General features: G+C 67.0%; 51 protein-coding genes and 1 pseudogene (2 of these 52 cut by a window edge). 26 read left to right on the top strand and 26 right to left on the bottom strand.

The window, feature by feature from the left end:
- On the top strand, positions 1-1,757 hold the 3' portion of the coding sequence (locus tag L1Z78_RS16350; RefSeq protein WP_234637446.1) for a hypothetical protein. It extends 886 nt beyond the left edge of the window; only the last 1,757 of its 2,643 coding nucleotides appear in the window; its start codon lies off the left edge, out of view; its stop codon occupies positions 1,755-1,757.
- 88 nt (positions 1,758-1,845) lie between these two features.
- Here L1Z78_RS16350 and thiE read toward each other — a convergent pair whose 3' ends face one another.
- From thiE to L1Z78_RS16330, 4 genes are all read right to left on the bottom strand, one after another.
- Positions 1,846-2,769, bottom strand: coding sequence for a thiamine phosphate synthase (thiE, locus tag L1Z78_RS16345; RefSeq protein ID WP_234637445.1), 924 nt, complete (start codon positions 2,767-2,769; stop codon positions 1,846-1,848).
- 20 nt (positions 2,770-2,789) lie between these two features.
- Entirely contained in the window at positions 2,790-3,599 is an 810-nt protein-coding gene (locus tag L1Z78_RS16340) for a thiazole synthase (RefSeq protein ID WP_234637444.1), read from the bottom strand.
- Positions 3,600-3,631: 32 nt separating this feature from the next.
- A complete protein-coding gene (gene thiS, locus L1Z78_RS16335; RefSeq protein ID WP_234637443.1) occupies positions 3,632-3,829 on the bottom strand; it encodes a sulfur carrier protein ThiS in 198 nt (65 codons plus the stop codon).
- A gap of 115 nt (positions 3,830-3,944) precedes the next feature.
- Positions 3,945-5,012 (bottom strand): FAD-dependent oxidoreductase, encoded by a 1,068-nt coding sequence (locus tag L1Z78_RS16330; RefSeq protein ID WP_418921709.1) that lies wholly within the window; start codon positions 5,010-5,012, stop codon positions 3,945-3,947.
- A 406-nt stretch (positions 5,013-5,418) separates the two neighbouring features.
- Between L1Z78_RS16330 and thiD the strand changes: the two genes are divergently transcribed.
- Positions 5,419-6,300, top strand: coding sequence for a bifunctional hydroxymethylpyrimidine kinase/phosphomethylpyrimidine kinase (gene thiD / locus L1Z78_RS16325; RefSeq protein ID WP_234637441.1), 882 nt, complete (start codon positions 5,419-5,421; stop codon positions 6,298-6,300).
- A gap of 11 nt (positions 6,301-6,311) precedes the next feature.
- Here the strand turns inward: thiD and L1Z78_RS16320 are convergent, their stop codons facing one another.
- Complete coding sequence (locus L1Z78_RS16320) at positions 6,312-6,788, bottom strand: SH3 domain-containing protein (protein ID WP_234637440.1); 477 nt, start codon at positions 6,786-6,788, stop codon at positions 6,312-6,314.
- Positions 6,789-7,214: 426 nt separating this feature from the next.
- On the opposite strand from L1Z78_RS16320, the gene L1Z78_RS16315 reads away from it, so the two are divergent.
- Positions 7,215-7,757, top strand: coding sequence for an ankyrin repeat domain-containing protein (locus L1Z78_RS16315; protein WP_234637439.1), 543 nt, complete (start codon positions 7,215-7,217; stop codon positions 7,755-7,757).
- Positions 7,758-7,873: 116 nt separating this feature from the next.
- Positions 7,874-10,072, top strand: a complete 2,199-nt coding sequence (locus L1Z78_RS16310) for a TonB-dependent receptor (protein WP_234637438.1) — start codon at positions 7,874-7,876, stop codon at positions 10,070-10,072.
- A gap of 156 nt (positions 10,073-10,228) precedes the next feature.
- Here L1Z78_RS16310 and L1Z78_RS16305 read toward each other — a convergent pair whose 3' ends face one another.
- From L1Z78_RS16305 to L1Z78_RS16280, 6 genes are all read right to left on the bottom strand, one after another.
- Positions 10,229-11,014: a foldase protein PrsA gene (locus L1Z78_RS16305; protein WP_234637437.1), complete on the bottom strand. Its 786-nt coding sequence runs from the start codon at positions 11,012-11,014 to the stop codon at positions 10,229-10,231.
- A gap of 81 nt (positions 11,015-11,095) precedes the next feature.
- Positions 11,096-11,374: a BolA family protein gene (locus L1Z78_RS16300; protein ID WP_234637436.1), complete on the bottom strand. Its 279-nt coding sequence runs from the start codon at positions 11,372-11,374 to the stop codon at positions 11,096-11,098.
- Positions 11,371-11,979: a septation protein A gene (locus L1Z78_RS16295; RefSeq protein ID WP_234637435.1), complete on the bottom strand. Its 609-nt coding sequence runs from the start codon at positions 11,977-11,979 to the stop codon at positions 11,371-11,373. Before L1Z78_RS16295 ends, L1Z78_RS16300 begins: the two co-directional genes overlap by 4 nt.
- A 118-nt stretch (positions 11,980-12,097) precedes the next feature.
- A complete protein-coding gene (msrB, locus tag L1Z78_RS16290) occupies positions 12,098-12,511 on the bottom strand; it encodes a peptide-methionine (R)-S-oxide reductase MsrB (RefSeq protein WP_234637434.1) in 414 nt (137 codons plus the stop codon).
- The gene (locus tag L1Z78_RS16285; protein WP_234637433.1) at positions 12,508-14,040 is read right to left on the bottom strand and encodes a protein adenylyltransferase SelO; all 1,533 of its coding nucleotides are present in this window, start codon (positions 14,038-14,040) and stop codon (positions 12,508-12,510) included. The genes msrB and L1Z78_RS16285 overlap by 4 nt, the downstream gene beginning before the upstream one ends.
- 44 nt (positions 14,041-14,084) lie before the next feature.
- The gene (locus tag L1Z78_RS16280; RefSeq protein ID WP_234637432.1) at positions 14,085-15,101 is read right to left on the bottom strand and encodes an AraC family transcriptional regulator; all 1,017 of its coding nucleotides are present in this window, start codon (positions 15,099-15,101) and stop codon (positions 14,085-14,087) included.
- A 189-nt stretch (positions 15,102-15,290) separates the two neighbouring features.
- On the opposite strand from L1Z78_RS16280, the gene L1Z78_RS16275 reads away from it, so the two are divergent.
- The 9 genes from L1Z78_RS16275 to L1Z78_RS16235 all read left to right on the top strand — a co-directional run bounded on the left by L1Z78_RS16275 (position 15,291) and on the right by L1Z78_RS16235 (position 27,399).
- Positions 15,291-17,003, top strand: a complete 1,713-nt coding sequence (locus L1Z78_RS16275) for a carboxylesterase/lipase family protein (protein ID WP_234637431.1) — start codon at positions 15,291-15,293, stop codon at positions 17,001-17,003.
- A 51-nt stretch (positions 17,004-17,054) separates the two neighbouring features.
- Complete coding sequence (locus L1Z78_RS16270; RefSeq protein ID WP_234637430.1) at positions 17,055-18,881, top strand: CocE/NonD family hydrolase; 1,827 nt, start codon at positions 17,055-17,057, stop codon at positions 18,879-18,881.
- Between the two features lie 103 nt (positions 18,882-18,984).
- The gene (locus tag L1Z78_RS16265) at positions 18,985-20,622 is read left to right on the top strand and encodes a 3-(methylthio)propionyl-CoA ligase (RefSeq protein ID WP_234637429.1); all 1,638 of its coding nucleotides are present in this window, start codon (positions 18,985-18,987) and stop codon (positions 20,620-20,622) included.
- 173 nt (positions 20,623-20,795) lie between these two features.
- The gene (locus L1Z78_RS16260) at positions 20,796-22,031 is read left to right on the top strand and encodes a branched-chain amino acid ABC transporter substrate-binding protein (protein WP_234637428.1); all 1,236 of its coding nucleotides are present in this window, start codon (positions 20,796-20,798) and stop codon (positions 22,029-22,031) included.
- 239 nt (positions 22,032-22,270) lie between these two features.
- A complete protein-coding gene (locus tag L1Z78_RS16255) occupies positions 22,271-23,506 on the top strand; it encodes a branched-chain amino acid ABC transporter substrate-binding protein (protein ID WP_234637427.1) in 1,236 nt (411 codons plus the stop codon).
- 53 nt (positions 23,507-23,559) lie between these two features.
- Entirely contained in the window at positions 23,560-24,513 is a 954-nt protein-coding gene (locus tag L1Z78_RS16250) for a branched-chain amino acid ABC transporter permease (RefSeq protein ID WP_234637426.1), read from the top strand.
- A gap of 2 nt (positions 24,514-24,515) precedes the next feature.
- Entirely contained in the window at positions 24,516-25,862 is a 1,347-nt protein-coding gene (locus L1Z78_RS16245; protein WP_234637425.1) for a branched-chain amino acid ABC transporter permease, read from the top strand.
- Between the two features lie 3 nt (positions 25,863-25,865).
- Positions 25,866-26,693: an ABC transporter ATP-binding protein gene (locus tag L1Z78_RS16240; protein WP_234637424.1), complete on the top strand. Its 828-nt coding sequence runs from the start codon at positions 25,866-25,868 to the stop codon at positions 26,691-26,693.
- 10 nt (positions 26,694-26,703) lie between these two features.
- On the top strand, positions 26,704-27,399 hold the full coding sequence (locus L1Z78_RS16235) for an ABC transporter ATP-binding protein (protein WP_234637423.1): 696 nt from the start codon (positions 26,704-26,706) through the stop codon (positions 27,397-27,399).
- 19 nt (positions 27,400-27,418) lie between these two features.
- Here the strand turns inward: L1Z78_RS16235 and L1Z78_RS16230 are convergent, their stop codons facing one another.
- The 3 genes from L1Z78_RS16230 to L1Z78_RS16220 are packed head-to-tail and all read right to left on the bottom strand — an operon-like array spanning position 27,419 to position 33,214.
- Positions 27,419-28,885 carry an efflux transporter outer membrane subunit gene (locus L1Z78_RS16230; RefSeq protein ID WP_234637422.1) on the bottom strand — a complete coding sequence of 489 codons (1,467 nt, stop codon included), beginning with the start codon at positions 28,883-28,885 and terminating at the stop codon, positions 27,419-27,421.
- Positions 28,875-32,054, bottom strand: coding sequence for an efflux RND transporter permease subunit (locus tag L1Z78_RS16225; protein ID WP_234637421.1), 3,180 nt, complete (start codon positions 32,052-32,054; stop codon positions 28,875-28,877). The genes L1Z78_RS16230 and L1Z78_RS16225 overlap by 11 nt, the downstream gene beginning before the upstream one ends.
- Positions 32,051-33,214, bottom strand: a complete 1,164-nt coding sequence (locus tag L1Z78_RS16220; RefSeq protein WP_275444454.1) for an efflux RND transporter periplasmic adaptor subunit — start codon at positions 33,212-33,214, stop codon at positions 32,051-32,053. The genes L1Z78_RS16225 and L1Z78_RS16220 overlap by 4 nt, the downstream gene beginning before the upstream one ends.
- Before the next feature lie 281 nt (positions 33,215-33,495).
- Between L1Z78_RS16220 and cueR the strand changes: the two genes are divergently transcribed.
- On the top strand, positions 33,496-33,996 hold the full coding sequence (gene cueR / locus L1Z78_RS16215) for a Cu(I)-responsive transcriptional regulator (protein WP_234637419.1): 501 nt from the start codon (positions 33,496-33,498) through the stop codon (positions 33,994-33,996).
- Positions 33,997-34,012: 16 nt separating this feature from the next.
- Positions 34,013-34,351, top strand: coding sequence for an ISC system 2Fe-2S type ferredoxin (fdx, locus tag L1Z78_RS16210; protein ID WP_234637418.1), 339 nt, complete (start codon positions 34,013-34,015; stop codon positions 34,349-34,351).
- Positions 34,352-34,433: 82 nt separating this feature from the next.
- Here the strand turns inward: fdx and L1Z78_RS16205 are convergent, their stop codons facing one another.
- Complete coding sequence (locus L1Z78_RS16205) at positions 34,434-34,628, bottom strand: heavy-metal-associated domain-containing protein (protein WP_234637417.1); 195 nt, start codon at positions 34,626-34,628, stop codon at positions 34,434-34,436.
- Positions 34,629-34,940: 312 nt separating this feature from the next.
- On the opposite strand from L1Z78_RS16205, the gene L1Z78_RS16200 reads away from it, so the two are divergent.
- The 3 genes from L1Z78_RS16200 to L1Z78_RS16190 all read left to right on the top strand — a co-directional run bounded on the left by L1Z78_RS16200 (position 34,941) and on the right by L1Z78_RS16190 (position 40,225).
- Positions 34,941-37,052 carry a 3-hydroxyacyl-CoA dehydrogenase NAD-binding domain-containing protein gene (locus tag L1Z78_RS16200; RefSeq protein ID WP_234637416.1) on the top strand — a complete coding sequence of 704 codons (2,112 nt, stop codon included), beginning with the start codon at positions 34,941-34,943 and terminating at the stop codon, positions 37,050-37,052.
- 59 nt (positions 37,053-37,111) lie between these two features.
- Entirely contained in the window at positions 37,112-38,287 is a 1,176-nt protein-coding gene (locus L1Z78_RS16195; protein WP_234637415.1) for an acetyl-CoA C-acyltransferase, read from the top strand.
- Between the two features lie 105 nt (positions 38,288-38,392).
- Positions 38,393-40,225, top strand: a complete 1,833-nt coding sequence (locus tag L1Z78_RS16190) for an acyl-CoA dehydrogenase (protein ID WP_234637414.1) — start codon at positions 38,393-38,395, stop codon at positions 40,223-40,225.
- Positions 40,226-40,320: 95 nt separating this feature from the next.
- Here L1Z78_RS16190 and L1Z78_RS16185 read toward each other — a convergent pair whose 3' ends face one another.
- The 5 genes from L1Z78_RS16185 to L1Z78_RS16165 form a co-directional block, all read right to left on the bottom strand.
- Positions 40,321-40,755, bottom strand: coding sequence for a hypothetical protein (locus L1Z78_RS16185; protein ID WP_234637413.1), 435 nt, complete (start codon positions 40,753-40,755; stop codon positions 40,321-40,323).
- Positions 40,756-40,844: 89 nt separating this feature from the next.
- Entirely contained in the window at positions 40,845-43,136 is a 2,292-nt protein-coding gene (locus tag L1Z78_RS16180; RefSeq protein WP_234637412.1) for an FAD-dependent oxidoreductase, read from the bottom strand.
- Positions 43,137-43,189: 53 nt separating this feature from the next.
- A complete protein-coding gene (locus L1Z78_RS16175) occupies positions 43,190-43,975 on the bottom strand; it encodes a 3-hydroxybutyrate dehydrogenase (protein ID WP_234637411.1) in 786 nt (261 codons plus the stop codon).
- A 602-nt stretch (positions 43,976-44,577) separates the two neighbouring features.
- Positions 44,578-46,653: a pyridoxamine 5'-phosphate oxidase family protein gene (locus L1Z78_RS16170; RefSeq protein ID WP_234637410.1), complete on the bottom strand. Its 2,076-nt coding sequence runs from the start codon at positions 46,651-46,653 to the stop codon at positions 44,578-44,580.
- A gap of 46 nt (positions 46,654-46,699) precedes the next feature.
- A complete protein-coding gene (locus L1Z78_RS16165) occupies positions 46,700-47,311 on the bottom strand; it encodes a glutathione S-transferase family protein (protein ID WP_234637409.1) in 612 nt (203 codons plus the stop codon).
- 201 nt (positions 47,312-47,512) lie between these two features.
- Here L1Z78_RS16165 and L1Z78_RS16160 point away from each other — a divergent pair, with 201 nt between their 5' ends.
- Together L1Z78_RS16160 and L1Z78_RS16155 are read left to right on the top strand one after the other, a co-directional pair.
- Positions 47,513-48,412, top strand: coding sequence for a LysR family transcriptional regulator (locus L1Z78_RS16160; RefSeq protein ID WP_234637408.1), 900 nt, complete (start codon positions 47,513-47,515; stop codon positions 48,410-48,412).
- Between the two features lie 93 nt (positions 48,413-48,505).
- Positions 48,506-48,808, top strand: a complete 303-nt coding sequence (locus tag L1Z78_RS16155; RefSeq protein WP_234642190.1) for a hypothetical protein — start codon at positions 48,506-48,508, stop codon at positions 48,806-48,808.
- 48 nt (positions 48,809-48,856) lie between these two features.
- Here L1Z78_RS16155 and L1Z78_RS16150 read toward each other — a convergent pair whose 3' ends face one another.
- Complete coding sequence (locus L1Z78_RS16150; protein WP_234637407.1) at positions 48,857-49,960, bottom strand: IS3 family transposase; 1,104 nt, start codon at positions 49,958-49,960, stop codon at positions 48,857-48,859.
- Between the two features lie 257 nt (positions 49,961-50,217).
- On the opposite strand from L1Z78_RS16150, the gene L1Z78_RS16140 reads away from it, so the two are divergent.
- From L1Z78_RS16140 to L1Z78_RS16125, 4 genes and pseudogenes are all read left to right on the top strand, one after another.
- On the top strand, positions 50,218-50,727 hold the full coding sequence (locus L1Z78_RS16140; protein ID WP_234642305.1) for a hypothetical protein: 510 nt from the start codon (positions 50,218-50,220) through the stop codon (positions 50,725-50,727).
- The gene (locus L1Z78_RS16135) at positions 50,685-50,852 is read left to right on the top strand and encodes a TonB-dependent receptor (RefSeq protein WP_234637406.1); all 168 of its coding nucleotides are present in this window, start codon (positions 50,685-50,687) and stop codon (positions 50,850-50,852) included. Before L1Z78_RS16140 ends, L1Z78_RS16135 begins: the two co-directional genes overlap by 43 nt.
- The gene (locus L1Z78_RS16130) at positions 50,846-51,436 is read left to right on the top strand and encodes a TonB-dependent receptor domain-containing protein (RefSeq protein ID WP_234637405.1); all 591 of its coding nucleotides are present in this window, start codon (positions 50,846-50,848) and stop codon (positions 51,434-51,436) included. The genes L1Z78_RS16135 and L1Z78_RS16130 overlap by 7 nt, the downstream gene beginning before the upstream one ends.
- A gap of 29 nt (positions 51,437-51,465) precedes the next feature.
- Positions 51,466-51,963, top strand: a pseudogene (locus L1Z78_RS16125) (flavodoxin family protein).
- A 55-nt stretch (positions 51,964-52,018) separates the two neighbouring features.
- On the opposite strand, the gene L1Z78_RS16120 reads toward L1Z78_RS16125, so the two are convergent.
- Positions 52,019-52,294, bottom strand: a complete 276-nt coding sequence (locus L1Z78_RS16120) for a hypothetical protein (RefSeq protein ID WP_234642304.1) — start codon at positions 52,292-52,294, stop codon at positions 52,019-52,021.
- Positions 52,295-52,341: 47 nt separating this feature from the next.
- Here L1Z78_RS16120 and L1Z78_RS16115 point away from each other — a divergent pair, with 47 nt between their 5' ends.
- Positions 52,342-52,551 (top strand): hypothetical protein, encoded by a 210-nt coding sequence (locus L1Z78_RS16115; protein WP_234642303.1) that lies wholly within the window; start codon positions 52,342-52,344, stop codon positions 52,549-52,551.
- A 129-nt stretch (positions 52,552-52,680) separates the two neighbouring features.
- On the opposite strand, the gene L1Z78_RS16110 is transcribed toward L1Z78_RS16115, so the two are convergent.
- The 3 genes from L1Z78_RS16110 to L1Z78_RS16100 form a co-directional block, all read right to left on the bottom strand.
- Positions 52,681-53,253: an RNA polymerase sigma factor gene (locus L1Z78_RS16110; RefSeq protein WP_234637404.1), complete on the bottom strand. Its 573-nt coding sequence runs from the start codon at positions 53,251-53,253 to the stop codon at positions 52,681-52,683.
- Positions 53,250-53,471 carry a YgaP-like transmembrane domain gene (locus L1Z78_RS16105; RefSeq protein WP_234637403.1) on the bottom strand — a complete coding sequence of 74 codons (222 nt, stop codon included), beginning with the start codon at positions 53,469-53,471 and terminating at the stop codon, positions 53,250-53,252. Before L1Z78_RS16105 ends, L1Z78_RS16110 begins: the two co-directional genes overlap by 4 nt.
- A 119-nt stretch (positions 53,472-53,590) precedes the next feature.
- Positions 53,591-54,529, bottom strand: coding sequence for a DMT family transporter (locus L1Z78_RS16100; RefSeq protein WP_234637402.1), 939 nt, complete (start codon positions 54,527-54,529; stop codon positions 53,591-53,593).
- 145 nt (positions 54,530-54,674) lie between these two features.
- On the opposite strand from L1Z78_RS16100, the gene L1Z78_RS16095 reads away from it, so the two are divergent.
- Positions 54,675-55,601 (top strand): LysR family transcriptional regulator, encoded by a 927-nt coding sequence (locus tag L1Z78_RS16095; RefSeq protein WP_234637401.1) that lies wholly within the window; start codon positions 54,675-54,677, stop codon positions 55,599-55,601.
- On the opposite strand, the gene L1Z78_RS16090 is transcribed toward L1Z78_RS16095, so the two are convergent.
- Positions 55,598-55,709, bottom strand: the end of a protein-coding gene (locus L1Z78_RS16090; protein WP_234637400.1) for a PhnE/PtxC family ABC transporter permease. The gene runs 1,472 nt beyond the window's last position; only the last 112 of its 1,584 coding nucleotides appear in the window; its start codon lies off the right edge, out of view; it ends in the stop codon at positions 55,598-55,600. The two genes, L1Z78_RS16095 and L1Z78_RS16090, sit on opposite strands and share 4 nt — an antisense overlap.

Below are 55,709 nucleotides of genomic sequence, written 5' to 3'. Positions count from 1 at the left end.
CATGGCTGTTCAATGCGCTGCTGCTGGCGCTGATCGCCGCCGTGGGCGTGATCGGCTGGATGGCATGGCGCATGAGGTCGGGCGCGCAATCGATGTTCTCGCGCGAGCAGGACGCCTGGCGGGAGTCGGTGGAGCGCTCGTCCCAGGATCCCGTGCAGACAGCCTCCGGGGCTTCGCGGGATGACGAGATCGATACGCTGCCGCATTCCCTGGAGCCGTCGGGGTCCACGCGCCGCATGGCGCCCGGCCTGCGCGATCCGCGTGCCGCGGCCATGCAGGACGACCGCCGCGGCCCCGACACCCTGGCCTCTCCCTATGTCCAGCGCGGTGCCCAGATGCGCCCGGGTGTGACCTATGAGTTGCACGAGGACCTGGACCCTGGCGATTTCGGTCCGGCCACCATTCCCGTGCCCGTCCAGGCGGAGCCGCCCCGCCACGAAGAGGCGGGCATGGTCGTGGGCGCGGCCGCGCCCACGGCCACGGCCTCCCTGCCGTCCGACGCGCCGGCGGCGGCCGAGGCCGCCAAGGCACGCCGCATGGTCCAGCCCGGGGAACTGTTCGATGTGCAGCAGCAGGCCGAATTCTTCATCTCGGTGGGCGAGCACCAGCAGGCCATAGACCTGCTGCGCTCGCACATCGCCGCGCACGAGGACTCCTCGCCACTGGCCTATCTGGAGCTGCTGCACCTGTACTACACGCTGAGCCGGCGTGACGATTTCGATCAATTGCGCGAGCGCTTTGCCCGCCACTTCAACGCCCGCGTGCCGGCCATGCCGGGCTTCACCGACAAGGGCAGCAGCCTGCTGCAAGGCTATCCTGAGCAACTGGCCCGCATCGAGGCACTGTGGCCCTGCGACGCGGTGGAGGACTACCTCGCACAATGCCTGTTCAAGCAGGACGGTGCGGTTGCGGCCGATGCGCCCGAGCCCTTCGACCTGGCGGCCTTCGACGAGCTGCTGCTGCTGTTGTCGATTGCACGCACCACGGCCGCAGACACGCGCGGCCAGACCGAGGGGCGCGAACGCACGACGCCCCGCATGGTGGCGCCATCGGCCGGTGCCGAGGTGCCGCACACGCCAACCGCCGCCACACCGGCATCGACTCCCGTGCCGACCCCTGCATCGGCATCCCTGGCCGTGGACTGGTTGTCCGAGCTGCAGCCCAGGGAGTCCGGGGATGCGCCCCGTCCCCCTGCCGGCCCTCTGGAATTCACGCCTCTGGACCTGCCGCTGCCCGAGGCTGCTCAGCAGCCTCGCGGCGGCGTCCCGGCCCCTGATTCCCTGGGTGCCCCTTTGCATTTCGAGCTGCAGCCGCTGGATTTCGACATGGACCAGGCGCAGCAACTGCCCGAAGGGGGCCAGGTGCGGGCCGTGCCTCTGGGGTCGGAGCCGGCCTTTGTCCGCACCGAGGCGGCGCCGTTGCTGGACATCGATCTCACGGCGCTGAGCGAGGAGGATGCACTGCCGCCCGTGGATATTCCCTCGCGCTTCCCGCCGGCCGTGGTGCATGCCCCGGCAGGCTCGGGCGTCGTGGGCTTCAGCGACCGAAACCTCAAGGCTCCGCTGGACATGGACCTGGCGCTGGACGACTGGGCGCTGGAGCCGCCTGGCCCCGCACACGGGCATCGCGGCCTGGACGAACCGCTGAGCCGCTCGGTCGACATGCTGCTCTCGCGCGAGACCGACCCCGGTTTTCGCGGCACGCCGCCTGTCGTGCCTGGGAAGGCCGACGGCAAGGAGTCGCCGGGCAAGGGGTGAGGCCGCAGGGTCAGGGCCTGAGCAGGGCTTCGTGGAAAAGCAAAAAGGGAGCGCGGCTCCCTTTTTGCTTTGCTGGATCGGCGAAACCTCAGCCCGCTGCCTGCATGGCGGCGAGCAATTGCCTGGCTGCCGTCTCCGGGTCCACTGCGTTGACCAGGGCCCTTACGACGGCGACCGAGCCCACGCCCGTGGCGCGCACGGCCGGGAACTGGTCGGCCGAGATGCCGCCGATGGCCACCAAGGGGTAGCGCTGCATCAGGCGCACATAGGCATCCAGGCGTGCCAGGCCCTGGGGCGCCGTGGCCATTTTCTTGAGCGTGGTCGGAAATACGGCGCCCAGGGCGATATAGCTGGGCTGCACGGCATGGGCACGCACCATCTCCGCATAGCCATGGGTGCTCACGCCCAGGCGCAGGCCCGAGGCGCGGATGGTGTCCAGGTCGGTGCCGGCCAGCGCGTCCAGGTCTTCCTGGCCCACATGGATGCCGTAGGCGCCGGCATCGATGGCCTCGCGCCAGTGGTCGTTGATGAACAGCCGCGCATCCGTACCCTGGACTGCGGCCACGGCGGCACGGACTTCGCGCGCGATGGCATCGCGGTCCTCGGACTTGAAGCGCAACTGCACCGTTGGCACGCCGGCGCGTGCCATGCGGCCCACCCAGTGGGCATCGGGCAGCACGCCGTACAGCCCCAGTGCCTGTGGGCAATCCGGGAAGGCCAGCGCCGGATCGGCGCCTTCCAGGCCGAAGTCGCGCGGATCATCGGGCCAGCGCGTGGGCTCGAAGCGGCCCCGGCGCGCGGTCTGGGCCTGCCAGGCCTGGGCCAGCGTCTCGGCGTCGATGGCGATGAAGCCCAGCGTGCTGCAGGCCTGGAGGGCGGCCAGGTAGGCGGGGTCCTGGCGCCGCGCGGGCGGCACGGGCTGGGGAGGGAGGGCCGAACCTTCGGGAGCGAAGGCGGCGCCATGCAGGCGCACGATGGTATCGGCCAGGGTCTGGATGGAGTCGTTGCTCATGGACTGCTTTCGCCGGGCGTTCAGCCGTGGTGCCAGAACGGCGTGCCCAGCACGGGCGTGCTGGGCTGGGCGGCCGATTGCTCGGCCATGGCGCCGGCGCGGCAGGCCGCATGGCCCGCGTTCACGGCATCGGCAAAGGCGCCGGCCATGGCGACAGGGTCTTCGGACAGGGCCACGGCCGTGTTCAGCAGCACGGCGTCATAGCCCCACTCCATCACCTGGCAGGCATGGGATGGGCGGCCCAGGCCGGCGTCGACGATCAGGGGCACCTTCAGGCGTTCGCGCAGCGTCTGCATGGCGTAGGGGTTGACGGGGCCGCGGCCCGTGCCGATGGGGGCCGCCCAGGGCATCACGGCCTGGCAGCCCACATCGACCAGGCGCTGGCACAGCACCAGGTCCTCGGTGGTGTAGGGCAGGACCTGGAATCCGTCCTTGATCAGGAGGGAAGCGGCCTCCACCAGGTTCAGCGTGTCGGGCTGCAGCGTGTAGTCGTCGCCGATCAGCTCCAGCTTGATCCAGGGCGTCTCGAAGACCTCGCGCGCCATCTGGGCGGTGGTGACGGCCTCCTGCACGGTCATGCAGCCGGCGGTGTTGGGCAGCACGGGCACGTCCAGCTTCCTGAGCAGCTCCCAGAAACTGGCGCCGGTCTCGGCGGCGTTGCTGCCCTGGCGGCGCAGGGAGGCCGTGACCATGGCCGGGCGGGCGCGCCGTACGGCAGCTTCAAGCACGGCGGGCGAGGGGTAGCGGGAGGTGCCCAGCAGCAGGCGGCTGTCAAAGCGCTGGCCGTACAGGACCAGGCTGTCGTCGGAGGAAGAGGCGGAAGTCGTCATGGCGTGAGGCAATGGGAGAGTCGGATGGGGCATCAGCCGCCGGTCACGGGCGAGATCACTTCGAGGCGGTCGCCGTCGTTCAGCGCCTGCTCGGCATAGCGGGCCTTGGGCACGAAGACGGTGTTGACCGCCACGGCGAACGGCGGGCGCGGCGCAAGCAGGGCCAGCGCGTCGGCCACGGTCGCGTCCTCGCGCAGTTCGGTCGCTTGCTGGTTGATGGTGATGTTCATGGCGGCAATGAGAAAACGATGGCGGGTACGGGTTTGATTCTTGGGCAGGGCCGGGTCCGCCGGCCCTGCATGGGGGTCGTATCTGTTGTGCGCGAAAGTCCTGTCCGTGGCGTGGTCAGGCTGCCGCCCTGTGGGGCGCAGCGGCATGCTCGATGGCAACGTCGAAGCGGCGCGCCAGCTCGGAGTCGCCGCCATCGAGCAGCTCCAGCACCACGTCCAGCATGGCAGGCGCGATCATGAAGCCGTGGCGGTACAGGCCGTTGACCTCCAGCACGCGCGGCGCGCTCCAGCGCACGGCCGGCAGGTTGTCGGGCAGGGTGGGGCGGCATTGCGTGGCGATTTCCATGATGCGGCCCTCGGCAAAGCCCGGATGCACGGTGTAGGCGGCGCTCAGCAGCTCCAGCGTGGAGCGCACGCTGGCCGGCGACATGTCGTCCGACTCGATCTCGGTGGCGCCGATGACGAAGAGGTGGTCCTCCTTGGGCGCGATATAGATGGGATAGCGTGGATGGATCAGGCGCGTGGGCCGCTGCAGCGTGACCTCGGGCGCGTGGATGCGCACCACTTCGCCGCGCACGCCGCGCAGCGCGGGCCACTGGCCTCGCGCGCCCAGGCCGCGGCAGTCCAGCACCCAGTCGGGCTGGCCGGGGGCTCCGGGCTGGAAGTCGCCCAGTTGCCGCGGCTGGTGCCAGTGCTGCTGCACGCCCAGGCGATCCAGGGTGGCGTTGAGCGCCGACAGCAACTGGCGGTTGTCCAGCTGCCCCTCATCCGGCAGGTACATGGCCTGGGCGAAGCGCCGCTGCAGCGCGGGCTCGCAGTCATGCAATGCCTGGTCCGCCAGCGGCTGCAAGGCGGGAAGGCTGGGGTTGATGCGGCGGTTCTTCTCCAGCAGGCCGAAGAAGCGCTGGGCGTCGGCGGCATCCTGGCGGTGCCAGAGGATGAGGGTGCCGTTTTGCTGGAAGAATACGGGCTCGTCGAGCTGGGCCAGCAACTCGGGCCAGCGCGTCAGGCCATGCTGGCCCATGCGCACCACGCCGGGCTCGGTGATGGCCGACTCGGCCAATGGCGCCAGCATGGCTGCCGCCACGCGGGCCGCCGCGCCATCGCCGTCTGGTCCATGGGCGTCATGCACGGCGATGCCATGGCCACGGCGGGCCAGCGCCAGTGCCAGCAGCCGGCCCATGAGGCCGCCGCCCAGGATGGCAACGCGGGAAGAAGCTTGAAGAACGGTCATGTGCATCAGGTGGTCAAGGGTTGCACACGCCTGTGGGATCGCCGACCGGCCGTCCGCGCACATGGCATATGCTGGACAAAACGCGGCGTACCACCCCGGTTGATGAAACTCCCCACGCCAGCATGACCTGGATCGGGTGCAGGGGCACTGCGCGGCACCGGGCCTGTCGTGCAGGCGGTGTGCGGCAGGGGGCTGGTTGCCCCGGGGCCCCAGGGTGTTTCTCAGTCACGCATCGATGGCATGGGCCAGGCCCTGTTTCACCGACGGGACACCCCTGTTTCGTCCGTCAGCAGGCATTACAGCACATCCCGCAGCAGCCTGTATTGACCATGCGCATGGGCGATAATTTTCGCCCATGACTGCCGACCCATCCCCATCGACCGCCGCTTCCACCGACCCGGCTCCCGCCGCCCGCAAGCACTATGCCCGCGTGCTCATCATCGCCGGCTCCGACAGCGGGGGAGGCGCCGGCATCCAGGCCGACCTCAAGACCTGCAGTGCGCTGGGCTGCTATGGCATGACGGCCATCACGGCCATCACCGTGCAGAACACGCTGGGCGTCAGCGGCATCCACGGAATTCCCGTGGACATCCTGCGGGGCCAGATCGATGCCGTGGTCGAGGACATCGGCGCCGACGCCATCAAGATCGGCATGCTGGCCACGCCCGAAGTGGTGCAGGTGGTGGCCGATGCCATCCGCCGCCACCGGCTGCGCAATGTCGTGCTGGACCCGGTGATGGTGGCCACCAGCGGCGACCGACTGATCGCGCCGGAGACGGCGGGCGTGCTGGTGCGCGAGTTGTTCCCCCTGGCCAGCGTGGTCACGCCCAACCTGGATGAAGCAGCGCTGCTGCTGGGGCATGCCATCGGCGGCATCGATGCGCTGGACGGTGCCGTGCAGGAACTGATGGCGCTGGGCGCGCCGGCCGTGCTGCTCAAGGGCGGGCACCTGTCCGGTGACCTCGTGGTGGACCTGCTGGGCCATGGCGACGGTCAGCGGCTGCGGCTGCAATCGCAGCGCATTCCCACCCACAACGGCCACGGCACGGGCTGCACGCTGTCTTCGGCGATCGCGTCGCATCTTGCGCTGGGCCTGCCGCTGGAGGCCGCAGTGCACCAGGCGCGGGAATACATCCTGGGCGCCATCGCGGCCGGGGCCGACGTGTTCACCGGCGCCGGCCATGGGCCCCTGAATCATGGCTACGCGCCGCGCGCGCAGGTCGTGGTCAACGGCTGAACGTCACGGGGTCACCAGCCCCAGGCCAGGCTGCGCGCCACCCAGCCTTTCTGGCCGTTGTCGCGCTGCACCTGGGCCCAGGTGCCTTGCTTGCGCAGCGTGCGTACGACTTCCAGTTCGTCGAGCTTGCCCACCACGCGGTGGTTCTGGCCCGGTCCGGCGCGCAGGTTGGCCGTGCGTGCTGTCACCACCATGTGGGGCGTCTTGCCGGTCAGCGGCGCATGGACCCAGCCCAGCGTGGTCTCGTTGTCCTTGACGCGCAGCCACTGGCCCTTGCGTTGCACCACTTGCAGCGGATAGCCCTTGCCCAGCTCCCAGAGCGTGGCCGAGCGCGTCGTCGGCTGCGCGCGCACATTGACGCTCGCGCCCTTGATGCTCACGAACTCTCGCGCCTGCGCGGCAGCCGGTGCCAGGATGGAGGTGAGGATGGCGAAGGTGGCGGTGGCTGCGGTCAGCCAGCGGGCCGCCAGGCGTTGGTTGCGAGGCACGGGCAAGGGTCTCCTTTCGATGGGCTGGGGCTGTGGCTGGGCTTGTGCGGAGCATGTCCCGCACGGACCCGCCGAAAGCGCATGGGATCAGGCGATAGCGCTATAGTTCCTGAATGAAGCTGACAGGTGCCACCCCGGATCCATGGCGAATCGGGTCGCCCTGACTTACGCTTGGGTCACAACCGTGTTTTCCAGGAGGGCTCGTATGCACCATGCGGTTTCCCGATCCGGCGCGCAGGGCGGGCGCGCTGCGGTGCTGGTCGCCTGCCTTGCGGCGGGACTGGCCGATGCCCAGGTGCAGCAGGCGCGAGAGGTCAATGCCACTGCGCAAGGCGGCAACGTGGCCCGTGGGCAGGTGGGCGATGCCGGTCGTCCGGAATTCGGTCCGCCCCTGCTGGCGGCGGTCCAGGCAGGGCAGGCGCTGCAGTGCGTGAATGGCTCAAGCGCGGCGCCCCCGTGGATGTGCGGGATCCGCAGGGCAACACGCCCCTGCTGCTGGCCGTGCGCGGCGACCACATCGAGATCGCGCGCTCGCTGCTGGTCCACGGGGCCAATCCCAACCTCAAGAACGACATGCAGGACAGCCCCTATCTGCTGGCCGGCGCCCTGGGGCGGCTGGAGATACTGCGCATGATCCTGTCCTATGGCGCCGACCTGCAGAGCACCAACCGCTATGGTGGAACGGCGCTGATTCCCGCCTGCGAACGCGGCCATGTCGAGACCGTGCAGGCGTTGCTGGCCGCCGGCGTCAAGGTCGACCATGTGAATCGGCTGGGATGGACCTGCCTGCTGGAGGCGGTCCTGCTGGGCGATGGCGGACCGCGCCACCAGGAGATCGTTCGCCTGCTGATTGCCGCTGGCGCGGATCTCGACCTGCCTGACAAGGACGGGGTGACGGCCCTTGCCCATGCCCACCGGCGCAGCCAGCACGAGGTGGAGCGTTTGTTGCGCGAGGCAGGTTCACGCTGAGCAACGCAAGTGAATTCATCGCCGTATCGTGTCCACAGGGGCAGAATCGGACTGGTCTGATTGCCAAGCCTTTCTTTGTTGCAAATGATTGTCATTTTCATCAAAGGAAGCTTGCCATGGGTACCGCGAACGACAGACCTTTTGTCTCCACCTCCCACTCCTGCCTCTACTCCGCGTTCGTGGCGGTGCTGGTCACGCCGGCCTATGCGCAGGATGCCACGGCGGAACGGCGGCAGGCGCAGCTGGCGCCCGTCACCGTCACCGGTGAGCGCGCGGAAGGCTCGCGCACCGAGGCCTCCGGCTCCGCCAAGTACGCCACACCCCTGCTGGATGTGCCCCAGACCATCACTGTGGTTCCGGGCAGGGTACTGCAGGAGCAGAATGCCCTGGGCCTGCAGCAGGCGCTGTCCAATGTCTCGGGCATCACCTTCAACGCGGGCGAGGGCGGAGCGGGCTCGGGCGACAGCATCAACATCCGGGGCTTCAGCGCCAACGCCAACATCCAGGTCGACGGACTGCGCGACAGCGCACAGAACAGCCGCACCGATCTCTTCAACATGGAGTCGGTCGAGGTCATCAAGGGGCCCAACTCCGTCTTCGGCGGAGCAGGCACCTCGGGCGGCAGCATCAACCTGATCAGCAAGCAGCCCAAGACCCATGATTTCACCGAGGCCAGCCTGGGCCTGGGCAGCGCGGCCTACAAGCGCCTGACGCTGGATGCCAACCGGGTGCTGGCCGGCGGCAATGCGGCTGCGCGCCTGAACCTCATGGGCCATGACAGCGATGTGGCCGGGCGCGACCAGATCTACAGGCGCCGCTGGGGCATTGCTCCTTCGCTGACGCTGGGCCTGAATTCGCCGACACGGGTGACCCTGAGCTTTCTGCACCAGACCGATGACAACCTGCCGGATTTCGGCGTTCCGGCCCTGCGCGGCAAGATGCTCGACGGGGTCGCGCGCAAGTCCTACTTCGGCTGGCGCAACCTTGACAAGGAAGAAATCCAGAGCAACGTGCTGAGCGCCAAGGTCGAGCATGACTTCGGCTCCGGCGCCAGGCTGCAGAACCTGACACGCTATTCACGGGTCAGCCGCGACACGGTGATCTCGGCCTCCCACGTGGATGTCAGAGGCCTGCCGCCCGGCTATTACAAGCCCGCCGGCCCGCAGGGCTATGGCCGCGACTCCACCACCACTCTGTGGATCAACCAGACGAATCTGACCCAGCGCCTCCATACGGGGACTCTGGGCCACACCCTGGTCGCGGGCTTCGAGATTGCCCGGGAGACCTACGACCGCACCACCTATTCATACAACATCAACAGCCAGTTCCCTGCTGGCGGCTATCCGCTGGCCAGGCCGCCCGGCTTCTGGAACGGCAGGACGGACCTGCGTGCCAGCGGCAGGAATGAAACCAGCCTGGATACCCGTGCGCTGTACGCCATGGACACCGTGGCACTGAATCCGCAATGGGACCTGAACGTGGGCCTGCGCTATGACTGGATCAGCGCCACATCCGATGCCACCACGCTGCCCGCCGGAAAGCGCACCACGGTGGACAGCTCCGATGGGCGGCTCAGCGGGCGCGCGGGACTGAGCTTCAAGCCCGCCGACAACGGTCGCATCTACGTGGCTTACGGAACGGCCTTCAATCCCTCGGCCGAGTTTCTTGTGACGACGGGCTCGGGGCTGGATGCGGGCTCCGCCTCGCTGGCCCCGGAGAAGAACCGCAGCCTGGAGCTGGGCACCAAGTGGGACCTGATGAACCGGCAACTGGCCTTGACCGCAGCCCTGTTCCAGGTCGACAAGACCAATGTGCGAGAGCAGATGGCCGACGGCAGCTACCTGCTGGCCGGAGAGCAGCGCGTGCGCGGGCTGGAGCTGGGGGCGGCGGGCAAGCCGATGCCGCAGTGGGACGTGTTCGCCAACTACACCTTCATGTCCAGCAAGACGTTGAAGTCGTCGAACGAGCCCGCGCGCGTGGGGCAGGCGCTGGGCAATACCCCGCGCCATTCGCTGAACCTGTGGAGCACGTACACGCTGCCTGAGGGATGGACGATCGGCTATGGTGCGCGCTATGTCGGAAAGCGCAACGTCACTTCGGCTGGCGACGGCCAGCTCGCTTCCTACTGGGTCCACAGCCTCATGGTCGGCTATGACGTCAATCGCCAGTGGAAACTGCGGCTCAACCTCGACAACCTCGGCAACAAGGCCTATGTCGCCGGCGTGCGCCAGCGTCCCGGAGACCAGTCGCGCTCCTCGGCCGTTGAATATGGGGAGGGGCGTTCTGCCCGGATCACCGCGCTCTATCAGTTCTAGTGGCGGGCGCAGTGTCTGCGCCGCGTTGGCGTGACAACACAGGCCTGGCTGCTCCCTCGGGAGCAGCTTTTCTTTGGCAAAAGCTAAAAAAAAGCCCGCGCGAGGCGGGCTTGGTGATGGTCTTGTCGAGGACTTTCGCCCCCAACTTGTTGCATCTTACTGGATCTTGGCCTTTTCGCGCAGCGATTCCTGGAACTGTGCCAACTTCTGCTGTTGCAGCTGCTGCACGATCTGGGGCTTGACTTCCTCGAACTTGGGCAGTTCGGCCTGGCGCACGTCGTCCTGGCGGATGATGTGGTAGCCGAACTGGGTCTTGACCGGCTCCTGGGTCATGCCGCCCTTTTCGAGCTTGATCAGGGCTTCGGAGAACTCGGGCACATAGTTGCCGGGGTTGGCCCAGTCCAGATCGCCGCCGCGGGCGCCGGATCCGGGGTCCTTGGACTCCTTCTTGGCGATGTCCTCGAACTTCTTGCCGGCCTTGATCTCGGCGATGATGGCCTTGGCGCGGTCTTCCGACTCGACCAGGATGTGGCTGGCCTTGTATTCCTTGCCGCTGTTGGCCGCCACGGCCTTGTCGTACTCGGCCTTGGCTTCGGCGTCGGTCACGGGGTTCTTCTTCTGGAAGTCCTCGAACAGCGAGCGGATCAGGATGGTCTGGCGGGCCAGTTCCATCTGCTGCTTGTAGCCTTCGCTGTTGGCCAGGCCGCGCTTGTTGGCTTCCTGCATGAAGATTTCGCGCGCGATGACTTCTTCCTTGATCTGGGCTTCCAGATCCGGAGTCACGGGGCGGCCGCTTTGCTCGATCTGCTGCTTGAGCGCTTCGGCGCGTGCCTTGGGCACAGCCTTGCCATTGACGACGGCGATGTTCTGGGCCGAGGCGGACAGGGCTGCGGTGCTCAGCACGGCGGCAGTCACCAGGCTGGTCAGAAGCTGTTTTTTCATGCGAATTCCAGAGATGAAGGAAAAATTGATTCTATAGCGCGGATACGCAACAGGCTCCGAGTCGCCGGAGCCTGTAAAAGTTCAAAGAACCTCGATGGCGATGGCATGCGCCCCCTGGTCGATGAATTCTTGCAGCGCATCATACACAAGGCGGTGGCGCGCCACGCGCGGCTGGCCTTGAAACAGGGGAGACGCGATGCGCACGCGGAAATGCGTGCCAAAGCCCGTGCCGTTGGCGCCCGCATGGCCGGCGTGCTGGTGGCTTTCGTCGATCACTTCCAGGTGCTCGGGTGCCAGCCGCTCGCGCAGCACGGCCTGCATGGCCTCGGCGGTGATGGGCAGGGGGGATGCGGTGCTCATGGCTGCTTGTCCTGACGGTTCAGGCCGTCCTGGGGCAAGGCGGCGGGCGCACCGGGCGCGGCCTCGGCCGCGGCCTTGTCCTCCTGCATGAAACGGCTCATGTAGATGGCCTGGCCGATCACGAAGACCAGCATCAACCCCATGCCGCCGAACAGCTTGAAGTTGACCCAGGTGTCGGTATCGAACCGGTAGGCGATGACCAGGTTGAGCGCGCCCATGACGGCGAAGAAGGCAGCCCAGCTCCAGTTCATGGTGCGCCAGGCGTTGTCGGGCAGTTGCAGCTGCGCGCCCATGACCGAGCGCAGCAGGTTCTTGCGGAACACCAGCTGGCCGATGATCAGCGCGCCGCCCATGAGCCAGTACAGCACGGTGGGCTTCCACTTGATGAAGGTATCGTTGTGGGCCAGCAAGGTGGCGCCGCCGAACAGCACGATCACGCCCAGGCTCACCCATTGCATGGGCTCGACCTTGCCATGGCGCACGCGCAGGTAGGCGATCTGCGCGATGGTGGCCACGATGGCCACGGCTGTCGCCGTGTAGATGCCCCAGACCTTGAAGGCAACGAAGAACAGGATGATGGGGAAAAAGTCGATCAGTAACTTCATGGAAGATTTCGATGGGCTTGCAGGCCGGCACGAGGCCGGTTCTTTGCAGGCGCATTGTGGCGTAGCGGCGCGTGTCTGCGGTCCGCGCAGGGCCGCTCCGCCTGGGGTTTTTCCCGGTCTAGTCGTTCGGCGGCTCGAACTGCAGCGACGCGGAGTTCATGCAGTAGCGCAGGCCCGTGTCGGTGGGGCCGTCGGGGAAGACGTGCCCCAGGTGGGCGCCGCACTGGCTGCAGACGGTCTCGGTGCGCACCATGCCGTGGCTGCGGTCCACGATCTCGGTGATGGCGCCGGGGATGGCATGGTCGAAACTGGGCCAGCCGCAGCCCGCATCGAACTTGGTGCTGGAGTCGAACAGCTTGGCGCCGCAGCAGATGCAGTGGTAGCTGCCATCGGCCCAGAACTGTTCGTAGCGGCCCGTGAACGGGCGCTCGGTCGCCGCATGGCGGGTCACCTGGAAGGCAGCGGGCTCGGCGCCCTTGGCCTGCAGCTCGGCCTGCCATTCCTGCTCGGTCTTGTGGATGGGAAAGCTCATGATGAACAGCTGATCTCGATGGAGGAAGCCCAGTCGGGCGGGAAGCCTGCCCATTCGGCATGCTCGGCGTGGGGGGCGAAAGGCGTCTGCAGCACGGCCAGCAGTTCGCGCACGACCGTGAAATCACCGTCCCGGGCGGCCCGGATGGCAAGCTCGCCCAGGTGGTTGCGCAGCACGAAGCGCGGATTCGATTCTTGCATCAGCGTGGTCGCCCGCATGACGTCCACGGCCGCGAGCTGTTGTGCGTAGACCTTCGCCCAGGCATCGAAGGCCGGGCGGTCCAGCACCAGGTCGCGCACGGGCTCGAAGTCGAGGCCACCGGACCCGCTGGCGGCCACGGCATCGGTCAGGCGGCTGAAGAAGATGGTGTAGTCGACGGCGTTGTCGGCCAGGAGCTGGAGCAACGGGTTGATCAGCAGGGCAAAACGGCCTTCGGTGGCCGGCGTGCCCGGTGCATCCTCGGGCAGGCCGAGCTTGCGCAGCATCTGCGTGCCATAGGCTTGCGGGAACACCTGCTTGTAGGACTCCAGCGCCGCGATGGTCAGTTCCTCGTCGCCGATCAGGGGCAGCAGGGCCTGGCCCAGGCAGTACAGGTTCCAGTAGGCCACCTGGGGCTGGCGGTTGAAGGCATAGCGGCCCTGGGTGTCGCTGTGGTTGCAGATGTGGCCGGGGTCGAAGGCATCGAGGAACTGGAACGGGCCATAGTCGATGGTCAGGCCCAGGATGCTCATGTTGTCGGTGTTCATCACCCCGTGGCAAAAGCCCACGGCCTGCCACTGGGCCAGCAACCGCGCCGTGCGCTCGCTGACGGCCTGCAGGAAGTTGGCATAGGGGTTGCCGGCCAGGGCATGCGCCGCGCGGCACTCGGAATAGTAGCGGTCGATCACGTAGTCGGCCAACTGGCGCAGCGCCTCTAAATGGTCGCGTGCCGCGAAATGTTCGAAATGGCCGAAGCGGATGAAGCTGGGTGCCACGCGCGCGACCACGGCGGCGGTCTCGATCTCCTCGCGGCGGATGGGGGCGGGCGACCCCGTCACGCTCAAGGCGCGCGTGGTGGGGATGCCCAGCGCATGCATGGCCTCGCTGCACAGGAATTCACGGATGGACGAGCGCAGCACGGCACGGCCGTCGCCCATGCGGGAGTAGGGCGTGCGGCCGGCGCCCTTGAGCTGGATTTCCTGGCCCGATGCCGTCTCGCCCAGCAGGATGGCGCGGCCATCGCCGAGCTGGCCGGCCCAGACCCCGAACTGGTGGCCGCTGTAGACGCTGGCCAGGGGCCGGCTGCCGGGTATCAGAGTGTTGCCTGTCAGGGCCTGCAGCGCTTCGTCACCTTGCATCCATTGCGCATCCAGCCCCAGCAGCGCCGCCGTCTCCTGGCTGGTGGCGACCCAGTGCGGGTCGGGCAAGGGCGTGGGACGCAGCTCGGTGAAGAAGGCCGGGCCCAGCGCGGCAAAGCCGGCTTGCCAGGCCAGGGGAGGGCGTGGGGGGCTCGCCGGAGCCTGGCTTTCGGCGGCAGCATGCAGGTTCATGCGGGAATTGTCCCCCAGTGCCGATGCCCCGTGCCGGGCAGGGCTCATGCGCGCAATTGCTGACGGTACTGTCCGGGCGGCATGCCGAACCAGCGCCGGCAGGCGCGAAACAGATTGCTCTGGTCCACGAAGCCCAGCAGATCGGCAACCTCGGCCAGGCTGTGGCGCGGCTCGCCCAGGTACTGTCGGGCCAGCTCCCGGCGGGTTTCGTCCAGCAACTGCTGGTAGCTCACGGCCTCGGCCTGCAGCCGGCGCTGCAAGGTGCGGTCGGTCAGGCCCAGCAGGCCGGCCACATCCTCGCGGCGTGGCTCGCCCTGGGGCAGCAGGCGCGCGATTTCGTGGCGCACGCGCGCACCCACGCCAGCCTGGCCCAACTGATCGAGTTCGGACTCGACCAGCTTCTCGTGCAGCGCCAGCAGCTCCGGGTTGTGCGTGGGTATGGGTGCGAGCAGGTCGGCCTCGGACAGCAGGAATCGGTTCGCGGTTTCGCCAAAGCGCGGCAGCAGGCCGAAGGCTTCGCGGTAGCGGGTCTCGTGCAGGGGCGGTGGTGCCTCGGCCATGAACTCCACGGCCAGCGGCTGGACCTCGCGGCGCGTCAGCCAGCTGCACAGCACCAGCAGCGTGAGCACGGCGAACTCCACGCGCTGGCGTGGAACGGGCCGTGTGGCGCCTATGTGGTGTATGGATAGCCAGCAGCCGCGCATGTCGCGCTCCAGCGTGAAGGCCGTGGCGTCGGAGATGACGGCCATATGGCGCTCCAGGTCCCGGAATCCTGCCAGCAGGTGCGGCCCCGAGGCCAGTGAGTAGCCCACCAGGTCGATATTGCCGTGGCGTGCGGCCAGCTGTCGCTCCAGCCCCAGGGTGGGGTTGGCCGACTGCGCCACGCCCAGCTCCCAGAGCCGGCTGACGCGGTCCACATCGATGCGGGTCTGCGAATGCTGCAGTGCCGCAAGGTCGATGTCGGCCCCGGCGCACAGGCTTTGCGGGGTCAACCCTTGGGCGGCCATCATGTCCAGGATGCCCCGCACCCAGGCGGCGGAGCTGCTGCGCTGCTGGATCATGGCCGGGTTTTCCTGGGCCAGTGCCGGCGCTTTTGGCGTTCTGAAGTCACTTTTTTGGCTTGGTTGCGATAGCGGCGTACGCACGGGCTGTTCCTAGAATTTTTGCAGCGCGGCGAACGACTGCGCAGTTTGACCCATGGGCACCGCGGAGCCCATCCGGGAAACCCCAGAAAACGACAGGAGACAAATATGTGCATGGGACGACGGTGGATGGCCGGCTGTACACGCCTGGCCGTGGCTTCCCTGGCTTTGTGGCTGGCCGCCTGCGGTGGCTCGGGGGGCGATGGCCCCGAGCTGCGCGAGACGGTCTACGGCAAGCTGCGCGGGGTGGACGACGGCGCGGCCTCGGGCACCTACTTCTGGAAGGGCGTGCCTTTCGCACAGCCGCCCGTGGGTGCGTTGCGCTGGCAGCCGCCTCTGGAGCCCACGGCCTGGCAGGGTGAGCGCGATGCGCGCCAGTTCGGCAGTGCCTGCCTGCAGATCGGGCGCATCTATGGCCCCGGTGCCAACAACCGCTTTGATGACACGATTGCCTCCACCCTGGGCCAGCCCGTGGGCAGCGAGGACTGCCTGACGCTGAACATCTGGCGTCCCGCGAGCGCCACGGACAAACTGCCCGTGCTGCTGTTCGTGCATGGGGGCAGCGCCATCTCGGGCTACACGGCCGACCCGGTCTACGACGGCGCGGCGCTGGCGCGCGCAGCCAACGCCGTGGTGGTCACGGCCAACTACCGGCTCGATATCCTGGGTTTCATGCAGATGCCCCGGATGCAGACCGGGGCACCGGTCACGGGCAACTTCGCGTTGCTGGACAACCTGCAGGCGCTGCGCTTCATCCAGCGCAACATCGCGCGCTTCGGCGGCGATGCGGGCAATGTCACGCTCATGGGACAGTCGGCGGGCGCCATCAATGCGCTGGCGCTGCTGACCGCCGAGCAGGCCAGGGGCCTGTTCCACCGCATCGTGCCCATCAGCGGCGGACTGTCGCTGCCGGGCAACCTGCCGGCCGGCACGCTGTCCACGATCAAGCCCGCGTCCACCTACGCTGCCCAGGCCAGCCAGTTGCTGGGCCATCTGATGGTGGCCGACGGTCTGGCGGCCGATCTGGCGGGTGCCGCCGTGCTGGCGGCCGGCTGGTCGCCAGCGCAGGTGGCCGGCTATCTGCGCGGCAAGGATGGCCGCGTGCTGCTGCAGACCCTGGCCGCCAAGGGCCTGACCGGCGCCGGGCCGATTCCCGATGGCCTGCTGCTTCCTGCCGACCCCATGGCCGCCCTGGCCGCCGGCCGCTACAACAAGGTGCCGGTGATGGCGGGCTACACGGCCGAGGAGGGCAAATTGTTCGCCCCGCTGCTGGCCGTGCTGGCGGGCAAGCCGGGGTTCAGGATCGACGATGCGGCGCGCTTTCGCATGATGCAGGCCTTCGACCCCGATGCGCCCCCAGCCCTGGCGGTGGCCGACATCATTGATCCCTCCTACCTGCCCGTGGACGCCGCCGGAACAGGCTACAACGCCCGGATGGCCCTGCTGGGCCTGCTGCTCATCGACCCCAGTCGCGATCAGTTGCTGGGCACGCTGCGCACGCAACAGCCCGATGTCTGGGCCTACCGCTTCGACTGGGCGCAGCAGCCGGCGCCATGGAACACGGTCTACGGGGCGGCCCACGCCTTCGACCTGCCGTTCCTGTTCGGCAACTTCGGCCCCTCGGTGTTTGCAAGGGCGACCAACAGCCTGGCCAACCAGCCGGGCCGGCAGGCGCTGTCGGGCGCGATGGTGGCCAGCCTCAAGGCCTTCATGCAGACGGGCGATCCGCAGAACCCGGCCCTGGGCCAGACGTGGAAACCGTGGCCTTCGGGCCTGGTCTTCGACGCCGACAAGAGCACGCTGCGCATCCGCCAGCAGTGAAGGCGGCCCGCGTGCCGCCAGGACGACAACAACAACGGAGACAAAGTACCCATGACCATGTTCACACACGCCTGGCGCTGGCCGCTGGCAGGGGCCGTCGCGGCCGTCGCCATCGGGCTGGCTGCCTGCGGCGGCTCTTCCAGCGAGGCTCCCCCTCCCATGGGGTCGGGCCAGCAATCGGGCTACATCACGCTGCCTGACGGCAACAGGATGCGCTACTCCCTGCTGCTTCCCGAGGGGCAGGGCCCGTTCCCGCTGCTGGTCGAGTACGACGGCTACATCTCGGGCTCGTACCCCAACATCAGCAGTCCCTGGGTCAAGGAAGGCTATGCGGTCATGGGGCTGAACGTGCCGGGCACGGGCTGCTCCACGGGGGATGACCGCGTCTTCGACGCGACCGTGGGCGCGGCCGGCGCCTTCGCCATCGAGTGGGCCGGCAGGCAGACCTGGTCCAACGGCCGCATCGGCATGATCGGCTACTCGTACTCGGGCTACAACCAGCTGTGGGTGGCCGCACACCGGCCCAAGGGTCTGCTGGCGATCACGCCCGGCAAGAATGTGGGCGATCCCTACCGCGACGTGGGCTATCCGGGCGGTATCGCCAACATCGGCTTTCCTGCGCAGTGGTGGAACGGCTTTCCGCGGATCTGGGGCATTGCGGCCGAACTGGCGGCCAAGCATGGCGGCGACACCGGCTGCGCCAAGACCGTGGCCGAGAACGTCGAGAAGATCAAGCGGCCCGACCTGGACCTGTTCAAGTGGCTGGAAAATCCCTATGCCGAGGGCCTGTACCTGCAGCGCAGCGCCATGTTCGAAAGCGGCAAGATCAACATCCCCACCCTGGGAACGCAGTCCTGGCAGGACGAGCAGATCGGCCCGCGCTCGGGCTACTACGAGGACACCATCGCGCCTGACCGGATGTGGCTGGTCAGCTCCAATGGCGATCACCACACGAACATCACCTCCGACCACATCGACCAGACCCTGAAGCGCTTCCTGGCGCGCTTCGTCAAGGGCGAGGACAACGGCTTCGACAAGGAGCCGCGCGTGCGCCTGCTCCAGGAAATGCAGGCCACCGACGCCAAGGCCTCCAACGGCGGCGCCAAGCTCATGCCCACGGCCGAGGCCCGGTTCGACCGGTTGCCCGTGCCGGTCAGGCCCCTGCGCCTTTGGATGCAGCCGGCCGGCGTGCTGGCCGACGGTGCGCCCGTGGCCGGTACCGCTTCATCGAGCTACCGCTACCCGGCGAAAAGTCCTCAGGTAAACAACCCGGCCGCGGAAGGCTGGCCCGCCGTGCCCGCGTCGGAGAAGGACGGCCAGCTGGTCTTCACGACGGCAGCCCTGCCCGAGGACCTGAGCTTCTACGGCGAAGGCTCGGCCGACCTGTGGCTCAGCGCCACGGCCGCCAATACCGACATCCAGGTCACCGTGTCCGAGGTGCGGCCCGACGGGCAGGAGATGTTCGTGCAGCGCGGCTGGCTGCGCGCCTCCAAGCGCGCGCTGGATGAGAGCCGTTCCACCACGCTGCGTCCCTGGGGTGCCTTCACGCGGGACAGGGATGTGCCCCTGGCCGCCGGCCAGCCCCAGCTGCTGCGGGTCGAGATCCAGAAGTTCGCCCATGTTTTCCGTGCCGGATCCAGCATTCGCGTGACAGTGGATACGCCATCGCAGACCGGATACTGGATCTTCGGCAACGACAAGACTGCGTCCACGAACACGCTGTGGCATGACGCAGCGCATGCTTCGAGCATCGTCCTAGGGTATATCCCATACGCGCATGCGAAGACGCTGCCTAGTTGCGACAAGACAATGCGTCAACCATGCCGGAAAAACGATGTGCCTGTCCCTGCCGGGATCGGACCCAGAGCACCGGCCTGAGTCCACTCTCCATGCGGACAGCGGCATCGCGCACTCGGCCCTTGGCCTCTGGCGTAGCCGCAGTCCGCAGTTCACGAAGTTCAATCACCTTAGGAGCCTTTAGATGCTGGGTCTGATGCAAAGCCAACCCCTGTTGATCTCGTCGCTGATCGACTTCGCAGAACGCCACCATGGCGATGCGCAGATCGTCTCGCGCAGGGTGGAGGGCGACATCCATCGCTATACCTACCGGGACCTGGCCCGGCGTTCCCGGCAACTGGCCAATGCGCTCGATGGTCTGGGCCTGCATGCGGGCGACCGCGTGGCCTCGCTGGCCTGGAATGGCTACCGCCACATGGAGATGTACTTCGGCGTCAGCGGCTCGGGCCGCGTGCTGCATACCGTCAATCCGCGCCTGCACCCCGACCAGGTGGCCTGGATCATCAACCACGCGGAAGACCAGGTCATGTGCTTCGACCTGACCTTCCTGCCCATCATCCAGGCCGTGCATGCGCGCTGCCCCACGGTGCGCCAGTGGGTGGCCCTGTGCGATGCCGACCGCCTGCCCGCCGAGAGCGGCGTGCCGGGCCTGGTCAGCTACGAGGCCTGGATCGCCGGCCAGTCCGACCAGTACCAGTGGCCCGAGTTCGACGAGAACACGGCCTCCAGCATGTGCTACACCAGCGGCACCACGGGCAACCCCAAGGCCGTGCTCTACAGCCACCGCTCCACCACGCTGCATGCCTACGCGGCCGCCTTGCCCGACGTGATGTGTCTGTCGGCGCGCGACTCGGTGCTGCCCGTGGTGCCCATGTTCCACGTCAATGCCTGGGGCATTCCGTACTCGGCCGCGCTCACGGGCTGCAAGCTGGTGTTCCCCGGCCCGGCGCTGGATGGCAAGTCCCTGTACGAGCTGATCGAGGCCGAGGGCGTGACCTATGCGGCCGGCGTGCCCACGGTCTGGCAGATGCTGCTGGGCCACGTCAAGCCCAGCGGCCTGCGCTTCACCACGCTCAAGCGCACGGTGATCGGCGGCTCGGCCTGCCCGCCGGCCATGATCACGGCCTTCCAGGACGACTTCGGCGTGGAGGTGCTGCACGCCTGGGGCATGACCGAGATGAGCCCGCTGGGCACGCTGTGCACGCTCAAGAACAAGCAGCTCGCGCTGCCCCGGGACGAGCAGATGAAGATCCTGCAAAAGCAGGGCCGCGCCATCTACGGCGTGGACATGCGCATCGTCGGCAGCGATGGTCAGGACCAGCCCTGGGACGGCAAGAGCTATGGCGACCTGCTGGTGCGCGGCCCCTGGATCGTGGACAGCTACTACAAGGGCGAAAGCCCCCTCGTCAAGGACGAGCAGGGCCGGGGCTGGTTCCCCACGGGCGACGTGGCCACCATCGATGCCGACGGCTTCATGCAGATCACCGACCGCAGCAAGGACGTGATCAAGTCCGGTGGCGAGTGGATCAGCTCCATCGACATCGAGAACATCGCCATGGCCCATCCGGCCGTGGCCATGGCGGCCTGCATCGGCATGCCGCACCCCAAGTGGGACGAGCGACCCATCGTGGCCGTGGCGAAGAAGCCCGGCGCCGAGGTCACGCGAGAGGAACTGCTCAAGTTCTACGAGGGCAAGACCGCCAAGTGGCAGATCCCCGATGACGTGGTCTTCGTCGAGGCCATTCCGCTGGGCGCCACCGGCAAGATGCTCAAGACCCGGCTGCGCGAGCAACTGGCCGGCTACCGGCTGCCAGGGCTGTGAGCCGCAGCGGGCGGGCCGCGGGAGCGCCAGGCATGCGGGGGCATGTCCTGCCGGCGGTGGCCCGTCCGAGTCTCGTCGGCGATAGCCGCTAGGGGCAATCACCGATCGGTGCGGGGCAAGGGGGCCATTACCCTGAGCCTCGCCCGGAAACCACCAACAGAAGGAGACACTTCATGAAGTTTGCGATCAAGGCATTGACGGCATCCCTGGCCCTGGCCTGCGCCTCGGGCGCCCTGGCCCAGAAGGGCGAGACCGTGAAGATTGCGTGGATCGACCCGCTGTCGGGCCTGATGGCCGCGTTGGGCTCCAACCAGCTCAAGAGCCTGCAATACATCGCCGAGGAGCTCAACAAGAGCAATGCCTCGGGCGTGAAGTTCGAGATCATCGGCATCGACAACAAGCTCAGCCCGCAGGAAACCACGGCGGCCCTGCGATCGGCCATGGACCAGGGCGTGCGCTACGTCTTCCAGGGCAACGGCTCGGGCCCGGCCCTGGCCATCATGGACGCGCTGGAAAAGCACAACGCGCGCAACAAGGGCAAGGAGGTGGTCTACCTCAACTATGCCGCCGTGGACCCGGACCTGACCAACAGCAAGTGCAGCTACTGGCACTTCCGCCTGGACGCCGACACTTCCATGAAGATGGAGGCGCTGACCACCTACATGAAGGATCTGCCCGAGATCAAGAAGGTCTACCTGATCAACCAGAACTACTCGCACGGCCAGCAGGTCTCCAAGTACGCCAAGGAGATGCTCAAGCGCAAGCGTCCCGACGTGGAGATCGTGGGCGACGACTTCTCGCCGTTGGCCCAGGTGCGCGATTTCGCGCCCTATGTGGCCAAGATCAAGCAGTCCGGCGCGGACTCGGTGATCACAGGCAACTGGGGCTCGGACCTGGCCCTGCTGATCAAGGCCGCCAACGACGCGGGGCTGAACAACGTCAAGTTCTACACCTACTACGCCATCGCCACGGGCGCGCCCACGGCCCTGGGCTCGGCCGCGGCCGACAAGGTCTACATGGTCGGCTACGGCCACATGAACCTGCCCGGCCCCCTGGCCGGCATCACCAAGGGCTACAAGGCCAAGTTCAACGACGACATGTACACGGGCTCGCTGTACTCGGGCCTGACCATGCTGGACCAGGCCTTCCTGCGCGCCAAGACCACGGATCCGGCCAAGGTCGCGGCCACCATGGAAGGCATGAAGTTCAACAGCCTCAACGGCGAGGTCGAGATGCGCAAGACCGACCACCAGCTGCAGCAGGGCCTGTTCATCGCGCGCTGGGAGAAGGCCGGCGGCAAGTACCCGATGGATTCGGAGAACACCGGCTACACCTTCGTGCCCGTGAAGTACTACGAACCCTACGTGGCCAGCACACCGACGTCATGCCAGATGAAGCGGCCATCGTGATGGCATAGCTGTCCAGCGGACTTCGCAAGGGGCGCGAGGCGCCCCTTTCTTTTGCCTGAAATCAGGCAAAACCCGGCTTTCTGGCTCGATCGATGGCGATCTGTCGCCAATGTGCCAGGGTCTGCCGCCAAGTCGCGTGCGCGATAGTTTCTAAGGCATTCCCCGAAGGGAAATTGTCATTCAGGCGTTAGTCTGGCGCCAATACAGATATCGGAACCAACCGGAAAAGGAGACAAAAAATGAAGTGGATCGTGCATTCCCTGGCCGCCTCGGCCATGCTGGCCTGTGCCTCGGGCGCCTGGGCGCAAAAGGGCGAGACGGTGAAGATCGGCTGGATCGACCCGCTGTCGGGCCTGATGGCGGCCGTGGGCACGAACCAGCTCAAGACCTTCCAGCTGCTGGCCGAGGACTTCAACCGGAAGAACGCCTCGGGCGTGAAGTTCGAGATCATCCCGCTGGACAACAAGCTCAGCCCGCAGGAAACCACGGCCGTGCTGCGCTCGGCCATGGACCAGGGCGCGCGCTACGTGGTGCAGGGCAATGGCTCGGGCCCGGCCCTGGCCATCATGGACGCGCTGGAAAAGCACAACGCGCGCAACAAGGGCAAGGAGGTGGTCTACCTCAACTATGCCGCCGTGGACCCGGACCTGACCAACGGCAAGTGCAGCTACTGGCACTTCCGCCTGGACGCCGACACCTCCATGAAGATGGAGGCCCTGACGACCTACATGAAGGACGTCCCCGACGTCAAGAAGGTCTACCTGATCAACCAGAACTACTCGCACGGCCAGCAGGTCTCCAAGTATGCCAAGGAGATGCTCAAGGCCAAGCGACCCGACGTGCAGATCGTGGGCGACGACTTCGCGCCGCTGGCCCAGGTGCGCGATTTCGCGCCCTATGTGGCCAAGATCAAGCAGTCCGGCGCCGACACGGTGATCACGGGCAACTGGGGCTCGGACCTGTCGCTGCTGATCAAGGCGGCCAACGACGCGGGGCTGAACAACGTCAAGTTCTACACCTACTACGCCTTCGGCTCGGGCTCGCCCACTGCCATGGGCGCGGCCTCCGACGGCAAGGTCTATGTCGTGGGCTACGGCCACTACAACATGGGCGGCCCCATCCAGCCGCTGATGGCCGAGTTCAAGAAAAAGATGAACGACGACCTCACGCAAAGCTCGATCTACCACGTGTTCGCGCTGCTGGACGCCGCGTTCGCCAAGACCGGCGGCACCGATCCTGTCAAGGTGGCGGCGGCGCTGGAGGGCATGCGGATCAAGAGCTTCAACGGCGAGGTCGAGATGCGCAAGAGCGACCACCAGCTGCAGCAGGGCCTGTACATCACGCGCTGGGAAAAGGCCGGCGGCAAGAACCCCTACGACGCCGAGAACACCGGCTACACCTTCGCGCCAGTGAAGTACTACGAGCCCTACGTGGCCAGCACGCCGACTTCCTGCCAGATGAAGCGGCCATCCTGAGCCCGGCCCCGCGCCTTGTCCTGTCTCCCACGCACCGAAACCGAGGCCTTTCGATGACGCTCGAGTTCTTCACCATATCGCTGCTCAACGGCGTGAGCTACGGCCTGCTGCTGTTCATGCTCAGCTCCGGGCTGACGCTGATCTTCAGCATGATGGGCGTGCTCAACTTCGCCCACACCAGCTTCTACATGCTGGGCGCGTACTTCGCCTACACGCTCAGCGGCATCATCGGCTTCTGGGGTGCGCTGTTCGTCGCGCCGCTGCTGGTCGGCGGCCTGGGGGCGCTGTTCGAGCGCTACAGCCTGCGCCGCGTGCACAAGTACGGCCATGTGCCCGAGCTGCTCGTGACCTTCGGCCTGTCCTACCTCATCCTCGAAGTGGTGCAACTGGTCTGGGGGCGCGGCACCGTGCCCTACGGCCTGCCGCCCGCGCTGCAAGGCCCGCTGTTCACGCTGTACGGCACGCAGTTCCCGCGCTCGCGCTCCTTCGTGATGCTGGTGGCGCTGCTGATGCTGGTGGCCGTGTGGCTGCTGCTGACGCGCACGCGCATCGGCCTGGTCATCCAGGCCGCGCTCAAGAACCCCGAGATGGTGGAGGCCCTGGGCCACAACGTGCCACGCGTGTTCATGCTGGTCTTCGGCGGCGGCTGCGCGCTGGCGGGCCTGGCCGGTGTCATCGGCGGCAACACCTATGTCACGGAGCCCGCCATGGCCATGTCGGTGGGCTCCATCATCTTCGTGGTGGTGGTGGTCGGCGGCATGGGCTCGTTGGCCGGGGCCTTCGTGGCCTCGCTGCTGATCGGCATCGTGCAGACCTTCGCCGTGGCCATCGACTGGTCGCTGGCCAGCCTGCTGGCCACGCTGGGCAGCCCCGTCGGCGAGCAGACCTTCGGCTGGCCCCTGCTCAAGCTCACCATCTCCCAGGTCGCGCCCATCCTGCCCTACCTGTTCCTGGTGCTGATCCTCATCTTCCGGCCCAAGGGCCTGCTCGGCACGCGGGGGGACTGACCATGTCTTCGATCACCAAACCGACCATGAACACGACTTCGCCCAAGGCCGGCGCCGCGGCCGGGCGCCACTACAGCTTCCAGCCGCTGAACATCGCGCGCATCCTGATCTGGGGCGCCTTCGCCCTGGCCCTGATCGTGGCGCCGCTGGTGTTCACCAGCAGCCTGGCGCTGACCATGCTCAGCCAGATCGGCTACCTCATCATCATCTGCCTGTCCTACAACATCCTGCTGGGGCAGGGCGGCATGCTGAGCTTCGGCCATGCGGTCTACACGGGCCTGGGCTCGTTCATCGCCATCCATGCGATGAACAAGGCCGGCGCCGGCGACTGGAACATTCCACTGGTGCTGATTCCCGTCATCGGCGGCCTGGGCGGCATGTTCTTCGCGGCCCTGCTGGGCTATGTGACGACCAAGAAGTCGGGCACCACCTTCGCCATGATCACCATGGGTATCGGCGAGCTGGTGGCCTCGATGGCGCTGATGTTCCCCGAGTTCTTCGGCGGCGAAGGCGGCATCACCACCGACCGCGTCTACGGCAAGCCCTTCTTCGGGCTGACCTTCGGCTCGGGCATGGAGGTCTACTACCTGATAGCGGCCTACTGCTTCCTCTGCACGGCCGCCATGTTCGCCTTCACGGGAACGCCGCTGGGCCGCATGCTCAACGCCGTGCGCGACAACCCCGAGCGCGTGGAGTTCGTGGGCTACAACACCCAGCGCGTGCGCTACTTCGCCTTCATCATCGCGGGCTTCTTCGCGGGCATCGGCGGCGGGCTGGCGGCCATCAACTTCGAGATCATCACGGCCATGGACAGCGTCAGCGTCATGCGCTCGGGTTCCTACCTGCTGTTCACCTTCCTGGGCGGCGCCACCTTCTTCTTCGGGCCCATCATCGGCGCCGTGCTGCTGGTGCTGGCCTCGGTGCTGCTGTCGGAACTGACCAAGGCCTGGCTGCTGTACCTGGGTCTGGTGTTCCTGCTGATGGTGATGTACGCGCCCGGCGGCGTGGCCAGCCTGATCATGATGAACCTGCGCGTGGCGCGCTTTGGCAAGTGGCGCCGGCTGGCCCAGCCCTACATGGCGATCGCGGCCAGCGCGCTGCTGGCCATCGCCGGGGGCGCGGCCATCGTGGAGATGATCTACCACCTGCAGCTGAACGCGGCCCTGGGCCCGCAGGTCTCGTTCATGGGCGCGCAACTCGATACCAGCTCGGCATCCACCTGGACGGTGGCCATCGTGGTCTTCGTGGTGGGCATGGGCCTGCTGGAGGTGGCGCGGCGCTGGTGCCTGCGCCGCTGGGAGCGCATCCAGGAAGAGATCGAAGAAGCCATCAAGCGCGGGGAGGGCTGAGACATGTCGAGCATTGCGATGGAACAACCAGGAAAGGCCGCCGTGGCCGCTGCGGGCGAGACCGGCTACGCGCTGGAACTGCGCGACCTGTACAAGCGCTTCGGCAAGGCCGAGATCATCCGCGGCGCCCAGCTGGCCGTGAAGCCCGGCGAGCGCGTGGCCATCATCGGTCCCAACGGCGCGGGCAAGAGCACGCTGTTCAACCTGATCAGCGGGCGCTTCGAGCCCACGAGCGGCCAGGTGCTGCTCAACGGCCAGCGCATCGACGGAAAAAAGCCTTATGAAATCAATCGCATGGGCCTGTCGCGCAGTTTCCAGATCACCAACATCTTCCCCAAGCTCAGCGTCTTCGAGAACCTGCGCTGCGGCGTGCTGTGGAGCCTGGGCTACCGCTACAGCTGCTGGCGCTTCCTCTCCAAGCTGCGCGACGCCAACGCCCGCGCCGAGGAACTGATGGAGATGATCGGCCTGCACAGGAAGCGCGACACGCTCGCCGTGAACCTGACCTATGCCGAGCAGCGTGCGCTGGAGATCGGCATCACCATCGGCGGTGGCGCCGGCGTCATCCTGCTGGACGAACCCACGGCCGGCATGAGCAACAGCGAGACGGCCCACTTCATCCAGCTCATCAAGAAGGTCACCGAAGGCAAGACCCTGCTGACCGTGGAGCACGACATGGGCGTGGTCTTCGGCCTGGCGGACAAGATCGCCGTCGTGGTTTATGGCGAGGTCATCGCCTACGACACGCCCGAGGCCGTGCGCGCCAATCCGCGCGTGCAGGAAGCGTATCTCGGATCGTCAGTCGCCGATCAACAGGCAGGCGCACATTGAGGAAGCACGGATGCTGAACATCAACAACCTGCATGCCTACTACGGCAAAAGCCATGTGCTGCATGGCGTGGACTTTTCGGTGCAGCCCGGCGAGATCGTGGCGCTGCTGGGGCGCAACGGCTCGGGCCGCTCGACCACGGCCAAGGCCATCATGGGCCTGGTGCACTGGGAAGGCGCGCTGGACTGGAAGGGCCAGAGCCTGACCGGAAAGAAGGCCTACGAGATTGCCCACCTGGGCCTGGGCTATGTGCCCGAGAGCCGCGACGTGTTCCCCAACCTCACCGTGCACCAGAACCTGCTGCTGGGCCAGAAGGGAAAAGGGCGCGGCAGCCGCTGGGGCTTCGACGACATGTACGCCATGTTCCCGCGCCTGAAGGAGCGCCAGCACACCGAGGCGGGCGTGATGTCGGGCGGCGAGCAGCAGATGCTGACCCTGTGCCGCACGCTGATGGGCGATCCGGACCTGATCATCATCGACGAGCCCACCGAGGGCTTGGCGCCCAAGATCGTCGAGCTGGTGGGTGAGTACCTGCAAAAGATCAAGCAGCGCGGCGTGTCCGTGCTGCTGATCGAGCAAAAGCTCACCATCGCCATGAGCATCTCCGACCGGGCCCTGGTCATGGGCCATGGCCGCATCGTCTTCGACGGCACGCCCGACGGGCTGCGCGCGGACCAGAAGGTGCGCAAGGAGTGGCTGGAGGTGTGAGGCCTGCCTGTCCTCGCGCTCAGGGGGCGCCGGCCAGGGCGCTCGCTGCCTGCGTACGCTGCGTCCAGCCGCCGCCCAGCGATTTGTACAGATCGATCAGGTTGCCCAGGCGCGCCAGCCGCGTCTGCACCAGCGCCTGCTGCGATCCGTAGCGCGTTCGCTGCGCATCCAGCAGGCTGAGGTTGTCGTCCATGCCTTCGGCAAAGCGCTGGGCGGCCAGTGCCTCGGCCTTTTCGCTGGCGTCCACCAGCAGTTGCTGCGCCTGCATCTGCTCGTCCAGCGTGCGCTTGCCGGCCAGGCCGTCGGCCACTTCCGTGAAGGCGGCCTGTATGGCCTGCTCGTAGCTGGCGATCTCGATGCGCTGGCGCACGCGGGCCACGTCCAGTTGGGCCTGCAGTGCGCCGCCCTGGAAGATGGGCAGGCTGATGCGCGGCATGAAGCTCCAGGTGCCCGAGCCTGCGTCGAACAGATCGCCCAGGCGGGCGCTGGCCGTGCCGGCCGCGCCCGTCAGCCCGATGGTGGGGAAGAACGCCGCCCGCGCGGCGCCGATGCTGGCGTTGGCGCCGCGCAGCCGGTGTTCGGCGGCGCGCAGGTCGGGGCGGCGCGCCAGCAGGTCCGAGGGCAGGCCGGCCGGCAGGTCGGTGGGCACGATGTCGTCCGGCAGGGTCAGGGCGGCGTCGAGCCGGCTGGCCAGGTCGGGCGTCAGCGGCTGGCCCAGCAGCAGCACCAGGGCGTTGCGGTCGCGTGCCGCCTGGCGCGTGTACAGGGCCAGGTTCGCCTGCGCGGTGCGCAGGGCGATCTCGGCGCGCCGCAGGTCGATGCGGTTGGCGCTGCCGGCGTCCACCAGCTGGGCCGTCAGCGCGAAGGAGCGCTGCTGGGCCTGCAGCGTCTGCTGCGTCAGGCCCAGCAGTTCCTGGTCGGCGCGCAGCGCCAGGTAGGCGTTGGCCACTTCGGCGACCAGGCTCAACTGTGCGGCGGTGCGGGTTTCGTCCAGCGCCAGGTAGGCGGCCAGCGCCTGTTCGCCGAGGCTGCGGATGCGGCCCCACAGGTCCAGCTCCCACGAGATGGTGCCCGCCACCTGGTAGCTGCGGCGGATGTCGGCCGTCCCACTGGGGCTGAGGTCGGCCGGCAGGCGCTGGGCCGAGCTGTCCGCGCCCACGCCGACGCGCGGCAGCAGGTCGGCGCGCTGTATGCGGTACTGCGCCTGCGCGGCCTCCACGTTGAGGGCGGCCTTGCGCAGGTCGCGGTTGTTGGCCAGCGACAGGGCCACCAGCTCCTGCAGCAGCGGGTCGCGCAGGAAGTCGCGCCAGCCGATATCGGCCGTGGCCTGCGTGGCCGTGCCGGCATCGCCATAGGCGGGGCCGCTGGGGTAGTTGGCGTCGATGGGCGCTGGCGGGCGCTCGTACTGGGGAGTCAGCGAGCAGCCTGCCAGCAGTCCGGCCAGGGCCAGCAGCGACAGTTTCTGGAAGGGGCGTTCAGTCCGCATGGCGTACTCCGATCTGCTGCGCGGCCGCAGGGGGCTGTCGGCGGGTGGCCCAGCGCCTCACCAACACATAGAACACGGGCGTGAGCACCAGGCCGAACAGCGTCACACCCAGCATGCCGGCGAACACGGCGATGCCCATGGCATGGCGCATTTCGGCGCCGGCGCCGCTGGCCAGCACCAGGGGAACGACCCCGGCGATGAAGGCCAGCGAGGTCATCAGGATGGGGCGCAGGCGCAGCCGCGCCGCCTCGAGCACGGCAGTCAGCGGATCGGCGCCTTCGTCCTCCTTGGCCCGCGCGAACTCCACGATGAGGATGGCGTTCTTGGCGGCCAGCCCCACCAGCACCACGAAGCCGATCTGCGTGAAGATGTTGTTGTCGCCGCCGGTCAGCCACACCCCGGCGATCGCCGACAGCAGCGCCATGGGCGCGATCAGCAGCACGGCAAACGGCAGCGACCAGCTGTTGTACTGCGCGGCGAGGATCAGGAAGGCCAGCAGCACGGCCAGCGGGAAGATGTACAGCGCCGAGTTGCCGGCCTGCTTTTCCTGGTAGACCAGGTCCGTCCACGCGAAGGTCATGCCTTCGGGCAGGGTTTCGCGCGCGATCCGCTCCATGGCATCGGTGGCCTGGCCCGAGGAATAGCCCGGAGCCGGTCCGCCGCTGATGTCGGCCGAGGGAAAGCCGTTGTAGTGGATCACCCGGTCGGGACCGGAGCTGCGCGTGATGCGCACGAAGGCGCTCAGCGGGATCATGTCCCCGGCCGCGTTGCGCAGCTTGAGGCGGCCGATGTCCTCGGCCTGCATGCGGAACGGGGCATCGGCCTGGGCCATGACGCGGTAGGTGCGGCCGAAGCGGTTGAAGTCGTTGACGTACAGCGAGCCCAGGTTGATCTGCAGCGTCTCGAACACGTCGGTCAGCGAGATGCCCAGCGACTTGGCCTTGACCCGGTCCACGTCCACCTGCAACTGCGGCGCGTTGGTCTGGAAGCTGGCCAGCATGCCGGCCAGCTCGGGCGTCTGCATGGCCTTGGCCAGGAGGGCGCCCTGGGCCTGCACCAGGGCCTCCAGGCCCAGGCCCGCACGGTCCTCGATCTGCATCTTGAAACCGCCCATGGTGCCCAGGCCCGGCACCGGCGGCGGCGGGAACATGCCCAGGAAGCCGTCGGGGATCTGGCTGAACTTGCCCATCAGCCTGCCCGCGATGGCGTTGGCCGACAGCGAGGGGTCCTTGCGCTCGTCGAAGGGTTTGAGCATGGCGAACAGGACGGCCGAGTTGGGCACGTTCACGAAGCCGTTGATGGACAGGCCCGGGAAGGCCACCACGCTTTCCACGCCAGGCTCGGCCAGCGCGATCCCGGACATCTGCTTGACCACGGCTTCGGTGCGGTCCAGCGAGGCGCCGGTGGGCAACTGGGCGATGCCGACCAGGAAGTACTTGTCCTGGGCCGGCACGAAGCCGTCGGGCACCTGCTTGAAGCCCAGCCAGGTCAGTGCCACGAAGCCGGCATACAGCAGCAGCACGATGGCGCTGCCGCGCACCGCGCGGCGCACCGCGCCCACGTAGGCATTGGAGGCGCTGTCGAAGAAGCGGTTGAACACGCGGAAGAAGCCGCCGAACACGGCGTCCATGGCGCGCGTGAGCCCGTCGGGCCTTGCCGCGCCGTGGTGGGGCTTGAGCAAAATGGCCGACAGCGCGGGTGACAGCGTCAGCGAGTTGATGGCCGACAGGATGGTCGATATGGCGATGGTCAGCGCGAACTGGCGGTAGAACTCGCCCTGCAGGCCCGACAGGAAGGCCGAGGGGATGAAGACCGCCGCCAGCACCGAGGTGATGGCCAGGATGGGGCCGGTGACCTCGTCCATGGCCTTGCGCGCCGCGTCGCGCGGCGATTCGCCCAGGGCGATGTGGCGCTCCACGTTCTCGACCACCACGATGGCATCGTCCACGACGATGCCGATCGACAGCACCAGCCCGAACAGCGACAGCGTGTTCAGCGAAAAGCCGAAGATCTGCATCAGCGCGAAGGTGCCCACCAACGACACCGGCACGGCCACCAGCGGGATGATGGAGGCGCGCCAGGTCTGCAGGAACAGCACCACCACGATGACCACCAGCACGATGGCCTCCAGCAGCGTGATGGCCACCGATTGCAGCGAGGCACGCACGAAGACCGTGGGGTCGTAGGCGATGCGGTACTCGATGTCCTGCGGGAAGCTCTTTTGCAGCTCCTCCATCTTGGCGCGCACCGCGTTGGAGACGTCGATGGCGTTGGCGCCCGGGCTCTGGATGATCTGCATGGCCAGCGCCGGCTCGCCGTCGAGCAGGCTGCGCAGGGCATAGGCATCGGCACCCAGCGAGATGCGCGCCACGTCGCGCAGCCGCGTGACCTGGCCGTCGGCGCCGGACTGGACGATGATGTCGCCGAACTGCGCCTCGCTGGCCAGGCGGCCCAGGGTGTTGACCGTCACCTGGAAGGCCGACGAGGTATCGGGCTGCTGCCCCACCGAGCCGGCCGCGACCTGCACGTTCTGCTCACGGATGGCGGCGACCACGTCGCTGGCGCTGAGGCCGCGCGTGGCCACCTTGGCCGGGTCCAGCCACACGCGCATGGAGTATTCGCCCGCCCCCCAGGCCTGCACGTCGCCGATGCCGGGCAGGCGCGCCAGCTCGTCACGCACCTGGCGCAGGGCGAAGTTGGACAGGTACAGCGGGTCGTAGCGCTTGCCGGGCGAGACCAGGTGCACCACCATCAGCACGTCGGGCGAGGTCTTTTGCGTGACCACGCCGATGCGCTGTACCTCCGGCGGCAGCCGGGGCAGGGCACGCGAGACGCGGTTCTGCACCTGGATCTGCGCCATGTCCGGGTCCGTGCCCTGCTTGAAGGCGATGCTGATCGCCATCCGGCCGTCGGTGGTCATCTGGGAGCTCATGTAGAGCATGTTCTCCACGCCGTTGATGACCTGCTCCAGCGGCGCGGCCACGGTGTCGGCGATCACCTCGGGATTGGCGCCCGGGTAGCTGGCCGTGACCTGAACCGTGGGCGGCGTGACCGCCGGGTACTCGCTCAGCGGCAACTGCCAGAAGGCGATGGCGCCGGCCAGCAGCATCAGCAGCGACAGCACGATGGCGAAGATCGGCCGCGCGATGAAGAAGCGGGGGAAGTTCATTTGCGTGCCTCCACGGGGTCGGCGGCTGCCGAAGCGGCGGCCGCCGAAGCGGTGGCCGTCGGCTGCTGCATGGGAGTCGGGCGCGGCGTGACCTGCATGCCGGGACGCACCAAGCCCTTGAGGATGATCTTCTCGCCGCTTTTCAGGCCCTCTTCGATCACGCGCAAGCCATCCACCACCGGCCCCAGCCGCACCGGGCGGTACTGGGCCTGGTTGTCCGCTGCCACGACCAGCACATAGTTCTTGCCCTGGTCCGTGCCCACGGCCTGGTCGTCGATGAGGATGGCCTCGCGCGCGCCACCCGTGGCCAGCCGGGCCCGCGCGAACAGGCCCGGGGCCAGCTCGCCCTTGGGGTTGGGCACCACGGCGCGCGCGCGGATGGTGCCGGTGGTGCGGTCCATCCGGTTGCCCACGAAGTCGAGCACGCCCTCACGGGGAAAGCCCTCGTCCGTGACCAGCCCCAGCGCCACGCGCGGCGGCGCCTTGTCGCCGCGTGCCTCGGGACGGGCCTGGCGCACCGCCGTCAGGTAGGTGGCCTCATCGATGTCGAAATAGGCGTACATGGGGTCGACCGAGACGATGGTGGTCAGCAGCGTGGCCGCGCCCGCCGTGCCGCCGCTGACCAGGTTGCCCTCGGTCACCAGCACCCGGTCCACGCGGCCCGAGATCGGCGCCGTCACGCGCGCATAGGACAAATCCAGCCGCGCCGCGGCCACGGCGGCCTGGGCGGACTGCACCTGGGCCTGGCGCGCATTGCGCGCCGACACCGCATCGTCATAGGTCTTGCGCGAAACCGCCCCGGTGGGCGTCAACCGCTCGGCGCGTTCGAAATCGACCTGGGCCTGGCTGGCCAGCACCTGGGCCTGGCGCAGCTGCGCGGCTGCATTGTCCAGCGCCACCTGGAAAGGGCGCGGGTCGATCTGGAACAGCAGCTGGCCCTTGCGCACCAGGCTGCCCTCGGGAACGCTCACGGCCTCCACGGTGCCGCCCACGCGCGAGCGCAACTCCACCATCTTGGGCGCGGCAAGAAAGCCCGTGAACTCGGCCGATGGCGTGACCGTGCGCGTGATGACTTCGGCCACGGGTACCTGCGGCCCGGCCGGCGCGGCCGCCTGGTGCTGGTCGCCCGAGGCGTCGCGGGTGGCGAGGGCAATACCCATTACCCCAGCGATGGCGCCGGCAAGCGCGGCGATTCTGATTTTTTCACGCATGGAAGTGCCCCTTTCTCGGCTGCAGGGCACCGGAACATCCGGTGCGTCGCTGCATCGACGTGCGCAAAGGCTGGGGGTTACAACGGCGGCAAGGTCAAGCTTTGCCAAAAGAACCGCTGGCCACGAGGGCACTTGACCTTGACTCGGTGTCAAGGACCACGCTTGGCATGTTGTGAAGCCGGCCCTGCGGGGCAGGCCATGCCACAGCGCCTTGAAACAGGAGGTTGACCATGAACATCGGAGAAGCATCCAAGGCATCCCGTATCTCGGCCAAGATGATTCGCTACTACGAACAGATCGGGCTGATTCCCCCGGCGCATCGCAGTGAATCGGGCTACCGCGTCTATGGCGGGTCCGACATCCAGCGACTGCACTTCATCCGCCGCGCGCGCGACTTCGGCTTTTCGGCCTACGAGATCAAGGACCTTCTGGACCTGTGGACCGATCCATCGCGGCGCAGTGCCGACGTCAAGCGCATGGCCGAGCACCACATCGCCGCACTGGACCGGCGCATCGACGACATGCGGCAGATGGCCTCGTCGCTGAAGACGTTGACGGGCTCCTGCGCAGGCGACCAATCGCCGGACTGCTCGATCCTGCAGGGACTGCAGCAGCCAGACGACGGCAGGACAGGGCCTTTGCCGCGCACCGGCGCCGTGCCGCGTCCCAGCCGTTCACATGGCGGTGGCCCGGCATGCGAAGGCGATGACCAGTGTGTCTGTCCGCATTGATGGGAAGGCCGCAACCATGCCTCGATTGACCGTGATCGCGCACGCCGAACTGGCGCCAGAGGGGGCGGTGTTGCAGGTGCCCGCGGGCACGTCGATCTGCGAAGCCCTGCTGGAGCACGGCATCGCGATCGAACACGCCTGCGAGCAGGTCGGCGCCTGCACGACCTGCCACTGCATCGTGCGCCAGGGATTCGGCTCCTTGAACGAGGTTCAGGAGCAGGAGGAAGACATGCTGGACCGGGCCTGGGGGCTGCAGCCGCAATCGCGCCTGAGCTGCCAGGCCATCGTGGGGCGGGAGGATCTGACCGTGGAGCTTCCCCGCTACACGATCAATCACGCCAAGGAGGGCCAGTGACCCTTGCGGGGACGCCGGTACGGTGTTCGTGGCCCCGGCGGACTGCAATCCATCGGCCTTGCCGGCGGATTGCAGCGGCCTGTCATCCGTTGCTGGGTGGATAGCCCGCCTGGCGCAACGCGGTGACGATCTGCTCCTCGGTGGCGCTGGTCTGCACCTCCACCCCACGGGTCAATGGGTCCGTGGCCACCCTGGCATCCGGATCGACGGCCTTGATGGCCTTGGTCACGGAACGGGCGCAGCCGCCGCAGGTCATGTCTTCAAGAAAAAACTGCATGGAAAGCTCCTTGGGGGTTGAGGGTCCATGCAGTCTGGGCATTGCTACCGTGGGAAGGTCAAGTCTCTCAACCTGGATTTCCCTGTCGGTATAAACACTGGAGCCTCGGTGTCCGCATGCCTTTGCGAGATGGCCTCCCCGTAAGCTGGCGCGGGCGCGGACCCCGGTGCGCCCGGTTGGACGCTGCAGCGCAGCAAAACTTGTCCCGACCGGGACAGCTGGCGCTGCCAACGGCATGGCGCTGCCGGCCAAGCCTTCCTAGAATGGAAAAAGCACGTCCGTACTATTTGCTTAAACCTCAGGAGACATCGCATGACGGCTGAATACAAGGTCGACGGCTCGGTTGCCGTGATCACGCTCAACAATCCTCCCGTCAACGGCCTGGGCCTGTCCACGCGCCGCGGCATCGTCGAGGGCCTGGACAAGGCCCAGGCCGATCCGGCCGTCAAGGCCATCGTCATCACGGGTGCCGGCAAGGCTTTCTCGGGCGGTGCCGACATCAACGAATTCGGCAAGGAAGAGGCCTACCGCGAGCCCCACCTGGTCTCGTTGATCAATTCCCTGGACCAGGGCACCAAGCCCGTGGTCGCCGCCATCCACACCGTCTGCATGGGCGGCGGCCTGGAGCTGGCCCTGGGCTGCCACTACCGCGTGGCGGCGCCTGGCACCCTGGTGGCCCTGCCCGAAGTCAAGCTGGGCCTGCTGCCGGGTGCCGGCGGCACGCAGCGCCTGCCGCGCGTGCTGGGCGTGGAAACCGCGCTGAACATGATCGTCAGCGGCGAACCCGTCAAGAGCGAGCTGCTGGCTTCCATCCCTGGCCAGAAGCTGTTCGACAAGATGGCCGCCTCGGCCGAGTCCCTGCTGGCCGAGGCCAAGGCCTTCGCGCTGGAAGTGGCCGACAAGCATGCGGCAGGTGGCCCGCTGCCACGCGTGCGCGACCTGCCCTGCAAGCACCCCCAGGGCGATGCCTACTTCCAGTTCGCGCGCAACATGGTCAAGGGCATGGCCAAGAACTACCCGGCCCCGGCCCGCTGCGTGGACACGGTGGAGAACGCCGCGCGCAAGAAGTTCGACGAAGGCATGGCCCTGGAGCGCGAAGCCTTCATGCAGCTGATGTGGTCGCCCGAGTCGCGCGCGCTGCGCCACCTGTTCATGGCCGAGCGCGCGGCCTCCAAGATCGCCGACGTGCCCTCGGACACGCCCGTGCGCGAGATCAAGACCGTGGGCGTCATCGGTGCCGGCACCATGGGCGGCGGCATCTCCATGAACTTCCTGAACGCGGGCGTTCCCGTGACCATCCTGGAGACCAAGCAGGAAGCGCTGGACCGTGGCGTGGCCACCATCCGCAAGAACTATGAAGCCCAGGTCAAGAAGGGCAAGCTCACCCAGGAGAAGTACGACCAGCGCATGGCCCTGCTGAGCACCACGCTGTCGTATGACGCGCTCAAGAATGCCGACCTCATCATCGAGGCCGTGTTCGAGGAGCTGGGCGTCAAGGAAACCGTGTTCAAGCAGCTCGACCAGGTCGCCAAGCCCGGCGCCATCCTGGCCTCCAACACCTCCACGCTGGACGTGGACAAGATCGCCGCCTTCACCCAGCGCCCGCAGGACGTGGTGGGCATGCACTTCTTCAGCCCCGCCAACGTGATGAAGCTGCTGGAAGTGGTGCGCGGCAAGCACACGGCCAAGGACGTGCTGGCCACCGTGATGAAGCTGGCCAAGAAAATCAAGAAGACCGCCGTGGTCTCGGGCGTGTGCGATGGCTTCATCGGCAACCGCATGATCGAGCAGTACTCGCGCCAGGCCGGTTTCCTGCTGGACGAAGGCGCCACGCCCGCCCAGGTGGACAAGGCCATCGAGAAGTTCGGCTTCGCCATGGGACCGTTCCGCATGGGTGATCTGGCCGGCAACGACATCGGCTGGGCCATCCGCAAGCGCCGCGCCGTCGAGCGCGCCGACATGAAGTACAGCCGCACGGCCGACAAGCTGTGCGAGCTGGGCCGTTTCGGCCAGAAGACGGGCGCGGGCTGGTACGACTACCAGGCCGGCAAGCGAGACGCCATCCCGTCCGAGCTGGTCAACCAGATGATCGAGTCGCACCGCAAGGAGCTGGGCATCACCCCGCGCAAGATCTCCGACGAGGAAATCGTCCAGCGCCTGGTCTTCGCCCTGGTCAACGAAGGCGCCCACATCCTGGAAGACGGCATCGCCGGCAAGTCGGGCGATATCGACATGGTCTACCTGACCGGCTATGGCTTCCCCATCTGGCGCGGCGGCCCCATGCACTACGCGGGCGAGGTCGGGCTGTTCAACGTGGTCCAGGCCATGAACCGCTTCGCCAAGAACCCCCACGACGACGCCCAGTTCTGGCAACCCGCGCCGCTGCTGGCGAAGCTGGCGGCCGAAGGCAGGCAATTCAGCTGAGACGCGCGGCACACGAACGCCTTGCGAACCCACGCAAACCCGCCATACAAGGAATATCCATGACATCCGCCGTGATCGTTTCCACCGCCCGCACGCCCCTGGCCAAGAGCTGGAAGGGCGCCTTCAACATGACCCATGGCGCCACGCTGGGCGGCCATGCCGTGCAGCACGCCGTGCAGCGCGCAGGCGTCGACCCTGCCGCCGTCGACGACGTGATCATGGGCTGCGCCAACCCCGAAGGCGCCACCGGCATGAATATCGCGCGCCAGATCGCGCTCAAGGCCGGCCTGCCCATCACCACCTCGGGCATGACCATCAACCGCTTCTGCTCCTCGGGCCTGCAGACCATCGCCACCGCCTCGCAGCGCATCATCGCTGGCGAAGGCGACGTCTACGTGGCCGGCGGCGTGGAGTCCATCTCCTGCGTGCAGCAGGAAATGAACCTGCACATGATCCAGGACCTGGCCCTGGCCAAGCAAAAGCCCGAGATCTACTGGAGCATGCTGCAGACCGCCGAGCAGGTCGCCAAGCGCTACGGCATCGGCCGTGACGCCATGGACGAATATGGCGCCGCCAGCCAGCAAAAGGCCTGTGCGGCCCAGGCTGCCGGCCTGCTGGATGCCGAGATCGCCCCCATCACCGTGACCATGGGCGTAGCCGACAAGGTGCGCGGCCTGATCACCAGGGAAGTGACCTGCAGCCGGGACGAAGGCACGCGCGAGGGCACGACCAAGGAAGGCATCTCGGGCATCCGGCCCGCGCTGCCCGGCGGCGTGATCTCGGCCGGCAATGCCAGCCAGTTCTCCGACGGCGCGGGCGCCTGCGTGGTGGTCAGCGAGGACTATGCCTCGCGCAACAATCTCCAGCCCATCGGCCGTTTCCTGGGCTTTGCCGTGGCCGGCTGCGAGCCCGACGAAATGGGCATCGGCCCCGTCTTCGCCGTGCCCAAGGTGCTCAAGAAGCTGGGCCTGACGGTGCAGGACATCGACCTGTGGGAGCTCAATGAAGCCTTTGCCGTGCAGGTGCTGTACTGCCGCGACAAGCTGGGCATCCCCAACGATCGCCTCAACGTCAACGGCGGCGCCATTGCCCTGGGCCATCCCTATGGCGTGTCGGGCCAGCGCCTGACGGGCCATGCCCTGATCGAAGGCAAGCGCCGCGGTGCCAAGCGCGTCTGCGTGACCATGTGCATCGGCGGCGGCATGGGTGCCGCCGGCGTGTTCGAAGTGCTGTAAACCCCGGTGGCGGCTGCGGCCGCCACCGCCTGTTCCCGTTCCTCCTGTTGGCCGCAAGCGCTCCATTGGCGGCGCCTGTGGCCTTTTTTTGATCCGGACCCCACCATGCGCCTGCGTTCCACCGTCGATTTCCTGCTCTATGACTGGCTGCGCGCCGATGCGCTGGGCGAGCGCGAGCGCTTTGCCGACCATTCGCGCGACACCTTCGATGCCGTGCTCGATACCTGCGAGCGCATCGCCCGCGAGAAATACGCCCCCTTCAACCGCACCGTGGACATGCAGGAGCCGCAGTTCGACGGCGAAAAGGTCATCCTGCCGCAGTGCACCCACGATGCGCGCCAGGCCTATGCAGACTCGGGCATGCTCAGCGCGGCCCAGGACTACGACATCGGCGGCATGCAACTGCCCTATACGGTGGAGGCGGCGGCCAACAGCTTCTTCGCGGCGGCCTCCATCAGCATCGGCTCCAACATGCTGACCTCGGGCAATGCCAACGCCATCATGGCCCACGGCACGGACATGCAAAAACAGGTCTTCGCCACCAATGAATTCAATGGCCGCTGGGCCGGCACCATGTGCCTGTCCGAGCCCCAGGCCGGCTCGTCGCTCAGCGACATCGCCACGCGCGCCGAGCCAGACGGCGCAGACTTCGAGGGCGACGTGCTGGGACCGCGCTACCGCTTGAAGGGCAACAAGATGTGGATCAGCGCGGGTGACCACGAACTGACCGAGAACATCGTGCACCTGGTGCTGGCCAAGATTCCCGGCCCCGATGGCAAGCCCGTGCCGGGCGTGCGCGGCATCTCGCTGTTCATCGTGCCCAAGAAGCTGGTGGACACCGAAGGCCGGCTGACCGGCGAGCGCAACGACGTGGCCCTGGCCGGCCTCAACCACAAGCTGGGCTGGCGCGGCACGACGAACACGCTGCTGAACTTTGGCGAAGGGCGCTTTCCCGTGCGCGGCGGTGCCGGCGCCATCGGCTATCTCGTCGGCAAGCCCGGTGAAGGCCTCAAGTGCATGTTCCACATGATGAACGAGGCGCGCATCTCCATCGGCATGGCCGCCACCATGCTGGGCATGGCCGGCTACCACGCCAGCCTGGACTATGCGCAAAGCCGGCCGCAGGGCCGTCCCATCGGAGCAGGGGGCAAGGATGCCACGCGCCCCCAGTCGCGCATCATCGAGCATGCCGACGTCAAGCGCATGCTGCTGGCCCAGAAGTCCTACTGCGAGGGCGCGCTGGCGCTGAACCTGTTCTGTGCTCGGCTGGTCGACGAGCAGCACACGGGCACGCCCGAATCCGTGGCCGAGGCCCGGCTGCTGCTGGAGGTGCTCACCCCCATCTCCAAGAGCTGGCCCAGCGAGTTCTGCCTGGAGGCCAACTCCCTGGCCATCCAGATCCACGGCGGCTACGGCTACACGCGCGACTTCCCCGTCGAGCAGTACTGGCGCGACAACCGCCTGAACATGATCCACGAGGGCACGCACGGCATCCAGGCCATGGATCTGCTGGGCCGCAAGGTGCTGATGGAAGGCGGCAAGGGCCTGCAGCTGCTGGCCACACGCATCAACGACACCATCCAGCGTGCCATGGCCCGGCCCGAGCTGGCCGGCCATGCCAACGAGCTGGCCCAGGCCCTGCAGGCCGTGGGCGCCGCCACCAAGGCCGCCTGGGCCACGGACGACCCGCAGGAAGCCCTCGCCAACGCCGTGCCCTACATGCAGGCCTTTGGCCACATGGTGCTGGCCTGGACCTGGCTGGACGTGTCCCTGGCCGTGCTGGCCAGGGATGCCGCCCTGGCCACGCCCGCCAACGCGGGCCGCATCGCGGCCATGCGCTATTTCTTCCGCTACGAGCTGCCCAGGATCGGTGCCTGGCTCCAGGTCGTGCGCGAGCGCGACATGACCTGCGCGCAGATGGCGGAAGAGGCGTTCTGAGGCAGGCTGGGGGATGTGCTGGAGAGCCGCGAATCGAGTGCAGCGGTTCACGCTGCGCTTCTTCTCCGGGCCGTCCCCGGGTGAAACAGATGGCCTCAATCCTGTGTCGTACCGGGGGGTGATGGCCAGGCTTTCATCCATTGCCTGATGATCTCCTGCCCAGGCTGCGCGACAGGCGCGTCGCCAACGGCATTCGCTACGGACCTGTGCCAGTTGTCCAGGGCCTTTTGCAGCCCGCTGATGAAAGCGGCCTGGTTCTTGATGGCGACTTGCTGGTTGAACTGCAGATCTCGTGCACGCAGCTCGAACAGGCGGCAGAAGGATTCGCTCGGCAGCGTCGCCAGGGATTGCCAGTTGCTGGAGCGCAGCAGATCTGCGATCTCCGCGTTGGTCTCGGTGGTGCTTTCGGCGTTGCTGTGTCGCGCCGATTCCAGCCAGTGGTGCCCGATCTCCTGGAGCAGGCGGGTAATGTGCAGCTGCAACTCGACATTGGCCTTGTACAGATGCAGCGCAAGAGTTTCGTTGCCCATCGTTTCTACCTCCGGAGGTGGTGAGCCCCGTTCGGGGCGGGTCTTCGGCGATCTGTCTGATAGCCGCGCAATTGAACAGACCCGTGCACTCAGCATGCAGGGCAGGGTCTCTCATTGCCTTGTGCGGGATCGCACGAGGCCAGGATGGCCTGCGCGAGTGCATAGCCCTGCTTCTGGTTGCTGCGGATGGCAAGCTCGGAGAAGTCGTAGTCGCGCGAAGAGGGCTCGTCGGGCGCGGCTGTACGGGTGAAGCGGGTGATGCGCGTGCCCACACCGTTGCCCATGAGCTGGATGTAGTGCGGAAGCCTGCGAAGCCGGTCTTGCCGGCTCGGTTCGATTTCCTGCATGAGGCTGGCGATCAGGCCCCGATAGGCATCTGCAAGCTCCCGGACCGTCAGATCGCGTTGTACACGCTGGGCATAGACGACCTCGTCGCGCCTGGCCAGGACCTGGGTGAGATTGGTCGGCAACGCCTTGTGGTTGGAGAACAAATCCACCATGAAGACACGCTTGCCGTCCGGCCCGCAGCGTTCGATCACGAGATCCAGCGGAGAGTTGCTGACGATGCCCCCGTCCCAGTAGGGTCGACCGTTCACAAAGGTCCAGGGAAAGCCCGGCGGCAGACTGCCGCTGGCCATCAGGTGCTCGGGCGTGAATTCGTCGACGTAGCTGTCGAAGACCTCGACTTCCGCGTTCAATACATTGACCACTCCCACCAGCAGGCGCACCGGGCTGCGCTTGAGGGCCGGGAAGTCCACATACCGGGCCAACAACGCGCGCAGGGGCGAGGTGTCATAGAGGCTGGTCCAGCTCCACGGTGGCTCCCATGGCGCCTCGAACGGAGGTATCCAGCGCGGGCGGAAGAATCCGGGGACACCGAAGCTGGCGATCTGGGTGGCGGTGGCCATGCGGCGAGCCTGTCCGACCAGGCCCGGCAACGACGCCACCTCCAGATCCGCCCAGAACGACTCCAGCGCTTCGGTCGCGTTGTCCGGGTGGCTGGCGACGATGGCCGCGTTGAAGGCTCCGATCGAAATGCCCGCGACGATGTCGGGAAAAATCCGGTGCTCCTCCAGCGCCTTGACCACACCGCACTCGAAGGCTCCGAGCGCTCCTCCACCTTGCAGGATCAGCACGTTCTGCATGGGCAGTGCGTTCAGCGCGAATGCCGTGTCGGCCAACCGGTGCTTGTGTTTTCGCAGGCTGGTGCGGTAACGGATCAGACTCTCGGCGGCAAGGACCTCGTCGGCCGTGCGGCCGAGGGTGAATACGGCATGGGGGATGTCCTGCCTCAGGTAGAACAGGGACAGGGAGCGCTGCTCCAGCGACCCCTGGGAGACGCATTCATCGGTACCCGCGGGGTCCCCCAGGACATTGAAGCCGATATCGCCGACTTCGCAGAAGAAATAGGACACGGCATCGTGGCGTCGCCGGCGCCCCAGCATGTTGCGGGCCGCGAGCTGTCCCTGCTTGACCGCGCTGTCCCAGTGCTCGACATGTCGACGGCGGGAAAATACGGGGTCGAAGAAGCTCGCCACATCACCTGCCGCGAATACATTGGCGGCACTGGCCTGCAATTGGTCGTCGACCACAACGAAGCCGTCCTCCAGTTCGATGTTGCTGCCTGCAAGAAACTGCGTAGCCGGCTGAATGCCGACGCTTACGACCACCAGGTCGCAATGTAGCCTGGCGCCGCTGGCGGTCTCCACCTCGCTGACCTTGCCGTTTCCGTGGAAGGCGACCACCGACTCGTTCACCATGAACGACACGCCCCGGCTTTGCGTGGCGTGGTCCTGGACGAACGCGGAAAGCGGTGGTGACTCCAGGCGCTTGAGGATCTGGTCCTGGGTCTCGATGACGGTCACCTCCAGGCCCAGTTCGCGCAAGGCAATGGCGAGCTCCATGCCCAGAAAGCCTCCCCCGACGAGCACGACGCGCCTGGCCTTCACCGCGGCCTGGCGCAGCGCATCGGCGTCGGTGCGGGTTCTCAGGACATGGATGCCACGCAGCAGGGCGCCCGGCACGTTCAGGGTCCGGGCCGTGGCCCCGGTGGCGATCAGCAGCTTGTCGTAGTGGATGGTCGACCCCGTCGACATGCTTACCCGTTGCTGCGCGGTATCGACCGACACCGCGGCTGTCTTCAGAGCCACCTCGATCCGCTGCTCGCGATAGAACGGTTGCGGGTGAATCTGGATTCTCTGTTCATCAGCCGTGCCCAGCAGGTAGCTCTTGGAGAGGAAAGGCCGGTGATAGGGCTGGTCCGCTTCCGCGCAAAGAATGAGGATGGAGCCGGTGGCACCCTCGTGGCGCAATGTCTGGGCCGCCTTGGCGCTGGCCAGGCCACCCCCGACGAGCAGAAAATCGATATGTTGGGATGCCATTTCATGCCTCCGGTGAAGCCGGGCCTGCCGGACCCGATGCGCGTGGTTGCGGGTCACTTCATGAACCAGCCATGGCTGACGACGAAGGACTGGCCCGTCAGCGCGGCTGTGGGAAATGCGGAAAGAAAGAGCACGGTTCGCGCCACGTCGTCGGCGGTGGTGAACATGCCATCCACGGTCCGGCCCAGCATCACTTCGCGAACCACCTCGTCTTCGCTGATCCCCAATTCCCTGGCTTGTTCGGGAATCTGCTTTTCCACCAGCGGAGTTTTCACGAAGCCCGGGCAGACCACATAGGAGCGCACGTTGTGCGCGGCCCCTTCCATGGCAAGCACCCGTGCGAGTCCCAGAAGGCCGTGTTTGGCAGTCACGTACGCGGACTTGAGCGGTGAAGCCTCGTGCGAGTGCACCGAGCCTATGTAGATGACCGAGCCCCCGCGATCGCCCCGGTACATGTGCTTGAGCGCTGCCCTGGTTGTGAGGAAGGCTCCATCCAGGTGGATGGCCTGCATTTTCTTCCAGTCGGCGAAGAGATAGCTCTCGATCGGATTGACGATCTGGATGCCGGCATTGGACACCAGGATGTCGATGGTGCCCAGTGCATCGGCGATGGTGTCCATGCCCCGGTTGACGGAGTCCTCGCTGGTGACGTCCATGGTCACAGCCAGCGCTTTGCCGCCGCCACGAGCGATGTCATCGGCAACCGCGTCGGCGCCCTTGGGGTTGAGGTCGGCGACGGCGACGGCCGCACCGGCGTTGGCGAGGGCCAGGGCGATTTCCTTGCCGATGCCGCTGGCAGCGCCGGTGACGGCTGCGACCTTGCCTTGCAAGCTCTTCATGATCTGTCTCCTCTCTGTATCTCGCTGGAGCCGCCGCAGGTGGTCCCATGAAGGTGGGGTTGCATATAGAAGCCCGGTTTGGTGTTGGGATGTCTGGTAGCGTGGCCTTTGCCATGGTTGGAAAGTCAAGCGGTTCCTTTGTTGCGCAGGTCTGGAGGTCGCCAGTCCCACATCGTTGCGCTCGCATCTGCAGGCTGAGAGCGATGCCCGCACGCGACGCCTCCACGGAGGACAGCGTGGCATTCGTCATGGTGGGAATCGCCAGGGCAATGCCGCATCGGCCGCATGCCCTTTGCGCTGTATGCCCACAGGGGCTATGCCGCATCGGTGGCGCCGGCCGACTGGACCTTCATCGCCTACGACGAATCGCTGGCGGACATGCACCAGCAGCAATGGCTTGTGGCCCTCGCCGCGGGCCGGCCCGTGGGCTGCGAGCTGAGCGATATCAGCGGCCACCTGGCCGCGGTCCTTGCCGACAGGCGTGAAGTCCACGGTGCAGGCCGACCTCGCCAGCCTGCCCCGGCCGTTGGTGATGGAGCCATGCAGCTCGCAGGTATGGCCGTTGGCTCCCAGGGTCTAGATGTGGAGCTTGCCATCGGCCCTCACAACCCCAGGTGCAAGACCTCCCCCGCACCCTGCGCAGGCACCGCACAGCAGATCAATGCCTCGCCTTCGGGCACGGAAAAGGAGGGCGGGGATGCATAGGTCACGCCGCCCTCCAGCACCCGCACGCGGCAGTCGCCGCAGCTGCCGCCCCGGCAGCCGAAGGCGGGCTCCAGACCCCGGGACTCGGCGACTTCGAGCAGGCTGCCGGCGCCAGGTTTCCAGCGGGCTTCCTTGGCCGAGTCGGCAAAGATGATGCGCACGGGCTGCGTGGCGGGCGGGGGAAGCTTTGCAGCGTCAGCGGGACTGGCTACGGAGCGCTTGACGGCTGACGGGCCGAAGGCCTCCGCGTGGATGCGCTCGTCGGGCACGTTGTGTTCGCGCAGGCCGTCATAGGTGGCCTGCATGAAGGCGTCCGGGCCGCAGAGGTAGAAATCGTGGTCATCCCAGGGCAGGGTGGCTTTCAGCAGGGCCATGTCGATGTGGCCCTCATGGTCGTAGTCGCGCCCGGCCATGGCGGCGCCGGGCTGGCTGAGCGCGCGCACCCAGTGCAGATCGCCATTGCCGGCCTTCACCAGTTCGGTGATCTCCGCGTCGAATGCCCGTTCGTCGCGTGTACGTGCCGCCTGGAACAGCCAGGTGGGCCGCAGGCTGCGGGTGCGCCGGCCTTCGTGGACGATGTGGCGCAGCATGGCCAGCAAGGGCGTGATGCCTATGCCTGCGGCCAGCAGCACGGCAGGGCGGCGCAGGGCCGTATCGACGGTGAAGCTGCCAGCGGGCGGGCGGGCCTCGACCAGATCGCCGGGCTTCAGGCCATGCAGGTGGCTGGATGCCCGGCCCTGTCTTTTCACGCTGATGCGGTAGCGCCCATCCGAAGGCGCCAGCGACAGCGTGTAGGTGCGCTGCAGATGGCTGCCGTCCGACAGCGTGAGACGCAGCGGCAGGTGCTGGCCGGCCAGGGGGGCCACCGTTGCCATGCCATCGGCCGGCTCCAGGTAGAGCGAGCGGATGGTGGAACTCTCATCCACGGTCTGCGCCACCCGGAACGGCCGCCATTGCCGCCCCAGCCCGGCGGCGGCCAGGCGCTGGCTGGCATCGGCCCAGCTTCCGGTCATCTGCAGGTGGGGCGACCAGCCGTCGGCCGCCATGCTCCAGCGCAGCGGCAGGGCGTCGGGCCGGCGCACGATGCGGCGGGGCTTGAAGGTCCACAGGCGCTCGGCGCCCTCGAAGGCCGCGATCTCCGGGGCGTCGAGGATGACGCTGGCCTCGCCGGTCATTTGCAGCATCTCCCCGGTTTCGGAGTCGATGAACAGCAGGCCTGCCTTGGGATTGACCAGGAAATTGCCCAGCGTCATGAAGAACAGGTTGCCTGAGAAGTCGGGGATGGTCAGCGTTCCATCGGCGTCGATCCGCACAAAGCCCGGCTTGCCGCCACGGTGGGAGACATCGACCTGGCGCAGGCCATCCTCCCCATCAACGTAGGACGCCACGTAGAACGTGTCCGCCTGCGCAATCAGTGCCTGCGCACGCGGGTCCAGCGATGCCAGTTCGACCGCCGGCACCTGCGTAGGCTCCCCGGCAGGCCGGACGAACCGGACGCTGCGGTTCTGGATATAGCGCGGGCAGTTGCCGAAGCTCTGGACCACGCCGATGTCGAAGCCGCCCGCTCCATCAACGCCTGCCTTGCGCCGCACCGTACCGTTGAGCCGGTTGCGCCGGCGCGTCATGGGGTCCATGCCCAGCAGGCCCACGGCGTGGCCGTCGGCCAGGCCCGGCTCGGCCGGGTCGGCGGTATCGCGGTCCGCCGCCACATGCAGGGTCGATGGATCGGGCGAGTGCAGGAAGCCCGGCTCGCCGGCCCGTACCGTGGCCCAGGCATCGCCTTGGGCATCCACGCTGCCCAGCACCACGAAATGCAGCAGTGGATAGAACTCGCGGTGCTGGTCCAGCAGGAAGGGGCGCAGGAACTTGCGGCCCGGCATGTCCATGCGGGCCACGACGCCAACGCTTTGCTGGATCGCCAGTTCGCCCGCATGCCAGGGCGAGGCGGGGTCTTGCAGGGGTTTCGGGTACATGGTGCGCTCCTTTGCCGGGGTTTCAGGGGCGGTATGGCTCAGGCACTCAGGCCCGCAGGCCGGCCGGTGTCTGGGCGAATGCCACGAAGCCCGGCAGCGCCTCGATGCGACCCAGCCAGGCACGCACTTCGCGGTAGGGTTGCAGGTCCACATTGCCTTCGGGCGCGCTGGCGATGTAGCTGTACAGGGCCACGTCGGCAATCGTTGGCGTGCTGCCGGTGATGAAGGGGCGGCCGACCAGCTGCGCCTCGATCTTGCCGAGGATGGCGTGGGCGCGGGCTATCACTTCCTCGGCCTGGAACGGGGCCTTGAACACCGTGACCAGCCGGGCCGCCGCCGGGCCGAAGGCAATGGGGCCGGCGGCGATGCTCAGCCATTTCTGGATCTCGGCCTCGGCCTGGGCGCCCAGAGGCATCCAGTCCTGGCGGTCCAGTTTGCGCGCCAGGTAGACCAGGATGGCGTTGGAGTCGGCAATCACCGTGCCGTTGTCGTCCAGCACCGGCACCTGGCCCAGCGGGTTCAGCGCCAGGAATTCGGGCTTCTTCTGCGCGCCACTGGCCAGATCCACAGGCACCAGTTCATGCTCCACGCCCAGCAGGCCGAGGAAGAGGCGGGCGCGGTGGGCGTGGCCGGACAGGGGAAAGTGGTAGAGCTTCATTGCGGTTCCTTGGGGTTGGTGAAGGCGCCGGTTGTCGGCGCCACGGGACGTATCCTCCTTCCCAGCCGGCATCTTTAGAATCCCTGGCGGCGGCAAGTCACTCTTGCGGGAACGCGAACAAAGCGCCGGCGCAAACCTGGGCAGGCCTGCGCGGGCCGCTCGCAGCCGGGCAGACACACGACACAGACAAGGCAGGCACAGATGGATCGCTTCCAGTCCATGACGGCATTTCTCGCAGTGGTGGACACGGGCGGCTTCGCCTCGGCCGCACGCCGGCTCAAGGTCTCGCCCTCGGTGGTGACGCGGGCCGTCTCCGACCTGGAGGAGCGCCTGGGCGTGCGCCTGCTCACGCGCACCACGCGCTTCGTGCGCGTGACCGAGGCCGGCACCGCCTATGCCGACAGCTGCCGCCGCATCCTGGCCCAGCTGGAAGAGGCCGACGAGCATGCCGCCAGCGCCCACGCCGCACCGCGCGGCCGGCTCACGCTCACGGCGCCGGTCAACTTCGGGCGCATGCACGTGCTGCCTGTGGTGCACGATTACCTGGGCCGGTTTCCCGAAGTGGACGTCAACTGCTGGTTTGTGGACCGCGTGGTCAGCTTGGTGGACGAGGGCGTGGACGTGGCCGTGCGCATCGGCGATCTGCCCGACTCCTCGCTGCAGGCGATCCGTGTGGGCAGCGTGCGGCAGGTGCTGTGCGCCTCGCCCGCGTACCTGGACACCCATGGCGTGCCCCAGCGGCCCGAGGAGCTTGCGCAGCACACCACCATCACCGCATCCGGCCTGACCTCCACGCCCGAATGGCGGTTTCTCGAAGGCGACAAGGCGCTGGCGGTGCGCCTGCAGCCGCGCCTCATGTCCCTGACCAACGAGGCTGCGGCAGACTGCGCCCTGGCCGGGCAAGGCATCACGCGCCTGCCGCTCTACCAGATCGCCAAGCCCGTGCAGGAGGGTGCACTGCGCCTTGTGCTGGAGCCCTTCGAGCGGCCACCGCTACCGATTCATGTGGTGCACAGGGAAGGGCGGCATGCCGCACACCGGGTGCGGGCGTTCATCGACATGGCGGTGGATGCGCTGCGAGAGGCGGCGTTGAGGTGGTAGCGGCTTGTGCTTGAAAACGCAGGCAAGTGGTAATCGTCTCAATAAGGAGCACGAAACCATGAACATCTGCATCAACCGCTCCCCGTGGATGACATGCGCAATCAGCGTCCGTCCCATGCCCTGAATCAAGTGGACCGGCTCGTGCAGCAAAGCTGCTCGGAGATCCAGGCCCTGGCCGAACTTTCTCTTGCCTGGCTCGAAATCCCCGAAGGCCACCAACGCCTGGAAGCCATCGCCCGCGCCTTGCAAACCATGCGCAACAGCGCCGAATCGCTGGCGAACCATTCGTACACTGAAGCGGAATTGCTGGATTGCGGCTTTGTCGATCAGGCCGAGGTCAGGCGCAGGGAGGCTGCGCAGGTGGCTCGGGAAATGACTTCGGGGCTGGGCGCGTAGGCGGGCCGGGCCTGCCTGACCTGCTCGGTTTAGTCGAGACAGTTTTTCCTAGAAGACGGCGGGTTGCGGTTCTTTGCGGAGTTCGAGTTTGAACTCTGCCGGGGTCAAGTATTGCAGGCTGCTGTGGGGACGTACCTCGTTGTAGTGATTGCGCCAGGCTTCGATCAGGGCAGCGGCTTCGCGGCGCGAACGGAACCACTCGATGGACAGACACTCGTCGCGGAACTTGCCGTTGAAGCTTTCGTCGGTGCCGTTCTGCCAGGGCTTGCCGGGATCGTTGAGCACGGTGGCAATGCCCGAGGCTGAGATCCACTCCAGGATCGCCTGGCTGACGAACTCGGGGCCATTGTCCGAGCGCATGAACAGCGGCGCCCCGTGCAGGCTGACCAGCCGCGAAAGCACCTCGATCACGCGCTTGGAACGGATGGCCCCAGCCACGTCGATGGCCAGGCACTCCCGGGTGTATTCGTCCACCACGGTCAGGCACTTGATCTGCTGACCGCTGGCCGTGGTGTCGAAGACGAAGTCATAGGCCCAGACCATGTTGGCCTTGAACGGCGTGTGGATGCGCGGGCGCAGCGATGCGATGCGCTTGCGCGGCCGTTTCCGGGGCACCAGCAGGCCCGCCTGACGCCACAGCCTGTGCGTGCGAGACCAACTCAGCTCGAAGCCCTTGCGACGCAGGAATACGCGAATGCGGCGATAGCCGTAGCGCGGATACATGGCCGACAGTTCCTTCATCGCCGCAAGCACCGGCGCATCCTTGGCGGGCAAGCGCAACTCGTAACTGGGCGTGGCGCGTGACATGCCGATGAGCCCGCAGGCGCGGCGCAGACTCAAGCCACGTGCGCGCACGAAGGCCAGTTGCTCGCGCCGAGCCAACGGGCTCACCATTTTTTTTGCGTTGATCTCCTTGAGAATCTCGAGGTCCAGATCTCGCTCGGCAAGAAGCTTCTTCAGCCGGCTGTTCTCAAGCTCCAGGGCCTTCAGACGCTTGACGTCGGCCGCTTCCATCTGGCCGAAGTGTTTGCGCCAGGCATAGATGGTGGCTTCGCTGACCTTGTGCTTCTTGGCGGCCTCGGCCACCGTCGTTCGATCTGCTTCGCGCAGGATCGTGACCATTTGCTCTTCTGAAAATCGACTCTTCTTCATCGGCTCCTCTCCGGGCGGGAGCCATCTTCCTAGAAATCAATGTCTCGGAGAAACCGGGCAGGTCAGTCCAGCTTGAGCGCCTCCATCTCGAAGTCCTTGAAGCACTCGCGGATCGCGGGTGGTCATTGATGCTGACCACGGCCTTTCCCTTGAGCTTCTTGAGTTTGGCTGCCATCAACTCGTACTGTTCCCAAGGAAACGGCACGCCATAGCCCGGCGCCATCGCAGCCCAGCCCCTGGCCCAAGCCGTGTAAGCCGTGAGCGAGGACGACAGCATGGTTTTGACACCCGCCATTTGCGACTACATGCGGGATCTGGCGCGCAAGCTGACTGCGGCCCCTCATGGGGGCAGCGGCCCGCTGCTGGACGCTGCAGCCGAGTTCCTCGGCATGAGTCGCCAGACGGTGTACCGCCACCTCAAGACGGTGGCCGGATGGGAGAGCGGCCGCAAATGCCGCGCCGACAAGGGCAGCACCAGCGTGGACAGCCAGGCGCTGATGACCCTGGCCACGATGCAGCGCGAGAGCCTGCGCGACAACGGCAAGCAGACCATGAAAACGCCTGTGGCGCGCAGCGTTCTGGAAGCCAACGGGCTGGCGGTTGGCGTGAGCAATGCCCACCTGAACCGCCTGATGCGTGAGCGAGGCCTGAGCGTGGATGCTCAGCGTGCTGCAGCGCCCGCGCAGAAGATGCGCTATCCGCACCCGAATCCACCAACTACAACGTGCTCACGAGCGGAGCCTCCAACGTCTATGACGAGAGCGTGACCACGCCGGCCATGGGCGTGGTCTGGCGCCAGACGCCGAACTGGAGCCTGTACGCCAACTACATCGAGGGCCTGAGCAAGGGCGACATCGCCCGCCGGCGGCCGGCAACTACGGCGAGGTGCTGAGGCCCTACAAGAGCAAGCAATTCGAGATCGGCAGCAAGTACGACTTCGGCAGCTTCATGGCCACGGCCGCGCTGTTCAGCATCGAAAAGCCCAGTGGCGGCCTGGACCAGGGCGTGTACAAGAGCAATGGCGAGCAGCGCAATCTGGGCCTGGAGCTGTACGCCTACGGCGAGGCCGCGCGCGGCCTGCGCCTGTTGGGCGGCGTGACTTGGCTCAGGCCCGAGATCACGCGCGCGGCCACCGCCGCGCTGGTCGGCAACCGGCCCATCGGCACCTCGCGCATGCTGGCCAACCTGGGTACCGAATGGGATCTGCCTGCCGTGCAAGGCCTGACCCTGACCGGCGACCTGACCTACACCGGTGGCCAGTTCGTGGACCAGACCAACCGCCTGAGCATCCCCAGCTGGACCCGCTTCGACCTGGGCCTGCGCTACGCCACCGTGCTGGCCGGCCGCAAGACCACGCTGCGCGCGTCGCTGCAGAACGTGGCCGATCGCAAGGCCTGGGCCGGCGTCACCTCCTGGGGTGCCGTCTCGGCCATGATCCCGCGCACCCTGGTGGTGTCGGCCTCGGTCGATTTCTGAAGATGCGTGCGGCGGTCTATGCTGGCGGCATGAGCGCAAGCAAGACCCTGCTGATCGTCTACCACTCCATGACCGGCGGTACCCGCCAGATGGCCGAGGCCGCGCGCGACGGCGCGCTGGCCGAAGGCAGCGTGGCCGTACGGCTGCTGCACGCCAGCGCAGCCGGCCCCGACGATGTGCTGGCCGCCGACGGCTACCTCTTCGCCACCCCAGAGAACCTGGCTGCCATCAGCGGCCAGCTCAAGGACTTCTTCGACCGCAGCTACTACGCGGCCCTGGATCGGATCAACGGCCGGCCCTATGCCGCCATGGTCTGCGCCGGCAGCGACGGCAGCAACGCAGCACGCCAGATCGCGCGCATCGCCACCGGCTGGCGCCTCAAGGCCGTGGCTGAGGCGCTCATCGTGTGCACGCATGCGCAGACCCCGAAGCCATCCTGGCGTCCAAACGGATCGGTGCAGACGATCTGGAGCAGTGCAGGGCGCTGGGGAGGCGATGGCGGCGGGGTGGGGTTGGGGGTGTTTTAGATGTACGGTCCCAGGAAGTCATGGTTCATTCTTCAGCTTGGAACAGGGGAAAGCACTATGGCAATCCGCTTGGACGTTTGGCACTTGGAAGATCTATTTTATTCAACCAGTTGTTATTGACCATCGCCATGAAAAATGTATGCAAAGAATGCGGCGCGGAATTTTCAAGATTGAAGATTTGGTTGGGTGGTGAATTGAAATGCAGGGTGTGCCATGTGAAATACGTGAGAAAGATGACGTTGACATCTTTCTTTTTCATTGGACCTTTGGCATGGTTTGCTGTGTGGCTTGGGATATGGCAGAAGAATCCATTGGCAATCTTGGTTTCCATCGTGTCATTGATGGGTTATGGGTATTTTTGCAAGATAGAGAAAAATATTGAATACGATGATCTTCTCAAGAATAGATAGTTCGTGGAAGATCTTCGTCGGGTTCTATGTGTTGCTGTGGCTGGCAGCCATCGCCGGCTCCTGGTGGTACTGGAATCAGATGCATTTCGCCATGAAAACCATGGTGACATTGCTGGACGTCGTGCTGGCACCTGATATCCAGTCTCTCAAGCCTGCTTTTTGCCGGTCGCGAAGCTAGCGCCCGGGATCCTGGCTTGTGCCGTCTTTCTGCTGCCAAGTCTCCACAAGCCCCATCAGCCAGCACGCGGGACAACCCCGCATCAACAGCACGGCGCCGCCGCGCAGCAGGTGCACGCCCATGGAGCGGCTACAGAACATCGCGCTCTCCCTGAGGCAGGCCGTCCTTGGTCCAGTAGCCGCTGGCCAGCAGGTGTTCGCGCACCATGGCGCGTGCGCGGTGCAGGCGGCTTTTCACGGCCTCGACGCTCAGGCCCAGCTGGGCGGCGGTTTCAGGGGCCGTCAGCTCGTGCACGTCGCGCAGGATGAGCACGTCGCGGTAGGGCGGACTCAGGCGCTCCATGGCCCGGGCCAGGTCCATGCGCAGGTTGTGTGGGATGGGCGCAGCAGCGAGGTTCAACGGCGGTGCATCGGGCGCGTCCAGCGATTCGGTGCGGCCACGGCCGCGCAGCAGGCGCCAGCATTCGCGCTCCACGATGCGAAACAGCCAGGTGGCGAAGGCTGCGGTGGCCCGCAGTGCGCCCACGCGGCGGTACAACTGCCACAGGGCCAGTTGCACGGCGTCCTCGGCGTCCTGGGCATTGCTGCAAGTCCTGCGAGCGAAGCGCTTGAGGTCGGGTTGGCAGACCGACAGCAGCCGGACGATGGCGTCCTGGTCGCCCCGGCGTGCGGCCTCGATCAGGGTGGTGTCGGCGCGGATCATGGCGCAGTATCCACGGGCTTGCGGCTGAACAGGGCGCATGCGGGGCAGAAACCGACCACGCCCGTGATGACCAGCGTCGCCGCGCTGGCGACCATCAGCCAGAACAGGAGGCCGCCGACCGGGATGCCGGTCAGCCAGGCTGCCGCCGCCAGGGCGATGGCGCCGGCTGCGCGCAGTGCGCGTTCCCACAGGGGCAGGTTTCGTTTGAGATAAAGCATGGACAGACCTTTGAAGCGTTGTGTCCTTGCCTGGAGGCGCATGTTCGCCAAAAGGATTCAAGAATTTCAAAGGTTGCGGTGACGGGCCGCATTGTCCACGCTTTTCTGCAGAGGACGCTTCAGGCTTTTGCTGCCAGCCTGTGCCCCAGCACGGCCACCACGATGCACGCCATGCCCAGCCACTGGGCCAGGGAGGGCACGGCGCCGAACCACGCCAGATCCACCAGCAGGGCCATGGCCGGATAGACGAAGGACAGGGCCGCGATGGCCGCTGCCGCCAGGCGCTGGAAGGCCGCATACATCACGGTGTACATGAAGGCCGTGTGCACCAGGCCCAGGGCCAGGACCATGGCTCCGGCACGGGCGGACAGCAACTGGGGCTGGCCGGCGGCGATGTCGCGCAGCAGGGGCAGGGCCCAGAGACTCAGCACCAGTCCGCCCGCCAGCATCTGCAGCATGGCGATCTGGGCCGAGGGCATGTGGACCAGCCGGCGCGTGGCCACGGTGGTACCCGCATAGAGCGCAGCGGCCAGCAGGGCCAGGGCCACGCCCAGCCAAGCGCCGGAGCCACCGTGGGCGGCGCCCAGGCCCGCCGAGCCGATCAGGCCGCTGCTCAGTGCCACGCCCAGCAGGGCCAGCAGCAGCCAGGGCAGCTTGCGGCGTTCGACGGGCTCGCCCTGCAGGGCCGACAGGGCGAGCAGCATGAAGGGCTGCACGTGGTAGACCACGGTGGCCACGGCGATGGAGCTGTAGTGGTAGGCGCTGAAGAGGGCGATCCAGTTCAGCACCAGGGCGATGCCGCCGCCTGCCAGCCACAGCCATTCCCGGCCTTGGGGTCTGACCCATTCGCGCCGCCAGGCCAGCCACAGGCCCAGGCCCATTGCGCCCAGCACGCAGCGGGCGAATACGACCAGCAGCGGCGGCAGCGCGCTTTCCACGACGAGCAGGCCGATGGTGCCCGACAGCGCCATGGCCAGCAGCATGCGCCAGGTGCCGCCCTGGCCGGTTCGGGGCCGTGTGGGGGAGGTTGCAGAGGTGAGGCTGGGGCTGTGGGACATGGTGTCGATTCCTGGGCGCGCTTCGGTATGGAGCGCATGGCCGTATCTTGCGGACCCTGCAATCAATCAACAATCCGCCAGTCATTCAAATTAATATTGCTTGCCATGCAACAAAGACCGGAGTAGCGCCTTGCCTGATGCCCCCATGCCCCTGGATGAAATGCTGGTCTTCGCCCGCGTGGTGGAGCACCAGAGCTTTGCGGGCGCGGCCCGGCAGCTGGGGCTGACGACCTCGGCCGTGAGCCGCAGCGTGGGGCGGCTGGAGGCGCATTTCGGGCTGCGGCTGCTGCAGCGCACCACGCGCTCGCTGTCGCTGACCGAGGCGGGGGCCGAGATCCACCAGGCCTGTCTGCGGCTGGTGGCGGATGCCCAGGCCGTGCAGGCGCTGGCCGGCCAGCTGCGCCAGCAGCCGCGCGGGCTGCTGAAGATCAGTGCGCCGGCCGTGCTGGGCGATATCTGGCTGTCACCGCTGCTGCCGGGCTTTTGCGCGCGCTGGCCCGAGGTGCAGGTGCAGGTGGACATGACGGACCGCATGGTGGACCTGGTGGCCGAGGGGCTGGACCTGGGCCTGCGCATCAGCATGCCGGGCCAGATCGCGCCGGGGCTGGTGGCGCGGCCGCTCAAGACCATCCGCTATGTGCTGGTGGCCACGCCCGGCTACCTGGCGCGGCATGAAGCGATCACCGCTCCCGAGCAGTTGCTGGCACATCCCTTCATCAGCCTGGGCTACGGGCAGTTCCAGAACGAGGTGGAATTGCGCCCGCTTCACCCTGCGGCCGCGCCCGCCACGCGGCTGCTGGTGAACACGCCCATCACCATTGCCAGCAGCCTGGGCATCATCCACGCGCTGCAGCAGGGGCCGGGCATTGGCGTGGTGGCCGACTTTGCCGCGCAGGCGGCGCTGGCGGCGGGCCGGCTGGTGCCCGTGCTGCCCGGCTGGGAGCTGTGCGGCAAGTACGCGCCGCGCGTGGTGCATGCGGTCTATGCACCCACGCGCCATGTGCCGCTGAAGCTGCGGGCGCTGATCGACTACCTGGTCGAGGTGGAGGGCGGCGCGGGCTCCACCACCTAACCCATGCGCCTGCGCAGCGCCGCGCTGGCCCAGTCCACGGCCACGGACAGCGCCAGCATGGCGAGGATGACGGTGCTGGCCTGGGCGTAGTGGAACAGCGACAGCTCG

The sequence above is a fragment of the Delftia tsuruhatensis genome (assembly GCF_903815225.1).
GTDB classification, from domain to species: Bacteria; Pseudomonadota; Gammaproteobacteria; order Burkholderiales; family Burkholderiaceae_C; genus Comamonas; species Comamonas tsuruhatensis_A.
Note: the sequence above shows the minus strand (reverse complement) of the source record. Positions and strands in the feature narration are given on the sequence as shown.

Excerpts from the sequence above, each read along its gene's own strand:
- L1Z78_RS16240 (WP_234637424.1), top strand. The coding sequence starts at position 25,866 with ATGTCGAGCATTGCGATGGAACAACCAGGAAAGGCCGCCGTGGCCGCT.
- cueR (WP_234637419.1), top strand. The coding sequence starts at position 33,496 with ATGAACATCGGAGAAGCATCCAAGGCATCCCGTATCTCGGCCAAGATG.
- L1Z78_RS16330 (WP_418921709.1), bottom strand. The coding sequence starts at position 5,012 with ATGGGCCGGCTGCTGGCACTGGCGCTGGCCCGCCGTGGCCATGGCATC.
- L1Z78_RS16200 (WP_234637416.1), top strand. The coding sequence starts at position 34,941 with ATGACGGCTGAATACAAGGTCGACGGCTCGGTTGCCGTGATCACGCTC.
- L1Z78_RS16230 (WP_234637422.1), bottom strand. The coding sequence starts at position 28,885 with ATGCGGACTGAACGCCCCTTCCAGAAACTGTCGCTGCTGGCCCTGGCC.
- L1Z78_RS16165 (WP_234637409.1), bottom strand. The coding sequence starts at position 47,311 with ATGAAGCTCTACCACTTTCCCCTGTCCGGCCACGCCCACCGCGCCCGC.
- L1Z78_RS16305 (WP_234637437.1), bottom strand. The coding sequence starts at position 11,014 with ATGAAAAAACAGCTTCTGACCAGCCTGGTGACTGCCGCCGTGCTGAGC.
- L1Z78_RS16155 (WP_234642190.1), top strand. The coding sequence starts at position 48,506 with ATGCGCAATCAGCGTCCGTCCCATGCCCTGAATCAAGTGGACCGGCTC.
- L1Z78_RS16100 (WP_234637402.1), bottom strand. The coding sequence starts at position 54,529 with ATGTCCCACAGCCCCAGCCTCACCTCTGCAACCTCCCCCACACGGCCC.
- L1Z78_RS16250 (WP_234637426.1), top strand. The coding sequence starts at position 23,560 with ATGACGCTCGAGTTCTTCACCATATCGCTGCTCAACGGCGTGAGCTAC.
- L1Z78_RS16255 (WP_234637427.1), top strand. The coding sequence starts at position 22,271 with ATGAAGTGGATCGTGCATTCCCTGGCCGCCTCGGCCATGCTGGCCTGT.
- L1Z78_RS16175 (WP_234637411.1), bottom strand. The coding sequence starts at position 43,975 with ATGAAGAGCTTGCAAGGCAAGGTCGCAGCCGTCACCGGCGCTGCCAGC.
- L1Z78_RS16295 (WP_234637435.1), bottom strand. The coding sequence starts at position 11,979 with ATGAAGTTACTGATCGACTTTTTCCCCATCATCCTGTTCTTCGTTGCC.
- L1Z78_RS16280 (WP_234637432.1), bottom strand. The coding sequence starts at position 15,101 with ATGATCCAGCAGCGCAGCAGCTCCGCCGCCTGGGTGCGGGGCATCCTG.
- L1Z78_RS16270 (WP_234637430.1), top strand. The coding sequence starts at position 17,055 with ATGACCATGTTCACACACGCCTGGCGCTGGCCGCTGGCAGGGGCCGTC.
- L1Z78_RS16275 (WP_234637431.1), top strand. The coding sequence starts at position 15,291 with ATGTGCATGGGACGACGGTGGATGGCCGGCTGTACACGCCTGGCCGTG.
- thiS (WP_234637443.1), bottom strand. The coding sequence starts at position 3,829 with ATGAACATCACCATCAACCAGCAAGCGACCGAACTGCGCGAGGACGCG.
- thiD (WP_234637441.1), top strand. The coding sequence starts at position 5,419 with ATGACTGCCGACCCATCCCCATCGACCGCCGCTTCCACCGACCCGGCT.
- L1Z78_RS16265 (WP_234637429.1), top strand. The coding sequence starts at position 18,985 with ATGCTGGGTCTGATGCAAAGCCAACCCCTGTTGATCTCGTCGCTGATC.
- thiE (WP_234637445.1), bottom strand. The coding sequence starts at position 2,769 with ATGAGCAACGACTCCATCCAGACCCTGGCCGATACCATCGTGCGCCTG.
- L1Z78_RS16260 (WP_234637428.1), top strand. The coding sequence starts at position 20,796 with ATGAAGTTTGCGATCAAGGCATTGACGGCATCCCTGGCCCTGGCCTGC.
- L1Z78_RS16285 (WP_234637433.1), bottom strand. The coding sequence starts at position 14,040 with ATGAACCTGCATGCTGCCGCCGAAAGCCAGGCTCCGGCGAGCCCCCCA.
- L1Z78_RS16245 (WP_234637425.1), top strand. The coding sequence starts at position 24,516 with ATGTCTTCGATCACCAAACCGACCATGAACACGACTTCGCCCAAGGCC.
- L1Z78_RS16095 (WP_234637401.1), top strand. The coding sequence starts at position 54,675 with ATGCCCCTGGATGAAATGCTGGTCTTCGCCCGCGTGGTGGAGCACCAG.
- L1Z78_RS16195 (WP_234637415.1), top strand. The coding sequence starts at position 37,112 with ATGACATCCGCCGTGATCGTTTCCACCGCCCGCACGCCCCTGGCCAAG.
- L1Z78_RS16310 (WP_234637438.1), top strand. The coding sequence starts at position 7,874 with ATGGGTACCGCGAACGACAGACCTTTTGTCTCCACCTCCCACTCCTGC.
- L1Z78_RS16110 (WP_234637404.1), bottom strand. The coding sequence starts at position 53,253 with ATGATCCGCGCCGACACCACCCTGATCGAGGCCGCACGCCGGGGCGAC.
- L1Z78_RS16185 (WP_234637413.1), bottom strand. The coding sequence starts at position 40,755 with ATGGGCAACGAAACTCTTGCGCTGCATCTGTACAAGGCCAATGTCGAG.
- L1Z78_RS16150 (WP_234637407.1), bottom strand. The coding sequence starts at position 49,960 with ATGAAGAAGAGTCGATTTTCAGAAGAGCAAATGGTCACGATCCTGCGC.
- L1Z78_RS16120 (WP_234642304.1), bottom strand. The coding sequence starts at position 52,294 with ATGGAAACCAAGATTGCCAATGGATTCTTCTGCCATATCCCAAGCCAC.
- L1Z78_RS16105 (WP_234637403.1), bottom strand. The coding sequence starts at position 53,471 with ATGCTTTATCTCAAACGAAACCTGCCCCTGTGGGAACGCGCACTGCGC.
- L1Z78_RS16220 (WP_275444454.1), bottom strand. The coding sequence starts at position 33,214 with ATGGGTATTGCCCTCGCCACCCGCGACGCCTCGGGCGACCAGCACCAG.
- L1Z78_RS16340 (WP_234637444.1), bottom strand. The coding sequence starts at position 3,599 with ATGACGACTTCCGCCTCTTCCTCCGACGACAGCCTGGTCCTGTACGGC.
- L1Z78_RS16225 (WP_234637421.1), bottom strand. The coding sequence starts at position 32,054 with ATGAACTTCCCCCGCTTCTTCATCGCGCGGCCGATCTTCGCCATCGTG.
- fdx (WP_234637418.1), top strand. The coding sequence starts at position 34,013 with ATGCCTCGATTGACCGTGATCGCGCACGCCGAACTGGCGCCAGAGGGG.
- L1Z78_RS16160 (WP_234637408.1), top strand. The coding sequence starts at position 47,513 with ATGGATCGCTTCCAGTCCATGACGGCATTTCTCGCAGTGGTGGACACG.
- L1Z78_RS16170 (WP_234637410.1), bottom strand. The coding sequence starts at position 46,653 with ATGTACCCGAAACCCCTGCAAGACCCCGCCTCGCCCTGGCATGCGGGC.
- L1Z78_RS16300 (WP_234637436.1), bottom strand. The coding sequence starts at position 11,374 with ATGAGCACCGCATCCCCCCTGCCCATCACCGCCGAGGCCATGCAGGCC.
- L1Z78_RS16205 (WP_234637417.1), bottom strand. The coding sequence starts at position 34,628 with ATGCAGTTTTTTCTTGAAGACATGACCTGCGGCGGCTGCGCCCGTTCC.
- L1Z78_RS16235 (WP_234637423.1), top strand. The coding sequence starts at position 26,704 with ATGCTGAACATCAACAACCTGCATGCCTACTACGGCAAAAGCCATGTG.
- L1Z78_RS16190 (WP_234637414.1), top strand. The coding sequence starts at position 38,393 with ATGCGCCTGCGTTCCACCGTCGATTTCCTGCTCTATGACTGGCTGCGC.
- msrB (WP_234637434.1), bottom strand. The coding sequence starts at position 12,511 with ATGAGCTTTCCCATCCACAAGACCGAGCAGGAATGGCAGGCCGAGCTG.
- L1Z78_RS16180 (WP_234637412.1), bottom strand. The coding sequence starts at position 43,136 with ATGGCATCCCAACATATCGATTTTCTGCTCGTCGGGGGTGGCCTGGCC.